This is a genomic window from Polaromonas sp. (genome assembly GCF_012927485.1).
Classification (GTDB): domain Bacteria; phylum Pseudomonadota; class Gammaproteobacteria; order Burkholderiales; family Burkholderiaceae_C; genus Polaromonas.
The window spans coordinates 225856-277212 of the sequence record NZ_JABBPC010000035.1; the positions used below are offsets into that span (position 1 = coordinate 225856).

The 51357-nt window shown below is 58.3% G+C and carries 47 protein-coding genes (1 of these 47 only partly in view); 19 read left to right on the forward strand and 28 right to left on the reverse strand.

All coding sequences use genetic code 11. From position 1 onward, the window contains the following. The 5 genes from HHJ16_RS14780 to HHJ16_RS14800 all read left to right on the forward strand — a co-directional run. Window positions 1–684, forward strand: partial view of a cell division protein FtsQ/DivIB gene (locus tag HHJ16_RS14780; protein ID WP_296901871.1) — the 3' portion only. Its footprint begins 108 nt before the window's first position; the window shows 684 of its 792 coding nt (coding positions 109–792); its start codon lies beyond the left edge, outside the window; its stop codon occupies window positions 682–684. A 4-nt stretch (window positions 685–688) separates the two neighbouring features. After that, on the forward strand, window positions 689–1918 hold the full coding sequence (gene ftsA, locus HHJ16_RS14785) for a cell division protein FtsA (protein WP_296901790.1): 1230 nt from the start codon (window positions 689–691) through the stop codon (window positions 1916–1918). A 143-nt stretch (window positions 1919–2061) separates the two neighbouring features. After that, window positions 2062–3291, forward strand: a complete 1230-nt coding sequence (ftsZ, locus tag HHJ16_RS14790) for a cell division protein FtsZ (RefSeq protein ID WP_296901791.1) — start codon at window positions 2062–2064, stop codon at window positions 3289–3291. 223 nt (window positions 3292–3514) lie between these two features. Continuing rightward, on the forward strand, window positions 3515–4438 hold the full coding sequence (gene lpxC, locus HHJ16_RS14795; RefSeq protein ID WP_296901793.1) for a UDP-3-O-acyl-N-acetylglucosamine deacetylase: 924 nt from the start codon (window positions 3515–3517) through the stop codon (window positions 4436–4438). A 33-nt stretch (window positions 4439–4471) separates the two neighbouring features. Next, window positions 4472–4648, forward strand: coding sequence for a hypothetical protein (locus HHJ16_RS14800; protein ID WP_296901795.1), 177 nt, complete (start codon window positions 4472–4474; stop codon window positions 4646–4648). 11 nt (window positions 4649–4659) lie between these two features. Here the strand turns inward: HHJ16_RS14800 and ruvC are convergent, their stop codons facing one another. The 7 genes from ruvC to HHJ16_RS14835 form a co-directional block, all read right to left on the reverse strand. Next, window positions 4660–5208 (reverse strand): crossover junction endodeoxyribonuclease RuvC, encoded by a 549-nt coding sequence (gene ruvC, locus HHJ16_RS14805; protein WP_296901797.1) that lies wholly within the window; start codon window positions 5206–5208, stop codon window positions 4660–4662. Between the two features lie 125 nt (window positions 5209–5333). After that, entirely contained in the window at window positions 5334–6083 is a 750-nt protein-coding gene (locus HHJ16_RS14810; protein WP_296901798.1) for a transglycosylase domain-containing protein, read from the reverse strand. After that, entirely contained in the window at window positions 6080–6928 is an 849-nt protein-coding gene (gene aroE, locus HHJ16_RS14815; RefSeq protein WP_296901799.1) for a shikimate dehydrogenase, read from the reverse strand. Before aroE ends, HHJ16_RS14810 begins: the two co-directional genes overlap by 4 nt. Before the next feature lie 70 nt (window positions 6929–6998). Further along, the gene (locus tag HHJ16_RS14820; protein ID WP_296901801.1) at window positions 6999–7847 is read right to left on the reverse strand and encodes a TonB family protein; all 849 of its coding nucleotides are present in this window, start codon (window positions 7845–7847) and stop codon (window positions 6999–7001) included. 59 nt (window positions 7848–7906) lie between these two features. Continuing rightward, window positions 7907–9985: an RNB domain-containing ribonuclease gene (locus tag HHJ16_RS14825; protein ID WP_296901802.1), complete on the reverse strand. Its 2079-nt coding sequence runs from the start codon at window positions 9983–9985 to the stop codon at window positions 7907–7909. A 46-nt stretch (window positions 9986–10031) separates the two neighbouring features. Then, entirely contained in the window at window positions 10032–10643 is a 612-nt protein-coding gene (locus HHJ16_RS14830) for a YqiA/YcfP family alpha/beta fold hydrolase (RefSeq protein WP_296901803.1), read from the reverse strand. 78 nt (window positions 10644–10721) lie between these two features. Continuing rightward, window positions 10722–12815 carry a hypothetical protein gene (locus HHJ16_RS14835; RefSeq protein ID WP_296901805.1) on the reverse strand — a complete coding sequence of 698 codons (2094 nt, stop codon included), beginning with the start codon at window positions 12813–12815 and terminating at the stop codon, window positions 10722–10724. A 236-nt stretch (window positions 12816–13051) separates the two neighbouring features. Here HHJ16_RS14835 and HHJ16_RS14840 point away from each other — a divergent pair, with 236 nt between their 5' ends. From HHJ16_RS14840 to HHJ16_RS14865, 6 genes are all read left to right on the forward strand, one after another. After that, a complete protein-coding gene (locus HHJ16_RS14840) occupies window positions 13052–13753 on the forward strand; it encodes a response regulator transcription factor (RefSeq protein WP_296901807.1) in 702 nt (233 codons plus the stop codon). Between the two features lie 92 nt (window positions 13754–13845). Continuing rightward, window positions 13846–15657 (forward strand): histidine kinase, encoded by a 1812-nt coding sequence (locus HHJ16_RS14845; protein WP_296901808.1) that lies wholly within the window; start codon window positions 13846–13848, stop codon window positions 15655–15657. 44 nt (window positions 15658–15701) lie between these two features. Next, window positions 15702–16856, forward strand: coding sequence for a rod shape-determining protein RodA (gene rodA, locus HHJ16_RS14850; RefSeq protein WP_296901810.1), 1155 nt, complete (start codon window positions 15702–15704; stop codon window positions 16854–16856). A gap of 124 nt (window positions 16857–16980) precedes the next feature. Continuing rightward, window positions 16981–18507, forward strand: a complete 1527-nt coding sequence (tldD, locus tag HHJ16_RS14855; RefSeq protein ID WP_296901811.1) for a metalloprotease TldD — start codon at window positions 16981–16983, stop codon at window positions 18505–18507. A gap of 252 nt (window positions 18508–18759) precedes the next feature. Next, the gene (locus HHJ16_RS14860) at window positions 18760–19881 is read left to right on the forward strand and encodes a 3-deoxy-7-phosphoheptulonate synthase (RefSeq protein ID WP_296901812.1); all 1122 of its coding nucleotides are present in this window, start codon (window positions 18760–18762) and stop codon (window positions 19879–19881) included. 119 nt (window positions 19882–20000) lie between these two features. After that, a complete protein-coding gene (locus HHJ16_RS14865; RefSeq protein WP_296901813.1) occupies window positions 20001–20312 on the forward strand; it encodes a hypothetical protein in 312 nt (103 codons plus the stop codon). 112 nt (window positions 20313–20424) lie between these two features. Here the strand turns inward: HHJ16_RS14865 and mpl are convergent, their stop codons facing one another. Then, the gene (gene mpl / locus HHJ16_RS14870; RefSeq protein WP_296901815.1) at window positions 20425–21828 is read right to left on the reverse strand and encodes a UDP-N-acetylmuramate:L-alanyl-gamma-D-glutamyl-meso-diaminopimelate ligase; all 1404 of its coding nucleotides are present in this window, start codon (window positions 21826–21828) and stop codon (window positions 20425–20427) included. A gap of 299 nt (window positions 21829–22127) precedes the next feature. Between mpl and HHJ16_RS14875 the strand changes: the two genes are divergently transcribed. The 7 genes from HHJ16_RS14875 (at window position 22128) to HHJ16_RS14905 (ending at window position 28360) form a co-directional block, all read left to right on the forward strand. Further along, the gene (locus HHJ16_RS14875; RefSeq protein ID WP_296901873.1) at window positions 22128–22730 is read left to right on the forward strand and encodes a hypothetical protein; all 603 of its coding nucleotides are present in this window, start codon (window positions 22128–22130) and stop codon (window positions 22728–22730) included. Next, window positions 22727–23290 (forward strand): TlpA disulfide reductase family protein, encoded by a 564-nt coding sequence (locus HHJ16_RS14880; protein WP_296901817.1) that lies wholly within the window; start codon window positions 22727–22729, stop codon window positions 23288–23290. The genes HHJ16_RS14875 and HHJ16_RS14880 overlap by 4 nt, the downstream gene beginning before the upstream one ends. A 266-nt stretch (window positions 23291–23556) precedes the next feature. After that, the gene (accB, locus tag HHJ16_RS14885) at window positions 23557–23997 is read left to right on the forward strand and encodes an acetyl-CoA carboxylase biotin carboxyl carrier protein (protein ID WP_296901819.1); all 441 of its coding nucleotides are present in this window, start codon (window positions 23557–23559) and stop codon (window positions 23995–23997) included. A 50-nt stretch (window positions 23998–24047) separates the two neighbouring features. Continuing rightward, window positions 24048–25397, forward strand: coding sequence for an acetyl-CoA carboxylase biotin carboxylase subunit (gene accC / locus HHJ16_RS14890; RefSeq protein ID WP_296901821.1), 1350 nt, complete (start codon window positions 24048–24050; stop codon window positions 25395–25397). A 21-nt stretch (window positions 25398–25418) separates the two neighbouring features. Next, window positions 25419–26318 carry a 50S ribosomal protein L11 methyltransferase gene (gene prmA, locus HHJ16_RS14895; RefSeq protein ID WP_296901874.1) on the forward strand — a complete coding sequence of 300 codons (900 nt, stop codon included), beginning with the start codon at window positions 25419–25421 and terminating at the stop codon, window positions 26316–26318. A 76-nt stretch (window positions 26319–26394) separates the two neighbouring features. Then, a complete protein-coding gene (locus tag HHJ16_RS14900) occupies window positions 26395–27441 on the forward strand; it encodes a DUF3426 domain-containing protein (RefSeq protein ID WP_296901822.1) in 1047 nt (348 codons plus the stop codon). 16 nt (window positions 27442–27457) lie between these two features. Further along, window positions 27458–28360 (forward strand): carbohydrate kinase family protein, encoded by a 903-nt coding sequence (locus HHJ16_RS14905; protein ID WP_296901824.1) that lies wholly within the window; start codon window positions 27458–27460, stop codon window positions 28358–28360. A gap of 200 nt (window positions 28361–28560) precedes the next feature. Here the strand turns inward: HHJ16_RS14905 and HHJ16_RS14910 are convergent, their stop codons facing one another. The 9 genes from HHJ16_RS14910 to ccsA form a co-directional block, all read right to left on the reverse strand. Next, entirely contained in the window at window positions 28561–29073 is a 513-nt protein-coding gene (locus tag HHJ16_RS14910) for a histone H1-like DNA-binding protein (RefSeq protein WP_296901826.1), read from the reverse strand. A 14-nt stretch (window positions 29074–29087) separates the two neighbouring features. Next, window positions 29088–29240 (reverse strand): hypothetical protein, encoded by a 153-nt coding sequence (locus tag HHJ16_RS14915; protein WP_296901828.1) that lies wholly within the window; start codon window positions 29238–29240, stop codon window positions 29088–29090. 32 nt (window positions 29241–29272) lie between these two features. After that, window positions 29273–30520 (reverse strand): ribonucleotide-diphosphate reductase subunit beta, encoded by a 1248-nt coding sequence (locus HHJ16_RS14920; RefSeq protein WP_296901830.1) that lies wholly within the window; start codon window positions 30518–30520, stop codon window positions 29273–29275. A 135-nt stretch (window positions 30521–30655) separates the two neighbouring features. Continuing rightward, window positions 30656–33553, reverse strand: coding sequence for a ribonucleoside-diphosphate reductase subunit alpha (locus HHJ16_RS14925; protein WP_296901832.1), 2898 nt, complete (start codon window positions 33551–33553; stop codon window positions 30656–30658). 470 nt (window positions 33554–34023) lie between these two features. Continuing rightward, the gene (gene ampD, locus HHJ16_RS14930) at window positions 34024–34626 is read right to left on the reverse strand and encodes a 1,6-anhydro-N-acetylmuramyl-L-alanine amidase AmpD (RefSeq protein WP_296901833.1); all 603 of its coding nucleotides are present in this window, start codon (window positions 34624–34626) and stop codon (window positions 34024–34026) included. Further along, window positions 34613–36052 (reverse strand): sigma-54 dependent transcriptional regulator, encoded by a 1440-nt coding sequence (locus tag HHJ16_RS14935; RefSeq protein ID WP_296901835.1) that lies wholly within the window; start codon window positions 36050–36052, stop codon window positions 34613–34615. The genes ampD and HHJ16_RS14935 overlap by 14 nt, the downstream gene beginning before the upstream one ends. A gap of 16 nt (window positions 36053–36068) precedes the next feature. Next, the gene (locus HHJ16_RS14940) at window positions 36069–37787 is read right to left on the reverse strand and encodes an ATP-binding protein (protein WP_296901837.1); all 1719 of its coding nucleotides are present in this window, start codon (window positions 37785–37787) and stop codon (window positions 36069–36071) included. Next, window positions 37788–38030 carry a PP0621 family protein gene (locus tag HHJ16_RS14945; RefSeq protein WP_296901838.1) on the reverse strand — a complete coding sequence of 81 codons (243 nt, stop codon included), beginning with the start codon at window positions 38028–38030 and terminating at the stop codon, window positions 37788–37790. After that, window positions 38027–38827, reverse strand: a complete 801-nt coding sequence (gene ccsA / locus HHJ16_RS14950; RefSeq protein ID WP_296901839.1) for a cytochrome c biogenesis protein CcsA — start codon at window positions 38825–38827, stop codon at window positions 38027–38029. The genes HHJ16_RS14945 and ccsA overlap by 4 nt, the downstream gene beginning before the upstream one ends. A gap of 88 nt (window positions 38828–38915) precedes the next feature. On the opposite strand from ccsA, the gene ffh reads away from it, so the two are divergent. Next, window positions 38916–40274: a signal recognition particle protein gene (gene ffh, locus HHJ16_RS14955; RefSeq protein ID WP_296901840.1), complete on the forward strand. Its 1359-nt coding sequence runs from the start codon at window positions 38916–38918 to the stop codon at window positions 40272–40274. Window positions 40275–40362: 88 nt separating this feature from the next. Here the strand turns inward: ffh and mdoH are convergent, their stop codons facing one another. The 11 genes from mdoH to HHJ16_RS15010 all read right to left on the reverse strand — a co-directional run. Next, a complete protein-coding gene (mdoH, locus tag HHJ16_RS14960) occupies window positions 40363–42348 on the reverse strand; it encodes a glucans biosynthesis glucosyltransferase MdoH (RefSeq protein ID WP_296901841.1) in 1986 nt (661 codons plus the stop codon). Further along, window positions 42324–43904, reverse strand: coding sequence for a glucan biosynthesis protein G (locus tag HHJ16_RS14965; protein WP_296901842.1), 1581 nt, complete (start codon window positions 43902–43904; stop codon window positions 42324–42326). The genes mdoH and HHJ16_RS14965 overlap by 25 nt, the downstream gene beginning before the upstream one ends. A 215-nt stretch (window positions 43905–44119) precedes the next feature. Further along, entirely contained in the window at window positions 44120–45508 is a 1389-nt protein-coding gene (locus HHJ16_RS14970; RefSeq protein WP_296901843.1) for a sigma 54-interacting transcriptional regulator, read from the reverse strand. Next, entirely contained in the window at window positions 45505–46176 is a 672-nt protein-coding gene (locus HHJ16_RS14975; RefSeq protein ID WP_296901844.1) for a hypothetical protein, read from the reverse strand. The genes HHJ16_RS14970 and HHJ16_RS14975 overlap by 4 nt, the downstream gene beginning before the upstream one ends. Then, a complete protein-coding gene (locus tag HHJ16_RS14980) occupies window positions 46160–47581 on the reverse strand; it encodes an ATP-binding protein (RefSeq protein ID WP_296901876.1) in 1422 nt (473 codons plus the stop codon). The genes HHJ16_RS14975 and HHJ16_RS14980 overlap by 17 nt, the downstream gene beginning before the upstream one ends. Window positions 47582–47612: 31 nt before the next feature. Next, complete coding sequence (gene miaB, locus HHJ16_RS14985) at window positions 47613–48956, reverse strand: tRNA (N6-isopentenyl adenosine(37)-C2)-methylthiotransferase MiaB (RefSeq protein ID WP_296901846.1); 1344 nt, start codon at window positions 48954–48956, stop codon at window positions 47613–47615. An 80-nt stretch (window positions 48957–49036) separates the two neighbouring features. Next, window positions 49037–49492, reverse strand: a complete 456-nt coding sequence (locus HHJ16_RS14990; protein ID WP_296901848.1) for a hypothetical protein — start codon at window positions 49490–49492, stop codon at window positions 49037–49039. A 58-nt stretch (window positions 49493–49550) separates the two neighbouring features. Further along, a complete protein-coding gene (locus HHJ16_RS14995) occupies window positions 49551–50093 on the reverse strand; it encodes a hypothetical protein (protein WP_296901850.1) in 543 nt (180 codons plus the stop codon). Beyond that, on the reverse strand, window positions 50093–50773 hold the full coding sequence (locus tag HHJ16_RS15000; protein WP_296901851.1) for a C39 family peptidase: 681 nt from the start codon (window positions 50771–50773) through the stop codon (window positions 50093–50095). The genes HHJ16_RS14995 and HHJ16_RS15000 overlap by 1 nt, the downstream gene beginning before the upstream one ends. Before the next feature lie 12 nt (window positions 50774–50785). Next, window positions 50786–51154, reverse strand: coding sequence for a hypothetical protein (locus HHJ16_RS15005; RefSeq protein ID WP_296901853.1), 369 nt, complete (start codon window positions 51152–51154; stop codon window positions 50786–50788). Between the two features lie 20 nt (window positions 51155–51174). Further along, window positions 51175–51357, reverse strand: a 183-nt coding sequence (locus HHJ16_RS15010; protein ID WP_296901854.1) for a hypothetical protein, incomplete at its 5' end; no start/stop codon positions are given.

The following is a 51357-nucleotide window of genomic DNA, read 5'->3' on the forward strand; positions in this document are numbered from 1 at the left end:
CTGATGCGTCAATCGCTGTTTAACCTCAGTGCCATTCAGGTCCAGGGCGACTTGACACACAACAATGCGGTCACCCTGCGCGCCAATGTAGCCCCCAAACTGACGGGTAATTTCCTGACGGTGAATCTGGAGCGCACCCGCGCGGCTTTCGAAGCGGTGCCCTGGGTTCGCAGGGCCGTGGTGCAGCGCGAATTTCCCAACCGGCTAAAGGTGGTGTTGCAGGAACACAAAGCGATCGCCTTCTGGGGGGCGGAGGGTGATGGCCGCTTGCTCAACAGCTTTGGAGAGGTGTTCGAGGCTAATCAGGGCGAAGTGGAAGCTGAGGACCTGCCCCTGCTCAACGGTCCACAGGGACAGGCGCCGCAGGTGCTGCAGGCCTACCAGCTGTTGTCGACCATGTTTGAAGAGGCGGACGTGGTGCTGGAACGACTGCAGTTAAGTGGTCAGGGCGGCTGGCGCGCACAACTGGACAGTGGTGCCGTCATCGAGCTTGGACACGGCTCGCTGAATGAGATTCAAGCCCGTACCCGCCGTTTTCTGGCTACGTTGACACAGGTGTCCTCAAGGTTCGGACGAGACCTGGAATCCGCCGATTTGCGTTATGGCAATGGCTATGCCGTCAAGCTTCGAGGCGTGACCACCGTCGCCCCGGGCGAAAAAGACGTTGTAAAGAATAAAAGGTAGACATATGGCCAAAGAATACAAAGATCTGGTGGTCGGACTGGACATTGGAACCAGCAAGGTGATGGCTGTGGTGGCAGAGGTCATGCCGGGGGGGGAGCTCAAGCTGGCGGGATTGGGCATTGCTTACAGCCACGGCCTCAAGCGCGGCGTGGTGGTCAATATTGATGCCACCGTGCAAAGTATTCAGCAAGCCCTGAAGGAAGCCGAGTTGATGGCGGATTGCAAAATCGCTCGCGTCTATACCGGCATTACCGGCAGTCATATCCGCGGCATTAACTCCAGTGGCATGGTCGCCGTAAAAGATAAAGAAGTCACTCAGGCGGACGTCGCCCGTGTGATCGAGACGGCAAAGGCCATCAATATTTCGACCGACCAGCGATTGCTGTTGGTCGAGCCGCAGGAGTTCGTGATCGACGGTCAGGACGTTCGTGAACCGATCGGCATGAGCGGCATCCGGCTGGAAGCCAAGGTGCATATAGTCACCGGCGCGCAAAGTGCCGCCGAAAATATTATCAAGTGTGTCCGGCGCTGCGGCCTTGAAGTGGATCAGCTGATGCTCAACCCGCTCGCCTCTAGTCTGTCGGTGCTGACGCAAGATGAGCGTGAGCTGGGCGTGGCGCTGGTGGATATTGGGGCGGGCACCACCGATGTCGCCATCTTCACGGGTGGCGCGATCCGGCACACGGCGGTGATCCCGATCGCCGGCGACCTGATCACCAGCGACATCGCCATGGCCTTGCGCACGCCGACCAAGGACGCCGAAGACATCAAGGTTGAAAGCGGTTGCGCCAAGCAGCTGCTGGCCGACCCGGACACTCAGGTAGAGGTACCCGGCCTGGGTGACCGCAGCCCTCGCATGTTGAGCAAACAGGCCTTGGCGGGCGTCATCGAGCCGCGTGTGGAAGAGATTTTTTCACTGGTCCAGCAGGTGATCCGCGAATCGGGCTACGAAGAGGTGCTGTCTTCGGGCATCGTTATCACCGGCGGCAGCGTGATGATGCCTGGCATGGTCGAGCTGGGCGAGGACATTTTTCTTAAACCGGTTCGGCGCGGCATACCCCGCTACTCAAGTGCGCTTTCGGACATGGTGGCCCAGGCCAGGGCGGCCACGGTGATGGGATTGCTGGAAGAGGCCAGGCTGGCACGCATGCGCGGCTACAAAGTGGCGCAAAAAGCGGGCAGCGTTCACAACGCATTCGGTCGTGTCAGAGACTGGTTCGTGGGGAATTTCTGATGAATAAATTAACCAGCTTCATGAGTCGGACTTCGCGCGGTATCCATTCCGGAGGAGCGGACCCACCGGCATGACCGTTCCCTTCAACAAAAATACTTTTTAATACTTTTTGACAACTGCAGTTTATTGATCGGAGGCTCCCAATGAGTATCGAAATGATTGAAATCCAGGAATTTAACCAAGGCACACAGATTAAAGTGATCGGTGTCGGGGGCGGTGGAGGCAACGCGGTGGGGCACATGATCCAATGCGGGGTGCAGGGCGTTGAATTTATTTGCGCCAATACGGACGCGCAGGCACTCCATCGCGGCAGCGCGCACAAGACGATCCAGCTCGGCGTCAGCGGGCTCGGTGCGGGCAGCAAACCCGACAAAGGTCGTGAGGCGGCCGAACTGGCGGTTGATGCCATTCGCAGCGCTATCGATGGCGCGCACATGCTGTTCATTACGGCAGGGATGGGCGGCGGCACAGGGACCGGTGCGGCGCCCGTGATTGCACGCTTGGCCAAAGAGATGGGTATTTTGACCGTTGGCGTGGTGACCAAGCCGTTCGAGTTCGAAGGCGGCCGCCGGATGACCAATGCCGACCTGGGCTTGGCCGAGCTAGAAGCCAATGTGGACTCGCTGATCGTCATTCTGAATGAAAAGCTGCTCGATGTACTGGGCGATGACGTGACCCAGGATGAAGCCTTCGCCCACGCCAACGACGTGCTGAAGAACGCCGTGGGCGGCATTGCTGAAATCATCAATGTGCCGGGTCATGTCAACGTCGACTTTGAAGATGTGCGCACGGTCATGGGCGAGCCCGGAAAGGCCATGATGGGTACGGCCAAGGCCAACGGCCCTGATCGGGCGCGCATCGCTGCCGAACAGGCCGTTGCGTGTCCCTTGCTGGAAGGTATTGACCTCTCGGGCGCCAAGGGCGTGCTGGTGCTGATCAGTGCGGCCAAAGGCTCGCTCAAGTTAGCCGAGTCCAAGCTGGCAATGAACACCATCCGCGCCTACGCTTCGCCCGATGCGCATGTGATTTACGGCACGGCGTACGACGACGAACTGGGGGAGGACATTCGGGTCACGGTGGTCGCCACGGGATTAAGTCGCCAAGGTGTGCGTCGCCATGCCCCGCCGCTCCAGGTATTGCGAACGGGGACTGACAATGTACCGTTTCACATGCCCACCCTCAACGTCGTTTCGGGGGCTGTCGGCGGCCCTCAGACCGCCATGGGATCGTCGCAACCGGATTACGGCAACATGACGGTGCCCAGCGTGTGGCGTACCAATCGCACCCAGGCGGCGGCCAAGGTGGATGCGCTGGCCTCCGGGGGCATGGATGACTTCGAGATCCCTGCCTTCCTGCGCAAGCAAGCTGATTAAGCGTGCCCGGCACAGGTATTTGCGTTGCGCTGAAGGGCTGCCCCTTGGGGCGGCCCGGTGGTGGGTCGGGCTTAAAGCTCGGCGCGGGTTGACGCTGCGTTTACAGCGGCGGCCCGGGTAACGAGACTGCGCTTAACCGCTCCACCGGGGATTGCTCGCTGCGTATTTCGACGCGTTAATCCCTATTCCCACCCCTCGGGCGCAGGCCACTTAAAATAGCACCATGCTGGCCCAAAGAACACTTAAATCCCTGACCAAGGCCGTGGGCGTGGGGCTGCACAGCGGCCAGCGGGTGGAGCTGACCTTGCGACCGGCGCCGCCCGACACCGGGATCGTGTTCCGGCGGGTCGATTTGCCTTTGCCGGTCGATATCGCTATTTCGGCGCAGGCTGTGACCGACACCCGGTTGGCCTCCACCATATCGAGCGGCAGCGCCAAGGTGCACACCGTGGAGCACCTGATGTCCGCCTGTGCGGGTTTGGGCATCGACAATCTTTACATCGACATCACCGCGGAAGAAGTTCCCATTCTTGACGGTTCAGCCTCATCGTTTGTGTTTTTGCTGCAGGCGGCCGGCATTGAACTGCAGTCTGCTCCCAAGCGATTTATTCGCGTGACCAAACCAGTCGAAGTGAGGGAAGGCGAGGGCGTTTCAGCCAAGTGGGCTCGCCTCAGTCCTTTTGAGGGCTACAAGTTGAGCTTTGAAATCGACTTTGATCACCCGGCAGTGGACTCCACCGGCCAGCGCGTGGAGTTCGATTTGGGGTCAGGCTCCTATTCACGCGATATCGCCAGGGCCCGCACCTTCGGCTTTACCAAAGACGTGGAAATGTTGCGTGCCAACGGACTCGCACTGGGAGGCGGCCTGGACAACGCCATCGTCATGGACGACTACAAGGTGCTGAACAGCGATGGCCTGAGGTACAACGACGAATTCGTCAAGCACAAAATCCTCGACGCCATGGGTGACCTGTATCTGCTGGGTAAGCCGCTGCTGGCGGCTTACAGCGCATTTCGCTCGGGCCACGCGATGAACAACAAACTGCTGCGTGAACTGCTGCTGCACCCCGAAGCCTACGAAGTGGTCACCTTTGAAGACGAGAAACTGGCACCGCCCGGTTTTGCAACCGTCGCCCGCGCTTGGTAGGATCCGGCCAGAAGAACTAGGGGATTTTTAACCATGCTGCTTTTTCGCTGGCTTGTTTTGCTATTCCTGCTGGCCTCCGTCGTGTCGTTCATGTTTTACGTTGGCACGGGACAAGTCCGGTTCAAGCGCTTCGGTCTCATCGTCCTCAAGTGGACGCTAATCGCCGCTTTTGGCTTTTTTGCAGTTCTCATTTTGGAGCGAGTCGCCTGAAACGTCGCCTTTTAGTAGTGGCGACCGGCCTTGTACGACGCGCTTGCGTGGGGTTTCAAAGCCGTGGCCGCCGCCAGAATCGCGGTTGACGGTCCGGCATGGGCGTGGGTGATCGCCAGCCCCAAGGCATCAGCTGCATCTTTTCCGGGTAGCGCCGGCAGCCTCAATAGTCGCATCACCATCTGCTGCACTTCAGCTTTAGCGGCCTTGCCATAGCCTGCAACCGCTTTCTTCATTTGCAGGGCGGTGTACTCTGCCACAGCCAGATCGCAGGACACCAGGCCTGTAATGCAGGCTCCGCGTGCTTGGCCGAGCAGCAGTGTGGCTTGCGGATTGACGTTGACAAAAACGATTTCCACGGACGCAACATCAGGCTGGTAGCGCTGTACCACCTCACGTACCCCGTCAAACAGCACCTTTAGACGGGCGGGCAGGTCCCCGCGTGCCAGGTGTGTGGTCTTGATGGTTCCGCTGGCCACGTATTGGAGCTGCGGGCCATCGACGTCCACCACGCCAAATCCGGTGATCTGCAAGCCAGGATCGATTCCTAAAATACGCATAGGCAATAGATTGGGGCGCTTGCTACGCTCGTTGCTAGTGCTCTAGCGACAGCCATGTCGAATGAAAAAGTGAAAGAGTTAAATAGCGGCATGGCAAGCTTATTTTTCCGCTCATGGCTGAGTGACTAAGGAAGTTCCACGCCGCCCATGCGGGCCGTGATGGTGCTTGCGCGCGAAGCAAGGTAACCCGAGTTGGCGCGGGTTTCAAAATATCTGGGTCGGGGCAGCATCACGGCCAGACGAGCGGCTTCATAGGCGGTCAACTTCGACGCGGGCTTTCGGTAATAGTGCTGGGCTGCGGCTTCCGCACCAAAAACGCCATCGCCCCATTCCACATTGTTCAGATAAATCTCAAGAATGCGCTGTTTATTGAGCAATGCTTCGAGCAGCAAGGTGAGCACCAGCTCCTGGCCTTTGCGCAGTAATGTGCGTTCACCCGATAGAAACAGGTTTTTAGCGAGTTGCTGCGTGATGGTGGAACCCCCAACAATTTTCACAGCTTTCACGCCGGACTTCGCCGGTCTGGCGGCGCTTGGACGGGGGGTCGATTTAGCAGCGCGCTGTTCGGCCTTGGCATTTTTCTCCCAGGCCTGTTCAAGCGCAATCATATCGACGCCGTCGTGCTCAACGAAGCTGGCATCTTCCGAGGCAATGACCGCCCGTTTCAGGTTATCGGACAACGCCGTATAAGGCACCCATTGCTGACGCCATTTCAGCGTCCCGGTGTCTCTGGCAATCAGGTAAACCTCCGAGCGCTGAAATGCGGTCGACTCTGGGTCCACGGCAGCCATCACGCCAATGCGCGCCACAAAATAGAACTCTATCGCCAGTCCCGCCAGCAGCGCGAGACCGACCAGGCGTATGAGTGCCTTCATGCCGGCAATGCCCGTATTTCCTGCAACACCTTCAGCACCTGCGACGCTGTAGGGCGCACGCCCCGCCACCATGCAAACGCTTCGGCCGCCTGCTCTACCAGCATGCCCAGGCCGTCACGCGGCGTGGCGCCGTTTTCACGGGCCCAGGTCATGAAACCCGCCGCTGCGGGGCCATACATCATGTCGTAAGCGAGCGCGCCGGGTTTGAGTACGCTGCGGTCAACGGGCACGCCGGTGCCTGTCAAGCTGCTAGAACTGGCGTTGATAACAACGTCGAAATCGCCCTTCAGACTTGGCAGGTCCTGGGTCGCGAGTTCTGTTTTTTTCAGGAAATCTTGCATGGAAACATGCGCTTTGTGACGATCTACCAGTGCCTCTGCCTTGGCCCTGGTGCGATTGACCAACACCAGCCGTCGTGGCGTCGCAGCCAGCAAAGAAGCCAGTACGCCCGCAGCCGCGCCGCCGGCACCTATCAGCAGCACGTCACGGCCGACCAAGGAAACGCCCGCATGGTTCTGAATGTCGTTGACGAGCCCCACGCCATCGGTGTTGTCGGCGTGAACGGCGCTTCCGGCCAGCGTGAGGGTGTTTGCGGCCTCGGCCAGTTGCGCCCGGTCCGTTTGCGTGCTGGCTGCCCGGAACGCTTCCAGTTTGAAGGGCACGGTGACGTTGCAACCGCGCGCGCCGCTCTGCAACAGGTGCGCCAGCATGGCCGCAAAACCGTCGAGCGGTGTGAGTAAACGGCCGTAATGCATCGCCTGTCCCGTCAACTCCGCAAACCGCGCATGAATCAACGGTGATTTGCTGTGTGCGATGGGGTTGCCTAGTACGTAGTAGCTATCCATGGCTTCAGTCGTTATTCATGATGAGCACCTTGTCCGGTGGCCATGTTGACGCTCTGGGAGGGGCCAAAACTCAATGGCTCGTGAGTTTTGTTTCAAGCGTATCTTCCCTCGTGAATTTAAAGCGGGAGGCGACCACCAACTGGTCCGCCTTGCGCCGCATCGCTTCACTGAACCGGCCGAATGGCGCGGTGGCGCGAACGATTTTCTGCGCCCGTCTGTCCAGCGTCAGGTTGCCCGAAGTTTGAACCACTTCGGTGTCCAGAACGCGGCCGTCAAAATTGACCGTCACGATCATGGTGAGTTCACCGTACAGTTTTTTGCCAGCCTGCTCGGGGAAATTCACGGTACCCTTGTCTTCAATCTTGTGTCGAAGCGCATCGTAATACACGGCATAGATTTCTTCGCGGGTGGCGGGGCTGATGTAGCGTTTTTTGGGTCGCGCATTTTCTTCGTTGATGCGTTTTTCGATTTCCGCCAATATCTTGATCAGCTGCTTGCGCTTTTCCTCACGGTTCGCCTGCGCAGGGTTGTTGGCAGGCAGCGCCATGTCTGGCGGAGGCATGGAAGCCAGTTGTTTTTTAATGCGCGCCAGTAATTGGGTTTGCTGCTGCTGCAGCGATTCGACATTCCGCTGCGCATCGTCCGCAGCATCACCCAACTCCATCAACGCAGAGGGTGGCAGGGGCGAGGTGGCGCGGCCTTTTTCAAGCTCGCCTCCGCCGGCGAGCGATGCCTGTGCAATGGCTTTCGCAAAATCCGGTTTTTCATTGGATTTGGCGTTAACCAGAATCACTTCCAGCGGCGCGTCCTTGAACATGCGGTTAAAGCCATCAGGGTCGACAAAACGCACGGTCAGCAGCGCCGCATGGACGGCGATGGACACCCCCAGGGCGATTTGTAGCGTGCTAAATGATTTCACAGGGGGAGATTATCGGGGCTTTATCCGGTTTCCTGCCTTGTTGCCGGCGTGCTTGCTGGTCAATCAGCGGGTGCCGATGCGCTGGCCGCATCCGCTGCGGGCTCGTTGAGGTCAACGGCAATTGATATTGGGCCAGCGGCCAGGTTGGATTCGCTCTCATCTTCGTCGTTAGCCGCTTCAACCTGCGCCCCACCTGCACTGTCCCCCACAACGTCAAGCCGTTCAATCACAGTGCCTGATATATCCAGCGTGATCTCATCAATCGCTCCCAGCTTGATGCGCACTTTGGCGCCACGGGGCAAACCTTGGGCCCCCAGCGCCGGAAGTACCAGCGGCAGGTCGTCGGCGCGAACCAGGTTGTCCTTAAAAGCCGTGGCGGTCAGTTCGGTGATGCTGTTTTGTTGCAGATATTTAAGCGTCCAGTAGCGCTCGATGCCCGCCTGAAAACCGTTGTAGGCACTGTAGGCGGCATCAAAGCACGAAATGATCGAAAAAAGATCGGCGTCCCTGGGCTTGAACGGCGCCGCCAATGCGGCCGTGCGGCCATGTCGGACGCACGCAATGATTTGCCATTGGTTGACCAGGTCGGTGTAGCGCCGCAGCGGCGAGGTGCTCCAAGCGTAGCTTGGCACGCCCAGGCCCGCATGCGGCAACGCCTTGGTGCCCATGCGCACTTTGACACCGGGGGCCAGGCTTGCCTGGCTGCGGTAAATGCCCGGCACGCCATGCTCTCCCAGCCACTGGCCCCAGGTGCTGTTGGCCAGAATCATCGCTTCGGCCACGATTAAATCCAGCGGTGCGCCGCGCTGGCGAATACTGATACTGACCGTCTCTTCGCCGTGCGGCTCTTGGCCGGTCGGATTGTCGAGCTTGAAGTTGTAGTCGGGCCGGTTGAAATTTTCGGGTTTGCCGCGCACGACTTCGCGCTGGCCCTTGAGGTGTTTGGCGAGCCGGTGCAGGAAGGTCAACTCAACACCCCAAGGCACATCGGCGCGCGGAACCTGTTGGGCCGCTTCGAAAAATGCCTCGGTGAAGGTGTTGTCCAACTCATCGTGACGCAGGTTGCTGACGATCGGGACCTGCTCCAGCCGCGTGACCCTGTCCTTGATCTCTAGCGTCGTTTCGTCCAACGTGAGGTAGAGCGATAAGGCCGGGCAATTGCGACCTTCCAGCAAGGTGTAAGTTTGGACGATTTCATCCGGCAGCATGGTTAGCTTGTAGCCTGGCATATACACCGTGGACAAGCGTGCCCGGCCAACCGCATCTATCGCACTGCCCGGTAATACGGCCAAGCCCGGCGCAGCAATATGAATGCCCAACGTGATGGTCCCGCTGCCGATTCCCTGTACCGACAAGGCGTCGTCAATCTCGGTGGTGCTGGAGTCATCGATCGAAAACGCGCGCACCTCTGCCAGTGGCAATTCGTCCTTGACTTGCGGGGCTTGCAAGGCCGGAAAGCCCGTACCTCTTGGAAAGTTTTCAAACAGAAAGCGCTTCCAGTGAAACTGGTGTGGCGAGGCAATGGCACCGGCTTTTTGCAGCAGGTCCAGCGGCGCGGTGTGGGTCGCGCGCGAGGCTTCAACCACGGCCCGGTACTCGGGACTGTTTTTATCCGGTTTGAAAAGAATTTTATAAAGCTGCTCACGGACTGGCGCAGGACATTGCCCGTGCGCAAGTTCCTCGGCCCAGACATTAATTTGTACCGCAATCTGTTTCTTTTTTTCGATGGCAGCGAGCGCCTGCTGCAAGATTTCGAGAGGGGCTTTTTTGAATCGGCCTTTGCCAGCCCTGCGGAAATAATGGGGCGCTTCGTACAGCCGGAATAGTGCTGCGGCTTGCTGCAGCGTCGAGGCAGGTTTTGAAGCGTCTGAGCTGAAATAGTCGCGCGCCAGGTCGGCAAAGCCAAACTCGTCTTCACTGGCAAATTCCCAGGCCAGCTCCAACTCGATGTCTTCGCTCAATTTTTGGCCGCTAGCGATCAGCTCGGCGGGTGCAGGTTTTTCAAACTTCAGCAGTGCATTGGCGGCCTTCACCTTGACGCGCTTGCCAGAGTCGAGTTCGACTTGCAGCGAGGCATCAGTTTCCGACAAAATTCGACCAGCCAAAAATTTGCCGGTTTCTTCAAACAATACAAACAAAACGGAATCCTTTAGCCTTTGGTAACTTGCCTTGAGTAGCGGATGGCTAGTGTAAACAAGCCGTGTTCCGGACAGCTGTCAAACCCAGGAAATCCAGAATGAGCGGCACATGCCGTTCGAAATCACTCAGGGCGTGGTCGCCGCCTTCCTGCAGACGTATTTGCGCGCCGGCGTAGCGGTGCATCATCTCGCGCCAGTCCAGCACTTCATCCCCCTTCGCAATAACGACCAAATAGTTTTGCGCGGTAGTCAGGGTGCCGACATGCAGCGCCGTTAACTCATCGATAAATCGGGGTTCAAAGAAAAAATGCGCATCAGGGTTGTGCCAAGCGGTCTGCTCCCCGATAAACTGCGCCAGATCTCGCGCTGGATCGACTGCGGGATTGAGTAGTACGGCTTTGCAGTGCCTTCGTTCTGCCATCGCGCTGGCGTAAAACCCTCCGAGCGAAGATCCGATGATTGCCGTGGTCGCGTGGGGCCAGTCGGCCGTGCCTTTTGTCAGTAGCGCCATCGCGTCACGTGGTGACGGCGGCAGCTGCGGGCACCACCAGGTCACCTCCGGGTAGCGCGCCGCCATCAAAGCGGCCATTTTGCGAGCTTTTATCGACTGCGGCGAGGAGCGAAAACCATGCAGGTAGAGCAGATGGGTGGTGTGCATGGCGCCATCATACGAAGGAATAGTCACAAAAAAGCCCCGCAGGCTTTGGCCGTGCGGGGCTTTCAACCGAACCAGCGGTCAGTTGTAGGTGTAGACCGCCGTCTTGCCGCTGCCGTCGAGCATTCGGTAACTGAACAGCAAGGTGCGGCCGATGTTGGGGGCTATTCCAAAAATAGGCACAGTCTGATTATCCAAAATGGCCGAGGTGGCTCCCCTCGGCACCGCTTTCAACGGGCCGAAACTACCAAACGTTGTGTCGACGACGGCCTGTACCTGATGGATTTGCTGGGCCGAACTATTTTGCACCCAGTCTATTGGCAGCGCCGTCTGCGCGCCAGTCAGGCTGCCAGTAGGATCAAGCGCACTCACCGATTGCGCGCCCAGCGTGTTCCAGGGCAGGTTCACGGCTTGTTCAGCCTGAACCAGATCAGAAAGTAGCGTCTTGTGGAAAATGATTGCGGCGGTGGTGGGGGTGGTTCCATAGAACAATTCAACCTGGTACTTTGCTCCCTTGACGAACTTGGTGGAGTCAACAGTGGAATCTGCCGGCTGTTTCCACAACAGCACATTTCCACTGTTCGCCGGATTGGCCGCCAGAGTTTTCGCGGAGCTCGCAGGATCGAGACCTGTAGTTCTAGCGAGCCAGAAGTTCGGACAGTTGAACGTGGCCACGTTGCCGCATTGACTGCCGGTCGTCAGGCTGCCAGTCTTGCTGAACAAATCCATGGAAGTCTGTGTTCCGGTCGAAACGACGTAGACCAGTCCCGTGCCCGCCGCGCCATTGCCCGGCAAACCGGGGCCAGAAATTCGCGCGTACTTTAGTGCATTGCCGGCGTTGCTGCTGCCCGGGCCGGTGCTGTTCACATTGAACTGGATGCCGGTTTGGAAGGTACTGAACTTGGCGGTGTTGGCCGGGTTCTTCTGCTCGACGCGGCGAATTTGCAGTTTGACGTTCACGTCCGCAGGATGCTGGTTACCCACCAGCCACCAGTCCGTCGGGCGCGAGGTCGACGTAGTGCCCGGAATTTTGCGGGCCGTGGTGATCACATGGCCCGGGTCGCCATTGGCGTCCAGAAACTTGATGTTAATGACGGCTCGGTTAAAGGCAGCCGGGGCCGGGGCCGCGACCGCAGGATCAGCCGGGTAATAAGCCATGATTTCCGGCACGCTGAATTTCGCGCCGGTCATGGTGTCGCTGGTCAGCAAGTTGTAGAAAACTTGGCCGGCTTTGTAACCGTTGTCCAGAAACTTCACGCCGGCTCCATTGCCGAGGGTTGCCGTTATATTTTGGCAGGCGGGATCGACATTGGTCACTTCTGGACCGCCATTCGCTGACACGATGGTGGCGTCTTTAGTCACTACGCGCTGGGCGGTTGGTATCGCAAAGCATGCCGTCAATGTCTGCGCGGCAACTTGGGCCGCTTGCGAGAGCGTCGCGATGGCTGCGTCTGGAAGCGGCATCGGGGTGCCGGGCGCTGTGGCCGTGGCCAAGTCTATTGGCAGAGGATTGTCCACGGTACTCAGCGCCAGCTTGCCGGTGGCCGGGTTGGTGACGACCTTGACCACATCCAGCACCATGTCGGCCGTATTGCCGATGCCCGATGCCGTTGCAGCGGTGATGCTGGTGGTGAAAGGGTCATAACCGTCGGGTGCTTGAATGGCCTTTAATACTTGAAGCAGCTGCGCCACGACGTTGGCGGTCAGCTGTTTCAGGTCGGCGGCGTTGACCTGTTTGCTGTTGACCAGGGTTAAAGGATTGCCATCGGACGCCAGCTGCGCCACGATGGCGGTCGTCAGTGGCGTAACGTTGAGCGTGAGGGGTGTGCCATGGGTCGGTGTAGTAGTCGTTACGCTCACCATCGGGGGCGTGTTGCCGGTGGGGTCTGTGACTACGACGAAAAACGGTGCCGTTTCCCCGTTTTTCAAAGTGCAGGTGTAGCTGCCCAGCGCCGTGGTGGAAATGGACGCTTCCAGACAGGGCGAATTGCCGCTGCTGTTGGTCACGGCGACGCCCGCGTTGGCGAGTGCCGCGCCGGTTGCTGCAACACCCGAAATGACGTCTGCTGAAGGAATGAGGAGGCTACTCCCACTGCTGCCGCCGCCGCATCCTGCCAGCGCCAGGACGGTCGTGCCCGCGACGGCAAGCCATATTTTTCGAAATTTCATGTTCATTAATTGCTCCAGTTGGGTTTGAGTCGAGCGCTCCGAAAATAAATACGGATGGCGCGTAAACCGGATTTAGCCGGTAGTTGTGACAAAGTGCATCCCACGAATATGGGATGCGATGCGAGGTTTCCCATAAACATGGGAGCCTGTTGTTGGCACAGCCCACGGCGTTGCCGATATGCTCAGGCCTGCGTCGGGTCTGGTGAGGCTCCCAGAGCGCGGCGGTCAGGAGGGTTATCTCTGTGTGGCGTGTATTAATTGTTGAAGACGACGCGCCGATGCGCGATTTTTTCGCGGCCAGCGTGCTGCGTTCGGACCAGCTCACACTGGTTGCCAGTGTCGGTACTGTGGCTGAGGCGCGCGTCTGGCTGGACGATCCCGTGCAAGGGGTGGATGTGCTGCTGACCGATCTCGGCCTGCCGGACGGTAGCGGGCTGGATGTGATTCGCCACGCACGATTGTGCCGCCCCGAGTGCGAACCGCTGGTGATTTCGATGTTCGGCGACGAGGACAACGTGCTGGCCAGCATCGAGGCCGGCGCCCTTGGGTACATTCACAAGGACGCAGCGCCCGCTGACATCGCGCAGACGATTCTGGAGATGAAGGCGGGTGCCTCGCCCATTTCGCCGATGATTGCCAGACGGGTGCTGTTCAAGTATCGGGCATTGCAGTCAAGTCAGCTGCAGGCGCCTTCCAGTCAAGCTGAGACAGCTATAAAAAACAGAGCAACTTTAGATGAAAAAAACTTGCTCTCCGGGCGTGAGAAGGAAGTGCTGGAATTGATTTCACGGGGGTTCTCCTACGCGGAAATTGCCGCTCTGAAAGCGATCACGGTGCACACGGTACAAACGCACATCAAAAATCTCTACAGCAAGCTGGCCGTACATTCCAAAAGTGAGGCCGTGTTCGAGGCAACCCGGATGGGCTTGCTGCCGCCAGGGTGACCCGATCCGAGGGTTGTGCAGATATGTTTTGTTACGATGTATTCATGAGTGCAAGGCGACTTAGGCAAAGCTTGTGGGGGCAAAGAGGCAACTTGTTTTTGATCGTTCTTCTTTCCGCGCTTTCTTGGGCCGCTAATGCCCAGGATAGTCCGCTGAAGCTGACCCATGCGCGGGCGAATATCACGGTTAACGGGGTCACTACTACCCAGGATCTTCAGCTCCCGTATCACTGGGACCGTTACAACAAGGGCCAGCAGGGTGAGGCGGTGTTCGAGCTCCGCTTTGATCTGCCCGATCTGCCTGACGATCCCTGGAGCCTGTACTTGCCGCGCCTCGGCAACGCCTATGAAATTTGGCTCAATGGCACGCTGCTGCAGCGCCAGGGCGACTTACGGCATTACAACGGCGCTGACTATGCGCGGGTGCCCCGCTATGTTGTCATTTCGCCCGGTTTGCTGCAAAACTCCAACCTGATTCGTGTCCACGTTCGCGCGGATATAGGGCGTCGCGGCGGACTTTCCCCCTTGGTGGTGGGCCCGCAGGAGGAGGTGTATGACGCCTACATCTGGAATTACCACTGGCGCGGCACCGGTTCGTTGGTGGTGGGGGCGTTCAGCCTGGTGATTGGGCTGATGGCGCTGTCGCTGTGGGCCACCCAGACGGACCTTACCCGCCCCGGTCGGCCTCGGCGTGATCCGCTGTATCTGTTTGCCGGGCTGGCTGAGCTTCTCTTTACGGTCGGTGTGAGCGATACGCTGATAGAGAATCCGCCGTTGCTCTGGCCTTGGTGGGGCGTGTTGCAGGTGGTGGTGGTGGGCGCCTGGAGCTGCAGCATGACGCTGTTTTGCGTGGAAGTGGCCGGCTGGCACCATCGCCCTTCAGCGCGCTGGCTCCGTCGCTGGCTGGGCGTGCTGATGGGAGGTAGCGTCGTGCTGGCCCTCTGGGCTCTGGGCGGGGGCCAGCCGCTGGCGCTGACGTCTTTCTACGCACTGATGGCCGCAACCACGTTAGGTTTCAGTATCGTTTTTCTTTGGAGTGCGACCCAAAAAGCGCTGCTCCCGCACCGTGTCGTGGCGGCGGCGTTGTTGATTAATTTTCTGGTCGGCCTGCGCGATTTCTATTTGTTTCGCATCAATCCGACCTATGCCGAAAACACCCTGATGCGCTATTCGTCGGTACTGTTCGGCGTGGCCCTGGGCTACATCGTGATTGCACGGTTTCGCACTGCGAGTGCCCAAGCACGCGACCTGCTGGCCACGATGGCCTACCGCGTTTCGGAAAAGGAAGCCGAGCTTGCGGAAAGCTATCGCAAGCTCGAAATTCTGGCGCGCGACCAGGAGCGCACGGCCGAGCGCGCGCGCATCCTGCGCGACATGCACGATGGCGTGGGTTCGCACATCAGTTCGGCGATTCGCCAGCTCCAATCCGGCCGGGCTTGTAACGCCGAGGTGCTGCTGACGCTACGCGATTCGCTGGACCAGCTCAAGCTGTCTATCGATGCGATAAATCTGCCTCCGGGCGACGTGACGGCCCTTTTGGCAAACCTGCGTTACCGACTGGAGCCGCGCTTTGCGGCGTCCGACATCGAACTACAGTGGGGTGTGGAGATGCTCGAGCCGGTGGCGCGCCTGGATGCACAGGCCATGCGGCAGCTGCAGTTCATGGTCTTCGAAGCGTTGTCCAATGTGCTGCAGCACGCCCAAGCCAGCAGGCTGCGCATCGAGGCGGTGAGGACGCCTCGGGGCACACAACTGCGCCTAATCGACAACGGTCACGGCTTTGATGTGACAACGCCTTTTCGCAAGGGCCTGCAGTCGATGCGCGAGCGGGCTCAAGCGATCGGCGCTATCTTGTCGCTGCACAGTGAGCCGGGGCGCACCTCGGTGGAAATTCTGATTCTTTAAAGAGGCGGCCGGGCTGGCCGCAGCAGCGCACGGGATAATGGCCCATGCCCGCCGTTTTCGACAGACCTTCCCTTTTTCAGCGAACCCTGCCCCTGCTGCAGGGCTTTGACGGGCTTTTAGCCTTTGCCGTTTTTCTGCTGGCGTGTGCCGGCCTGCTCATCATGTATTCGTCCGGTTATGACCAGGGCAGTCGCTTTGCCGATCATGGGCGCAATATGTTAATTGCCGGGGCGATCATGTTTGTTGTGGCACAGATTCCGCCGCAACGCTTGATGACCTTGGCCGTGCCTCTTTATGCTTTGGGCGTGATCTTGCTGGTGGCCGTCGCCGTCTTCGGGGTGACGAAAAAGGGCGCGCAGCGGTGGCTCAACGTGGGCGTGGTGATTCAACCCAGTGAAATCCTGAAAATTGCGATGCCGCTGATGCTGGCGTGGTGGTTCCAGAAGCGCGAAGGCCAGTTGCGTCCACTGGACTTTCTGGCCGCCGCTGTACTGCTGGCGATGCCGGTGGGGCTGATCATGAAGCAACCCGATTTGGGCACGGCTTTGCTGGTTTTGGCCGCCGGCCTGGCAGTGATTTTTTTTGCTGGTCTGAGCTGGAAGCTGATTGTGCCGCCGGTGCTGCTGGGGTTGATCGGCGTTTTCCTTGTGGTGTGGTTTGAGCCGCAACTGTGTGCGGACGGAGTGCGCTGGGCCATTCTTCACGATTACCAGCAGCAGCGCATTTGCACTTTGCTCGATCCTTCCCGCGACCCCCTTGGCAAGGGTTTTCACATCATTCAAGGCATGATTGCAATCGGCTCGGGCGGCGTGCTCGGCAAGGGGTTCATGGCGGGCACGCAAACCCACCTGGAGTTCATTCCCGAGCGCACAACAGACTTTATTTTTGCGGCGTTCTCCGAAGAATTCGGCTTGCTGGGGAATCTCTTGCTGATTGCCGGTTTTATTTTTTTGATTTTGCGCGGTTTGGCGATTGCGCTGGAAGCTCCGACCTTGTTTGCGCGACTGCTGGCCGGTGCGCTGACCATGATTTTTTTCACCTACGCGTTTGTAAACATGGGTATGGTCAGCGGCATTCTGCCGGTGGTGGGTGTTCCACTGCCCTTCATCAGTTACGGCGGCACGGCCATGGTGACGCTCGGCTTGGCCATTGGAATGTTGATGTCGATTGCCAAAGCCAAGCGGCTGGTTCAAACCTGAAAGATATTGCGCGCACGCAGGCCGCTTTTGCGCAGTGCGCTGCGGCCGAGAGGCTGGCCCTGCTTACTTCCCGGCCTAGTTTCGCCGACCAGCGCCGCAAGGGCAGACTGCCTACAATCCCTGGATGACTTCATTCAAATCTGCCGCCACGTCCGCTCGTCAAACCAAGCTGGGCGGGCGTCCGCAGGCCCGCCCTACGCCCGAGTCCACTTCCGAGCGTCTGGCCATCGCGCAAAAACTCCTGCTTGCGCCGTTTGGATTGAATGAGGCGAGCCTGAGCCGTGCCCTTGGTGAGATCACTGTCTACGGCGTAGACGATGCCGACCTGTTCTTTCAGTACACCCGCAGCGAAGGCTGGAGTCTGGAAGAAGGCATTGTGAAAACTGGCTCGTTTAGCATCGATCAAGGTGTTGGCGTGCGTGCCGTCAGCGGTGAAAAAACAGCGTTTGCCTATTCCGACGACATTTCCGAGGCTTCGCTGCTGGACGCAGCCCGCACCGTGCGCAGCATCTCAGCCGCCAGCAAGGCGGGCCGCGTGAAAACGCCCGCTCGAAAAATCGCCAATAGCCGCTCGCTGTATCGCGATCTGGATCCGATTGCCACGCTGAGCAGCACCGCCAAAGTCAAGCTGCTCGAGAAGGTGGAAAAGCTCGCCAAAGCGAAAGATCCACGCATCGTTCAGGTCATGGCCGGTCTTGCCAGCGAATACGACGTGGTGATGGTGGCGCGCGCTGATGGCACATTGGCTGCCGATGTTCGTCCGCTGGTGCGTTTGAGCGTGACCGTGATTGCCGAGCAAAAAGGTCGGCGCGAAGTAGGGTCGGGCGGCGGCGGTGGCCGTTTCGGCTTGGCCTATTTTGATGAAGCGCAAATTGGGCAGTATGTGGACGACGCAGTTCAAGCGGCGCTGACCAATCTGGAAGCCCGTCCCGCTCCCGCCGGTCAAATGACGGTGGTTCTGGGCCCTGGCTGGCCCGGTATTTTGTTGCATGAAGCAATTGGCCACGGGCTGGAAGGCGATTTCAACCGCAAAGGCTCCAGCGCGTTTTCAGGCCGCATCGGCCAGCGGGTGGCTGCCAAAGGCGTGACGGTGCTGGATGACGGCACCATTCCCGACCGTCGCGGTTCGCTGAATGTGGATGACGAAGGCAACGCCAGTCAGCGCAACGTGCTGATTGAAGACGGCATACTGAAAGGCTATATCCAGGATTCGCTCAATGCGCGGCTTATGAAGGCCAAACCCACCGGCAATGGCCGTCGCGAAAGCTATGCGCACGTGCCCATGCCGCGCATGACCAATACCTATATGTTGGGCGGCGACAAGGCCCCCGAGGAAATTGTGGCGAGCATCAAAAAAGGTCTTTATGCCACCAACTTTGCTGGTGGCCAGGTCGATATCACCTCGGGCAAGTTCGTCTTCTCGGCCAGTCAAGCCTTCTGGGTCGAAAACGGCAAAATTCTTTACCCCGTCAAAGGCGCAACGATTGTGGGCAACGGCCCGGACGCGCTGACTCGGGTCACCATGGTGGGCAACGACATGCAGCTCGACAGCGGCGTCGGCACCTGTGGAAAAGAAGGTCAGAGTGTGCCGGTGGGTGTGGGTCAGCCGACCTTGCGTATTGATGGACTGACGGTGGGCGGAACCGCGTGATCAAGTGGGGTTAATGGGGCGGTTTTACCCTGGTTGCACGGCCATTGTGTTACATTCACATTTATGTTTTCTGTGAAATTTCATTTCGGTTACTTCTGGTTCTCAAGCGCCTCTGGCGGTAGAGAGATCTTCGCGTAACCTAAAAAACGCAACAAATCTCCAAAAACCGCCGGCCACCCGGCGGTTTTTTTTCGTCCCTTCAATTGTTTTACTGATTCCCTGAATTCTCCGAAATTAAAAAGGAAGCCTGCGATGAATGCCAAAGCCACCTCTGCCAGCGACGCCTGGTATGCGACTGTCGAAAAAACCAGCCAGACCGACGACGAACGCATCAAGGACATCACCGTGCTACCCCCTCCCGAGCATTTAATCCGCTTCTTCCCGATCAGAGGCAGCGCTGTCGAATCGCTGATCACGCAGACCCGCCAGCACATTCACAACATCATTGCGGGCAACGATGACCGGCTGCTGGTGGTGATTGGCCCGTGCTCCATCCACGACCCAGTCGCCGCCGTCGAATATGCCCGCCGCTTGGCTGAGCAGCGCAGAAAGTACGCCGGTACGCTGGAAATCGTGATGCGGGTGTACTTTGAAAAACCGCGCACCACCGTCGGCTGGAAAGGGTTGATCAATGATCCTTACCTGGACCAAACCTACCGCATCGACGAAGGCCTGCGCATCGCGCGCCAGTTGTTGATTGAGATCAACCGCTTGGGCCTTCCGGCAGGCAGCGAGTTTTTGGATGTCATTTCACCGCAGTACCTCGGCGACCTGATCTCTTGGGGCGCGATTGGCGCACGCACGACGGAAAGCCAGGTGCATCGAGAGCTCGCTTCCGGCTTGTCGGCACCGATTGGCTTCAAGAACGGCACCGACGGCAATATACGCATTGCGACGGATGCGATCCAGGCGGCGGCACGAGGCCATCATTTTTTGTCGGTGCACAAGAACGGGCAGGTCGCGGTGGTGCAGACCAAAGGCAACGGGGACTGCCACGTGATACTGCGCGGCGGGAAAACGCCAAATTACGACGCTGCGAGCGTGGCTGCGGCATGCAAAGAGCTTGAAGCCGCCAAGCTACCCGCGACCTTGATGGTCGATTGCAGCCATGCCAACAGTTCCAAGCAGCACGAAAAGCAGCTTGACGTGGCGCGTGATATAGCGGCCCAAGTGGCGGGAGGTTCGCATCATGTGTTTGGCGTGATGGTGGAGAGTCATCTCAATCCCGGTGCCCAAAAGTTCACGGCCGGTAAGGACGACGCCAAAGCGCTGGAATACGGAAAGAGCATTACCGACGCATGTCTGGGCTGGAACGATTCTCTGACGGTGCTAGAGTCGTTGTCTGCTTCGGTAGTGGCGCGCCGGGCGAAATAGGTTTCTTTGATATTCTCCATCCGCGAGCGCTCCGAAGGTGCTTGCGGGTTTCTGAGCGGCGATGCCCTCATACCGCCAAAGAGTGAGCCACGTTTCCATTACCTCTAAAGGAGCAAGCCATGCGCAGCGAAGTCAGTGTGACGTTTAAAGACAACCAGCCTGTGCGGATCGATCTCAATGAAGCGCAGCCTATGCCGCACGATGTAGCGCGGAAGTGGCTCGATGACGAGTTCACCAGGATGGGGTGCGAGCCTTTGCGGCCGACCGGCAAGCTGCTGATGGCTGACAAAGTGGTCGTGGTGGCGCAGGCCGCCGGCCCGGCTGGCTTCGCCGACGCGAAGTGGGCGCAAGAATTCGCACGTGCCGCGAGCGCAGCGTTGGCCAAGCCGGTGGTGCATATTGAAGCGGACTCTCTCAGCATTAGCTACTAACGCGCTTTGGACTTGGCCCCGTGAAAGTGTGGATCAGAATCGACAACTTTTTAAGCAAAAAAAATCTAAACCAATAGTAGTAGGCACAAGCTGCTATTAAATAACGGCGCTCTTATTGCTTCAGCGCTTCGAGCAATTTGGCGTGAATGCCGCCAAAACCGCCATTGCTCATGCACAGTAAATGGTCGCCGGGCCTCGCGGCTGCCAGGACTTGGGCCAGCAGCTGTTCGATGTTATCCGCCACCTGCGCGCGCTCGCCCATCGGAGCGAGGGCGGCTTTGGCGTCCCAGTCGAGACCACCCGCGTGGCAAAAGGCCAGGTCGGCTTGCTCCAGGCTCCAAGGCAGCAGCGCCGTCATGGTCCCCAGCTTCATGGTGTTGCTGCGCGGCTCGAAGATGGCGAGGATACGGGCGTTGGTTTTTCCTGCGCCATCAAGCTGGCGACGCAGGCCATCCACCGTGGTGTGGATGGCCGTAGGGTGGTGCGCAAAATCGTCGTACACCGTCATGTCGCCACCGCTTCGGTGCACTACGCCGCGCACTTCCATGCGTCGCTTGACGTTCTTAAACCCGGCCAGTGCCAAGGCTGCTGACTCAGGGGCGACGCGAAGATGCTCAGCCGCAGCGATGGCGGCCAAGGCATTGAGCTGGTTGTGCACGCCGCTGATGCTCCACTGCACGCGGGCCACAGGCTCTCCCGCTTTAACTACTGTGAAGTCGTGCGGTTCTCCTTGGGCGGTGTATCCATCTATATTCCGTGGACTATTTCCGAAGAGTACTTGCTCACTCCAGCAACCTTGGTCCAGCACCCGCTGCAGGCTGTCTTCGCCCGCATTCACGACCAGGCGGCCTTGCGAGGGAACCGTGCGGACCAGGTGGTGAAACTGGCGTTCGATCGCGGCCAGATTGTCAAAAATGTCGGCGTGATCAAATTCGAGGTTGTTCAGAATCGCCGTGCGCGGGCGGTAATGTACAAACTTGCTGCGTTTGTCGAAAAATGCGGTGTCGTATTCATCGGCTTCTATAACAAAGCTGGAGCCAGCCCCCCGTTTGGCCGACACGCCGAAGTTGAGCGGCACGCCGCCTACCAGAAATCCCGGCTGCAGGCCGGCACACTCCAGGATCCAGGCCAACATGGCGGTGGTGGTGGTCTTGCCGTGGGTGCCAGCCACGGCGAGTACGTGGAGCCCTTGCAAAACATGTTCAGCCAGCCATTGCGGGCCGCTGGTGTAGGGCAGGCCACTGTTCAATATCGCCTCCATCAGCGGATACTTTGGGGTGCCATCAGTCAGCCGTGCCCGCGACACCACATTGCCCACCACAAAGACATCGGGTTTGAACGCCACCTGGTCAGCACCGTAGCCTTCTATCAACTCAATGCCCAACGCGCGCAACTGGTCGCTCATGGGCGGGTAAACGCCGGTATCGCAACCGGTCACCTTATGCCCGGCCTCGCGTGCCAAAGCGGCAAGGCCTCCCATAAAAGTACCGCAAATTCCCAAGATGTGTATGTGCATGGGCTGCATTTTAGAGAGCCTGTGCGGGGACCAGTCTGTCGAGGGTTCTGAAGAGGTTTTCCGCGCGGGGCCTCCGGCGGGTGGGTAACCCGAGCCATCGTTATTTGGCTGAATTCTCAAGGCAAAAAGTTCCGGTGCGGCAACCCGAGGCCGGCGAGGTCTCTATTGCTCCCTAATTATTAGCCAGATAATTCGCGTTGAACTTTAGGCCCTGGCGGAGGACTAAATGGGCACAATCGTTTGTGATCCAACTTGTTCACAAAATGGCCGCTCAGGGCCTTAGCCGAGCGCACTTGAAATTGCATACTCTCAAATCCGAAATTGCGGCCACCGCCGCTACCCTTGTTGTAGAAGAAGGTCTGGAATATGGCCAGGCCAAACGCCGTGCGGCTAAACAGATGGGGCTGCCCACGCGTACCGAGCTGCCCGGCAATGATGAGCTTGAAGACGCGGTGCGCGATTACATCGCGCTGTTTTGCGCCGACACCCAGCCCATCGAGTTGGCAGCGCTACGCGCGCTGGCGCTGGTTTGGATGGCACGATTGCCGCAATTCCGCCCCTATTTGGGCGGCGCAGTCTGGCATGGCACCGCCACGCGACGGTCGGATATCTATATCCAATTGTTTTGTGACGACTCGAAGTCGGCCGAAATTGCCTTGATTGAGCACAATGTGGACTATGAGCCTCGCACGGTAACGGGCTTTACCGGCGGTAATGTGGAAGCGCTCAGTCTGCGAAGTGTTTGTAAACCTTTGAATGAGACCGTCGGCGTGCACCTGATGGTCTATGACCATGACGACCTGCGCGGTGCCTTGCGCGTCGATGCCAAAGGCCGTAAACCGCGCGGCGACTTCGCCGCTGTGCAAAAATTAATGGTTAGTTCTTTGGAGTCTGAAAAGTGAATCGCAGAAATATGCTTTATGGCGGCGTCGCAGTCGCAGCGGCCCTGGCTGGCGCCGGTGCGGCGTGGTGGAAATTTCAGCCCCATGCCGTGAAAGAGGCGAGCCCGGGTGCAGGTGCGGCCGACCCTGCTGCCCAGGCGTCTGCCGCCCAGTCGTTCTGGAACGTGAGCTTCGACACGCCCGACGGGAAGAAGCTTTCTATGAGCAGCTTTCGGGGCAAGCTGTTGCTGGTAAATTTCTGGGCCACCTGGTGCCCCCCCTGTGTGGAAGAGCTGCCTTTGCTGGACTACTTTTACCAGGAAAATAAAGATAAGAACTTGCAGGTAGTGGGTTTGGCGGTTGATCAGCCCAGCGCCGTGCGGACTTGGTTGCAGACCAAACCGCTGAATTTTCCGGTGGGTATGGCGGGCTTGGCGGGAACGGAACTCAGCAAATCGCTAGGCAACGTAGCGGGCAGTTTGCCTTTTTCCGTGGTGTTTGGCGCGTCGGGTCAGTTGCTTCATCGCAAGATTGGAAAAGTCTCACCCGAAGACCTCGCGCTGTGGGCGCAACTCAAATAACTAACAGGTGATGCAACGCGCCTAAACGCGTTCCGCACCCTGTTTGGCTGAATCTAGGCTTGAGGTAAACTCTGGGTTTTGCCGGATCAGCCCGGTACGCGCCTGCAAAATAATTTACTGATGAGTGCTTTAAAGCGTAAAAGCAGGGAGTAAGCGAAAAAAGAAGGAAGATCGGTGCACGCCTCGATAGGCGAATCGACTCCAGATTAATTCAAAGCTGCGCGCTTCAATCTTTGCGCCGGCATCTATGTAGTTGGAGAGAATTTATGGATTTAAGAAAACTCAAGACCCTGATCGATTTGGTTTCAGAGTCCAACGTGTCCGAACTTGAGATTACTGAAGCCGAAGGTAAAGTCCGCATTGTCAAATCCAGCGGCGTTCCGTTGATGATGCAGCAACCTGCCATGACGATGGTGGCCGTCCCGATGTCCGGCGTGCCCGCTGCAGCCGACATCCAGACACCGGTACAGGTCGGTCACGCAGTCAAGTCCCCCATGGTCGGTACGTTTTACCGGTCTTCCAGCCCTGGCGCTCAATCTTATGTGGAAATTGGCAGTGTGGTCAGGGAAGGCGAAACGATCTGCATTATTGAGGCCATGAAGATTCTCAACGAAATCGAGGCAGACAAGGCTGGCACCATCACCAAGATCCTTTCGGAAAATGGTCAAGCCGTCGAATACGGGCAACCGCTCTTCATAATTGAGTAAGTGGGCCGTTCGTCCATCTGCCCAACTCGCCAGACTTAGCCTTTCGACGCATGTTTAAAAAAATACTGATCGCCAATCGCGGTGAAATTGCTCTTCGCATCCAGCGTGCCTGCCGGGAACTCGGCATCAAGGCTGTGATGGTTTATTCCGAAGCGGACCGTGAGGCGAAATACATCAAGCTGGCGGATGAGTCGGTGTGCATCGGACCGGCGGCGTCGGCCAAGAGTTATCTCAATATGCCCGCCATTATTTCGGCGGCGGAAGTGACTGACGCCGAAGCCATTCATCCTGGCTACGGTTTTTTGAGCGAAAACGCCGACTTTGCCGAGCGGGTGGAAAAAAGCGGCTTCAAGTTCATCGGTCCTTCGCCGGAATCGATCCGCATCATGGGCGACAAGGTATCGGCCAAGCAGACCATGATCAAAGCGGGCGTGCCCTGCGTGCCGGGCTCTGAGGGCGCATTGCCGGATGAGCCCGCCATCATCAAGCGAACCGCCAAGCAAGTCGGCTACCCCGTGATTATCAAAGCGGCTGGCGGCGGCGGTGGGCGCGGCATGCGCGTGGTGCACACCGAAGCGGCCCTGCTCCATGCGGTGCAAACCACCAAAGCCGAAGCGGCTGCGGCGTTCGGAAATCCCGAGGTCTACATGGAGAAATTCCTGCAGAACCCGCGGCACATCGAAATCCAGATTTTGGCTGACCAGTATAAGAACGCGGTCTGGCTTGGAGAGCGCGACTGTTCCATGCAGCGCCGCCACCAAAAAATCATTGAAGAAGCCCCGGCACCAGGAATTCCGCGCAAGCTGATTGAAAAAATTGGCGAGCGCTGTGTGGCGGCCGTCAAGAAAATTGGCTACCGTGGCGCCGGTACATTCGAGTTTCTTTTTGAAAATGGCGAGTTTTATTTTATTGAGATGAATACCCGCGTGCAGGTGGAGCACCCGGTCACGGAGTGGATCACGGGCATTGACATCGTGAGAACCCAGATCATGGTGGCGGCGGGCGAAAAACTACCGTTCATGCAGCGGGATATCCAGCTCAGGGGCCATTCGATTGAATGTCGCATCAACGCGGAAGATCCTTACAAGTTCATCCCCTCGCCAGGACGGATCACGACATGGCATACACCGGGTGGTCCCGGGGTGCGGGTGGACTCGCATATCTACGCCAACTACGTGGTGCCTTCCAACTATGACTCGATGATCGGCAAGATCATTGTTCACGGCGATACCCGTGAGCAGGCGCTGGCACGCATGCGCACGGCACTGGCCGAGACCGTGGTTGAGGGCATCAATACCAATATTCCGCTGCACCGCGAGTTGATGGTGGATGCCAAGTTCATGGACGGTGGCACCAACATCCATTATCTTGAAGAGTGGCTTTCAAAGCGTGAACGCTGAACGTAGGCCCGCGCCATGAGCCTGTTCGAAGTCATTTTGCTGGCGCCCGTTCACGCAGTGGAGACGCTCAGTGAGGCGCTGGACGCCCTGGATGCTTTAAGCGTATCGGTGGAAGATGCGGACGCCCAGACGCCTGCCGAGCAAGCCCTTTTTGGGGAGCCCGGCATGCCGCCGCCTAAAGAAGGCTGGGAACGGTCGCGTCTGGTGTCGCTGTTTGCCACCGAGGCTTTAGCGAGGGATGCCGCTTCAGTTCTTGCCGCTCAGGACTTTTTTGCCGGCTGCCAGTTGGTCGCCATCAATCCAGTGCCTGAGCAAGACTGGGTGCGGTTGACCCAGTCGCAATTCAAGCCGGTGGAGATCACACCCGAGTTCTGGATCGTGCCGACCTGGCACCAACCGCCGGTCCAGGCCAAGCAAGTAATACGGCTTGATCCCGGTTTGGCTTTTGGAACGGGAACCCATCCCACAACCCGTATGTGCCTGCGCTGGATAGCAAACATCCCCGGGCTTGCCGCCTCGCCCAACCCGTTGGGACGGGTGCTGGACTATGGCTGTGGCTCAGGCATTCTCGCCATCGGTGCGGCGAAGTTTGGGGCGGTGGATATTGACGCGGTCGATATTGACGAAGCGGCGGTCGGTGCCACACGCGCCAATGCAGAAGCCAATCATGTCAGCCTGCACGTTGGTTTGCCCGACAAAGCCGTGGGGACCTATCAGACCGTGCTTGCCAATATTCTTGCCACGCCTTTGAGAGTGCTGGCGCCGCTACTGTGCTCCCACGTTGCCAACGGCGGTAATCTGGTGCTCGCTGGCATTCTTGCGCGGCAAGCGGATGAACTCAAAAATGCTTATGCACCGTATTGCCGGCTTCAGATACAGGACGAGGAAGAAGGCTGGATCCTGATGACTGCGAAGCTTTGACCGGATGTCAAACGCCTCTCTAAAAGCGCTTTTCAGCGTCTGTTTCTTCGCAGCGACCCCTACAATACGGCGCTAAATGAGCCTGATAACGCGCTGCCCCGCATGCGGCACGATGTTCAAAGTCGTGACCGATCAACTCAAAGTATCGCAAGGCTGGGTACGCTGCGGGCGTTGCGCTGAAGTGTTTGATGCTGCAGCGCTGCTGCTGCCGGCTGAAACCGCTACAGAGCCGCGACTTTCAGGCTTGACGTCTGATGATCTACCGGCGCTTGAGCGGGCGTCTCAGTCGCAGAAGCCAGAAACCTTGACGCCTGTTCCTTCGCATCCGACGCAGGCGACGTCCGAACCGGATGATGCCTCCCCCGACAGTGCCGCCGATTTTGACCCGGCAAGCTGGAAGCAGGCGCGGCAGGAACGCCATCAGCAAGACGCGGAAGCCTTACAGCCTGACGCAGCACCGGTCAATACGCCGCCACATCGGCCAGAGCTGGTGCATACGGCGACGGTGGATGAGTCAGACGCCGAACCTTCGGAGCTGGCGGATACCGAAGTTGAAGAAGCTGTTTCTTTTGTGCGTGAAGCACAGCGCAAAGCCTTCTGGAAAAAGCCGCGGGCGCGCTGGTCGCTCGGTGTACTGTCTCTTTTGCTGTTGGTGGCTCTGACCTTGCAGTGGGTGATGCAGCAAAAAGACGACTTGGCGGCCCTGGAACCCCGCTTCGCCCCGCTGCTTCAGACAATTTGCGGCCACCTTGGCTGTGAAATTCGGTCGCCGCGCCATATTGAGTCGCTGGTGATTGAGAGCTCAACTTTCAACAAAATCGGCCTTGAGATCTATCGCCTTAGTTTCGTGTTCAAGAACACGGGTGAGCTGCCCCTCGAAATACCCTCTCTTGAGGTGGCCCTGACCGACGCCCAAGACCAGGTAGTCGTGCGTCGCGTTTTGGCGCCCCTCCAGTTTGGCACAAGCCCTGGCAGGCTGGCCGCGCACTCCGAGTTGGCCGGTGCCGTGACCATGAAGGTATCCGGCGACGCAAGTCCCGCAGGCTCGTCGTCGCAAGCGTCGTCTACGGCCCCTGGGCCTTCGCGGATAGCCGGCTACCGCCTCTTTGCTTTTTACCCCTGATCGAAACGAGAACTGAATGTCTACTGTAATTTGCGGCTCTCTGGCGTTTGACATCATCATGACTTTTGAGGGCCGCTTTTCCGAGCAGATCCTGCCTGACCAGTTGCACATTCTCAATGTGTCTTTTCTGGTGCCCTCCCTGCGCCGCGAGTTTGGGGGCTGCGCCGGTAACGTCGCTTACAGCCTGCGGCAGCTCGGCGGCACACCCTTGCCCATGGCCACGCTCGGTAGCGACGGCGCGGACTACCTGGCGCGCATGAAAAAACAGGGCATCAGCACCGAGTTTGTTCGTCAAGCCGGTGATGCGTATACCGCGCAGGCCATGATCATGACCGACCGCAACAATAATCAGATCACCGCTTTTCACCCGGGCGCGATGATGCAAGCGCACGTCTCCCGGATCGAGGCGCGCAGTGATATCAAGCTGGGCATGATTTCGCCGGACGGACGCGAGGCCATGCTGCAGCATGCCGAGCAGTTCAAGGCGGCTGACATTCCGTTTGTTTTTGATCCGGGCCAGGGCCTGCCCATGTTTGACGGCAGGGAACTCGCCCACTTTGTCGAACTGGCGAGCTGGGTGACCGTTAATGATTACGAAGCCAAAATGCTTTGTGACCGGACCGGCCTGTCTTGCGCTGAGATATCCCGGCGGGTGCAGGGCTTGGTGGTGACGCTTGGAGCCGAGGGTTCCGAGGTCTGGACCGGGGGCGATAAAACAGTAGTGCCGCCGATAAAAGTCGAGACGGTGATCGATCCGACCGGCTGCGGTGATGCGTTCCGCGGGGCGCTACTTTATGGGCTGGAGCAGGGTTGGTCGCTGCTGCGATGTGCCGCTCTGGGTAACCGTGTCGGCGCGCACAAGATTACCACCCGGGGCGGGCAAAACTACACACTAGGTGCTGCACAATTAAAAGAATAGCGCTTTCGGCATGGACGCTTGCTGCTATTTAATTAAGAGCAACTATTCTTTTTGGCTGATTTACTTGCTCAGCTTTGGCGCTGACTAGACGCGGCTCGCGCGCTAGCTGGCGGCGTAAGAAAATAGCCTCTACGTAAGAGCCCAACAAAAAAAGCCCGATATCTTGCGACATCGGGCTTCAAGCCGACAGACCTTGCTGTTTAAGGCTTGCTGGCTGTTGGAAACGGCCAGGCTGCTTGCGGGTTCAGCGTCGTTTGAGCCGCTGGAGTAGCCGCTAAAGCAGATGCTGGGGCAGCGGGTTTTTTCGCGGCTTTCTTGGCAGCGGGCTTTTTCGCAGCTTTCTTGGCGGCAGGCTTTTTCGCAGCAACTTTCTTTGTAGCCGCTTTCTTTACTACCTTTTTTGCAGCAGTACTTTTTGTAGCTACTTTTTTAGCAGCCGCTTTCTTAGCCGGTGCCTTTTTCGCTGCCACTTTTTTAGCAGAGGCTTTTTTGGCCGGTGCTTTTTTCGCCACTACTTTTTTCGCTACTGGCTTTTTGGCCGCTACTTTTTTAGCCGGCGCCTTTTTAGCAGGCGCTTTTTTCGCCGGTGCTTTTTTTGCCACTACTTTTTTAGCAGCCGCTTTCTTAGCCGGCGCTTTGGTAGCGATTACTTTTTTAGCCGGTGCTTTCTGGGGTGCAGCTTTTTTAGCTGCTGGTTTTTTCGCAGTTGCCATAGTTTTCTCCTTGATCACATTGCAAATTGCACTTCACGGCTGGAGTACGCGAAGCGATTCAAGGCGTTGGGCTGTCGGGTAACCGAGCCCAGCGCCGCGAACACAGGAGCAAAGCCCAACGCGCACTCTGCGGTGCTGGCATTGGTCATTGCAATTCTAGAAATCATTGTGGTGCGTCATTTGCACTTTTTTGCGTCCATCAATCCCAGGAAAGTGCACCACCGGACTGGTACTCAATCACGCGGGTTTCAAAAAAGTTGCGTTCTTTTTTCAGGTCGATCATCTCGCTCATCCAGGGAAATGGATTTTCCTCGTTGGGGAACAGAGTTTCAAGCCCAATTTGGGTGGCACGACGATTGGCAATGTAGCGAAGGTAGCCTTTGAACATGGAGGCATTGAGGCCCAGCACGCCTCTTGGCATGGTGTCCTCCGCATAGCGGTACTCCAGTTCAACTGCTTTCATGAACAGGTCCTTGATCTCCGCCTTGAACTCCGCAGTCCAGAGGTGTGGATTCTCCAGCTTGAGCTGATTGATTAAGTCAATGCCAAAGTTGCAGTGCATGGATTCGTCGCGCAGGATGTACTGGTACTGCTCGGCCGCGCCGGTCATTTTGTTTTGACGACCCAGCGCAAGAATCTGCGTGAAGCCGACATAGAAGAACAGGCCTTCCATCAGGCAGGCGAAAACGATCAGTGATTTGAGCAGGGTCTGGTCGGCTTCGGTCGTACCGGTTTTGAAGTTCGGATCGGAGATCACTGCAATGAACGGAATCAGAAACTGGTCTTTGTCCTTGATGGACTGCACCTCGTTGTAGGCGTTGAAAATCTCGCCCTCGTCCAAACCAAGCGACTCGGTGATGTATTGGTAGGCGTGCGTATGAATGGCTTCTTCAAAAGCCTGGCGCAGCAGAAACTGCCGGCATTCGGGCGCCGTGATGTGCCGGTATGTTCCGAGCACGATATTGTTGGCTGCGAGCGAGTCGGCAGTCGTAAAGAAACCCAGGTTGCGTTTGACCAGGCGGCGCTCGTCTTCGGTCAGGCCGTTCGGGTCTTTCCACAGCGCGATGTCGCGGGTCATGTTGACTTCCTGCGGCATCCAGTGATTGGCGCAGGAGGCGAGGTATTTTTCCCAAGCCCATTTGTATTTGAACGGTACCAGCTGGTTCACGTCAGTCTGACCGTTGATGATGCGTTTGTCAGACGCCTTGACGCGCGCTGGTTTGGCGGCTGGCACCGCGGCGGAGGTACTGGTTGTGATTGAAGTTTGGACCGGTGCGACAACCTCAGCCGATAAAAAAGCGTCGCTATGCGGCGTGAGCTCTTGCGCTAATGACTCCGGAGCGGAGGTAAAAGAAAGCGGCGGGAGTTCCATCGAGCGGCCGACGGGCGAGCTGCTGGAAAGAGATTTTTGCAATGATGGTTTGACTTCTTCGTCCCAGGTCAACATAGAGGTTTCCAATATTTTCTGATTATGAAAGCAGCGATAAGAAATGAAAAGTATTCATTCACATCGCTGCAAATTAGTGTTGCTCAATTGCACCGAATTGGGCAAGAAATTTCATCGCATGGTGCGTCTGTTTTTTTATTGGCATGCCTCGCAACCTGGGTCGTCGATTGCACAGAACTTGATGTCGGTTGCAGCGGATACATTCAACTGAACCTGTGCAGCAGAGGCCGCCGACTCCAACGCACTCATGCCGATGTTTGCCGCCTCGGTACCTGATGAAACAGCGTTGAGCTTGCCCGCTTTTACGGTTGATTTTTCGGCGTGTGTGGCCCCCATGGTGCGCAGGTAGTAAGTGGTTTTCAGTCCCCGCAACCAGGCGAGCTTGTAGGTGTCGTCGAGCTTTTTACCAGAGGCGCCAGCCATATAAATATTGAGCGACTGTGCTTGATCAATCCATTTCTGACGGCGGGCAGCGGCTTCTACGATCCACGAGGTTTCCACTTCAAAAGCGGTCGCATACAGCGCCTTGATGTCCTGGGGCACCCGATCTATCGGACGGAGGGAACCATCAAAGTGCTTGAGGTCCACAACCATTACCTCGTCCCACAGGCCCAAACGTTTTAGATCACGAACCAGATAGTCGTTGATCACCGTGAATTCACCAGACAGGTTGGACTTCACCGAGAGGTTGCCGAAGCAGGGTTCGATACAGGCATCTACCCCAATGATGTTGGAGATGGTGGCGGTCGGGGCAATCGCGACGCAGTTGGAGTTCCGCATGCCGTCGTGGGCAATTTTCTTGCGCAGAAGCGCCCAGTCCAAGGTGGTTGAACGATCCACTTCAACATAGCCACCGCGCTCTTGCGCCAGCATGTCCAGCGTGTCCAGAGGCAGGATGCCCTGGTCCCAGAGCGAGCCTTGGTAGCTCTCATACTTGCCACGCTCTTTGGCCAGCTCGGTGGACGCCCAATACGCGTGGTAGCAGACCGCTTCCATGGACGTGTCGGCGAATTCCACCGCCGCGTCCGATGCGTAGGGGACCCGCAGTTCATACAGGCAGTCCTGGAAGCCCATGATGCCCAGGCCGACCGGGCGATGGCGCAGGTTGGAGTTGCGTGCCTTTTCGACGGCGTAGTAATTGATGTCGATGACGTTGTCCAGCATCCGCATGGCGGTGGTGATGGTCTTTTTGAGCTTCTCCTGATCAATCGCGCCAGCTTTCAAGTGCTGGACCAGATTGACCGAGCCGAGGTTGCAGACGGCAGTTTCAGTCGCGCTGGTGTTGAGTGTGATCTCGGTGCAAAGATTAGAGGAGTGCACGACACCCACATGCTGTTGCGGGGAGCGGATATTGCAGGCATCCTTGAACGTAATCCACGGGTGCCCGGTCTCGAACAGCATCGACAACATCTTGCGCCACATGTCCGTGGCTTGCAGTTTTCGGGCCGGTCGCAGTTCGCCCCGCTCGGCCTGGGCTTCGTAAGCGGTGTAGATCTTTTCGAATTCCTGGCCGTACTTGTCGTGCAGGTCCGGGGTATCCGAGGGCGAGAACAGGGTCCAGGTGCCTTTTTCCATCACGCGGCGCATAAAGAGATCGGGAATCCAGTTGGCGGTATTCATGTCGTGCGTGCGGCGGCGATCATCCCCGGTGTTTTTGCGCAGTTCCAGAAATTCCTCGATATCGAGGTGCCATGTTTCCAGGTAGGCGCAGACCGCACCCTTGCGCTTGCCGCCCTGGTTGACCGCCACGGCAGTGTCGTTGACTACTTTCAGGAAAGGCACCACGCCTTGAGATTCGCCATTGGTACCCTTGATATGAGCGCCCATAGCCCGCACGGGCGTCCAGTCGTTGCCGAGGCCGCCAGCGAACTTGGACAGCAAGGCGTTTTCCTTGATGGCGTCGTAAATGCCACCCAGGTCATCGGCCACCGTGGTGAGGTAACAGGACGATAGTTGCGAGCGCAGTGTGCCCGCATTGAAGAGCGTCGGGGTGCTTGACATGAAGTCAAACGAAGAAAGTATTTCGTAAAACTCGATCGCCCGCTCTTCGCGGTTGCTCTCATTCAGAGAGAGTCCCATGGCCACGCGCATAAAAAAAGCCTGTGGTAGTTCAATGCGCTGCTTGCGTACATGCAGGAAGTAGCGGTCGAACAGAGTCTGCAGTCCGAGGTAATCAAACTTTAAGTCGCGCTCAGGCTTGAGCGCCGCACCTAAGCGCGTCAAATCAAACTGCTGAAGCTTTCCGTCGAGCAGTTCGTTCTGGACGCCTTTGGCGATGAACTCTGGAAAGTACTCGGCATACCGAATCGCCATGTCTTCCTGACTGACTTCTTCGCCCAGAACTTCCTTGCGGATGGTGTGCATCAGCAAGCGGGCCGTGACGTAGGTGTAATCAGGATCCTTTTCAATCAGGGTGCGGGCCGCCAGGATGGAAGCCTTGTAGACCTCCTCGATCGGAACGCCGTCGTACAGGTTGCGCATGGTTTCCGCAACAATCGGCTCGGCTTTGACCTCTGCGCCCAGATTGGCACAGGAAGCTTCAATCAGCGCCCGCAGGTTGCGGAGATCAAGCGCAACTTTTTTCCCGCCATCCATTACATGCAGCAATGGGGCATCAGGCGTTTGATTTTCCGTTTGACTGGCGCGTTCCTGAGTGCGTTTTTCTCGGTACAACACGTAAGCGCGGGCAATCTCATGGTGGCTTCCGCGCATCAGGCCCAGTTCAACCTGGTCCTGTACATCTTCGATGTGAAAGGTACCCCCGCTAGGACGCGAGCGCATCAAGGCACGAATGACAGTCTGGGTCAGGGTGTCGACCGTTTCGCGAACGCTTGCCGAAGCCGCGCCTTGCGTGCCATGCACGGCCAGAAAGGCTTTCATCATGGCCACGGCGATCTTGCTGGGTTCGAATGGCACCACGGCGCCATTGCGGCGAATGATCTGGTACTGAGAGAAAGGGTTGGCGGGTACGTTGATATCGTTATGTTCGAGAACGTTGGATGGAGCGGACACCGCGTGTTGTGCTGTTTGCATGGTTTCCTCTTTTGTTGTGCTTGACGACCGGCTTGCGGTTTGAATCTGATGGGTGGCCTGGCGTAATTTTTGGACCGTAGGAAGACTAATTTTCTCTTTGGCTCAACGTTTCATTTCAGCGCTTGAATCGATGATTTTTATCAAACCAGGATTTGGTCTTAGACACTATACCTAGGGTGCTGATGTAATACAAGCCACTACCCCTAGTGTATCGCCGTCTAAAGTTCAGTGTTACTTTTTCAGATTTTTTTGCGCTGGTTTGGACGCCTCATGCGGCTGGTTTACCGATCAACCAAACAGGCGTGAAACCCTGATTAAATCGGGCACCGGCAAGCCAAACTGCGCGCTGGCGCGACTTCCCACCGATTTCCTGCGGTCAACGCCTGCCAGCGTTGGAGTAGTCAAAAAATAGCCGGCGTTTTTCAGCCGTAAGGTGCGTCCGAATGCAAGGCTTGCTGAACTGATGCCGATCAGCTGATTGCGGGAAAATACCTAGCAGGTAAAGCCAGCGAACGTTGCAACAAAGGCCAGTCAAAACCTGCGCCGGGGTCCCGCTTGCGCCCTGGAGCGATATGTTCGTGCCCGGCAATGTGCGCAATCGGGTAGGCCTGAAGCAGCGCGGCTGACAGTCCTGCCAGCGTCTCGTATTGAGGTGCTTCAAACGTGCCGCCCTCCAGGCCTTCGAGCTCGATGCCGATGGAATCGTCATTGCAATTCTTTCGCCCCCGGTAGCTCGACTCCCCGGCGTGCCAAGCCCGCTCGCCACAAGCCACAAATTGCCACAACGCGCCTAAGCGTGTGATAAAAAAGTGCGACGATACCTCAAAACCCTTAATGCTCTGAAAGTAAGCGTGGGCTTCCCAGTCCAGTTGATTGATGAAGAGGCGCTGCACGTTGCCATTGTCAAACTCCCCCGGCGGGAGGCTGATGGAGTGGATGACGATGAGATCAATTTGCGCGCTGGCAGGGCGCGGCCCGTAGTTTGGCGACGGGAGCAGGCGCGCATATTGGTACCAGCCATCCCGCCATAAGGCCGTGCTAACGGAAATGCCGTGGCATTCAGGCGGGGTCATCGGAGGCGTCATCGTTGCTCGGTGTCTCGATGTTCAGACGTGCAATGCGATAGCGGATCTGGCGCAGGCTCATACCCAGCCTCGAAGCCGCCGCCGTTCGGTTAAAGCCGGTTTCCTGTAATACCTTTGACAGGATACTTCGCTCCTGCTGGTCCAGGAAATCCTGAAGATTTTCCGGGACGGCCACATAACTTTCGAGTGGCGCATCAAAATGCAAGTCACCGCCGTCACCAAGTGCCACCGCGCGGTGCAGGATATTTTCCAGCTCCCGTACATTGCCGTTGAAGGGCCGCGCGCACAGGCGCTCCATCACGGCGCCCGTCAGCTCGGGCAGGTTGAAACCGGACTCCTGACAAATTTTTGAAAGCAGAGCGGTACAGAGCGCGGGCAAGTCTTCGCGCCGTTCGCGCAGCGGGGGCACGACAATTTCAATCACGTTAAGGCGGTAATATAAATCCTGGCGGAAACTTCCCGCCAGTACCTCCGCCGCCAGGTCTTTGTGCGTTGCGCTGACAATGCGCACGTCAACCGCCTCTTCCTGCGGAGAGCCCAAAGGCCGCACCGCGCGCTCCTGAATCGCACGCAGCAGTTTGGATTGCATGGCCAGCGGCAAGTCGCCAATTTCATCAAGGAACAGCGTGCCATTTTTGGCCGCCTGGAAATAGCCTTCCCGGTCTTGCGCCGAGCCTGTATAGGCCCCTTTACGTGCGCCAAAAAATTCTGCTTCCAGCAAGCTTTCGGGAATCGCACTGCAGTTCACCGCAACAAACGGTCCGGCTGCCCGGTGGCTGCAACCATGCACTGCGCGCGCGACCAGCTCTTTACCAGTGCCCGATTCGCCCTGTATCAAAACAGGCGCCATGCTGCCGGCCACTTTGACAATGCGCGACTTGACGGCCTGCATGGCAGGCGATTCGCCCACCAGCTTTTGCAACAGCACGGAAGCATTGCCCGATGGGAGCGCTGTTGATTTGAAAGGTATCGGCGCGGCAAGCCCCGCGTCAGGCCCCGATTCGATTCGATTGCCCTTGGCGGTTAGCTCCAGACTTTTGGTGCCTTGGATCGCTGACGCGATCACGCTACGGAACTGCTTGAGGTCCACGGGTTTGGTGAGATAGTCAAAGGCCCCGGCTTTGAGGGCCTCTACTGCATTTTCCGCAGAGCCGTGCGCGGTTATCACCACGCAGCGTTCCGGTCGCTGCTGGGTCATCATGTCGCGCAGCAGTTCAAGCCCCAGCCCGTCGGGCAGGCGCATGTCGGTGATGACCGCATCGAAGCGATGTTCCTTAAGTTGCTCGCGCGCCTGCAGCAGATCGCCAGCAGCTTCCACCCGGTAACCCTCCCTGAGTAGCGTTAGCTCGTAGAGGGTGCGTAGATCCGGCTCATCATCGATGACAAGGATGTGGGCGGGTTTGTGGGAGGGCACTGGCAGGCTCCTGGTCTCAGATAACGAGGGTCTCAAAAGAGGGCGTACGGGGATTCAAGGGCTGCGAAGCCGGCCTGAACAAGATAAAAAATTCATTGCCTTCGATGCTTGTGCGCAGTGCGCGCTGGTAGCTAATCAGGGCGCCGTGGCGTTCGCACAGCTCCCTGCAGATATAGAGGCCGAGCCCGCTAGAGCGGCTTTCCGAAGAGAAGAAGGGTTCGAACAGGTGTGTCTGGACCGTTTTTTCCAGGGGTGGACCATCGCTCCATACGGCCAGCCGCACTTGCCCCGACGCCATCATCTCCGTACTTACTTCAATCGCATGGGCTGAAATACTGGCGTAACGCAAAGCATTGTCCAGCAGGTTGATCATAAGACGCCGCAAGTGCTCCGCCTCAAACCACACCGTTGTATTTGCCGAGTCTGCCGTCACGTGCATCCGCTGTGATGCCGTGGCTTGAACGGCCCAGTCTGCCACGATGCGGACGAGCGCATCATCCAGTCTTAACGTGGTTGTTTGAGGCGTGGTTATTTGCTCCTGGGCTCTTGAAATGTCCAGCACTTCTTCAACAATTTTGTTCAATCGCTGCGCGTTTTGCTTGACCAGGGTGGTCAGCTGCAGGTGACCGGCATCCTTCAGGTCTTCTTCCAGCAAGGCGTTGGCTTGCGAAATGGCTGCCAGCGGGTTTCGGATTTCGTGGGCCACCGCTGCCGACATGCGTCCCATGGCCGCCATTTTTTCGGTACGCACACGCGCTTCCATTTCTCGCAGGTCCTCGAGAAACATCACACACAGGCTTTCATGCGTGTTGCTTTGAGAAGCGGCAAGGCGCGTACGCACGCGGAGCCGCCTGGCGTTGTGGGCCGGATATTCAACGCTGATGTCGGCCTCTTGGGGCGACTTCAGGGCGAACGTGCGGCGCATCAGTTCGGCCAAAGGGTGCCAGGCGGCTTCCGCGGCGAGCCCGAAAGGGGTGGTGTGAAAAGCCTCCCGCGTGGCCAGCAAGCGCCGGGAAGCCGGGTTGGCGGAACGCACCATGCCGTTGACATCGACCACCAAAACGCCGTCGGCCAGCGCATCAACCACCAGTTCATTGACCAAGACTTGCATTCGCGCAGCGGACTGGCTGGTCTTGGCCCGCTGCTCTTCCCGTGCCAGCCGCAGGGCCAGTTGGTTAGCCAGAAGCGCCACCAGAAAAAACCCAAAGCCGCTCAGGCCAGCCTGCAAAAAGCGCGCGTTTAAATCTCCAGGCACTTGCAGGAAATTCCACCAGGCGTCGGCAAGCAGCAGCAGCGTCACGCTGGCAGCCGTACCGAAAGCCAGCAAAATCGGCCCGAGTACCGAGGACAACAGCACCGGCAGTGCAAACAGGGGGGTGTAACTAATTCCACCTGATTGCAGAGAATTCAGTGCGGAGAACGTGACGATATCGACGCCGACCGTTGCCAGCCATTGCGCATCAAACGTGCTGCCGGGTGGGTAAGGCCGGCCCCACAATCGCACCGCCAGCGTGGCGCACAGGTAAACAATGCAGATGGCGAAAGACCACCGATCAGCCGTATGACCCAAGGCATAGACGAACGCCTGCAGGACCACCAGCACGCTGGCAATCGTGACGCGGGCCGTCATAAAAACACGCCAGAGACGGCCAAAAGCGCCTAACTCGGGAGCGACCTCCCAAGCCCCGGAATTTCTCTTCGCAGATTCCAGCCAAGCGTGGACTTTTGGCGGCATTTAGCCTTTGGCCTCGCGGCGATGCGCATCACTGCAATAGATCCCTTTAGGACCGATCAGGGCGTCAGACCGTGGCAGATGGACGTGGCAGAAGTCGCAGGCCACCATCTCCATGACCTCGCTTTCCCGGCTTGAAGGCGCGCGGGAGCGAGCACCGGCCGCCTCATTTCTTTCGGCCTGCCGGTTGTTGCGCCAGAGCCAGAAAACGATCAGCACGATCGCGATGATCAGTAGGTACTTCATGGCCGTTTCAAGATAACTTCAAGTACAAAACTCGAGCCGATATAGCCGAGTAACAGCAGTCCCGAACCCAGGTACAGCACGCGAACAGCCTTGAGACCGCGCCAGCCGAGCCGGGCACGCCCGACCAGCAAACCCGCGAAGGTCAGCCAAGCCAGCACGGAAAATACCGTTTTGTGGTTCAACTTCCAAGCTAGACCGGGCCCGTAAAGTGTCTCGGCAAATACCCAACCCACCAGCAAACTCGCTGAAAGCAATAAAAACCCCGCTTCAACAAAGCGAAAGGTGAGACGTTCCAGTGTCAGCAGCGGTACGCCGCTGTCCGTTTGCGACGCCAATCGGATCGCGCGTTCGGACCGGGTCATCAGCCAGCCGTGCACCACTGCTGCGGCAAACAGCCCATAGGAAGCAATGCCCAAAGCCCAGTGCAGAGGAAGCCAGGGCGACGCAACCATCTGGTAATTGGTGCCGGGGAAAATGAGCGGCAGGATGACCGCGAAGCTGCCCAGCCCGGTTAGTGCCCAATGCGGCTGAAGCTGCGGGAACAAGCGGCTTTCAATTGCATAGACGGCCAACACCAACCAGACCGTCATGGACAGCGCAGGTGCAAAACCAAAACGGGGGGGGACGCCCAGCAGGCCGTTGGCCAATGTCAAGGCGTGCAGTAACCAGGCCGCCAGCAACACGCCGCGAATGCTGCGGGAACCCAGGCGGGAGGCGGCCAGCGCAACTACCGCATAGGCTGTGGCGGCAGCTGCCGCTGGCACAAACCCCCACCAGTCGTTCAAAGCTAAAATCATCTCTAGAGTTTAGCCTTTAGTCAGGTCTTTCACGACCTTTTTGCGCTCCTCGCGGAGCTCCACCCCTCCCACTTCCCGGACCCCACAGATGGCTTCAGCCCTTACCGACAAGTTATCCCGCCTCGTCAAGGAAATGCGCGGTCAGGCCCGCATCACCGAAACTAACGTTCAGGAAATGCTGCGCGAGGTACGTATGGCCCTGCTGGAGGCCGACGTGGCGCTGCCGGTGGTGCGCGACTTCATCGCCCGCGTTAAAGACAAGGCGCTGGGCCAAGAGGTGATGGGCTCGCTTTCGCCGGGCCAGGCGCTGGTGGGAATTGTCAACCGTGAGCTGGCAGCGACCATGGGCGAAGGCGTCAGCGACATCAATCTGGCGGCGCAACCGCCTGCGGTTATTTTGATGGCCGGCTTGCAGGGCGCGGGTAAAACCACCACCACGGCCAAGCTGGCCAAGTACTTGATTGAAAAGCGCAAGAAAAAAGTGCTGACAGTGTCGGGTGACGTTTACCGGCCTGCCGCGATTGAGCAGCTTAAGGTGGTCACTAGGCAAGCCGGAGCGGAATGGTTTCCGAGTACACCGGATCAAAAGCCCGTCGATATTGCCAGAGCCGCTATCGATTACGCGCGCAAGCATTTTTTTGACGTCCTGCTAGTCGATACGGCAGGCCGCCTCGCCATCGACGAAGTCTTGATGAATGAGATCAAGGAGTTGCACGCGGTTCTAAATCCGGTCGAAACGCTGTTTGTGGTCGATGCCATGCAGGGCCAGGACGCGGTCAATACCGCCAAGGCGTTCAAGGACGCGTTGCCGCTGACCGGCATCATCCTGACCAAAACGGACGGCGATTCTCGCGGCGGCGCGGCGCTGAGTGTGCGGCAGATTACCGGCGCCCCGATCAAGTTTTCGGGTACCAGTGAAAAACTGGACGGGCTGGAAGTATTTGATGCCGAGCGGCACGCCAGTCGAATTCTGGGAATGGGCGACATCGTCGCGTTGGTCGAGCAGGTAGCCGCCGGGGTCGACATCGCTGCGGCGCAAAAGCTGGCCGCAAAAATAAAGTCTGGTGACGGCTTTGACCTGAGTGATTTTCTAAGCCAGCTTCAGCAAATGAAAAACATGGGCGGGCTCTCCAGCCTGCTCGAAAAGCTGCCGACGCAAATGGCGGCCAAGGCCGGTCAGATTGACATGGGGAAGGCTGAAAAAGACATCAAGCGCAAGGAAGGCATCATTCAGAGCATGACGCCGTTGGAGCGCCGCAAGCCTGAATTGATCAAAGCCACCCGTAAGCGGCGCATCGCGGCCGGTTCAGGCGTGCACGTTCAGGAAGTTAACCGTCTGCTGAAAGAATTTGAGCAAATGCAGTCCATGATGAAAAAGATGAAGGGCAGCGGCATGATGAAGATGATGAAGCGCATGGGCGGCATGAAAGGCATGCCGAAGTTCTAAAAGGCTTTTGTTTATTACAAAGGGAAGTTGGCTTAATAAGTAGAGGGTGTAGCTAACGATTAAAAATATCGCAGCTACACCAGAGCCTTCAGAGGGATCTCAGCTTAGGCTTGGCCAACTTGCTGGCGTGCAGCCAAGCGCGGCGCAACACGGCAGGGGACCTGGTCTCTTCCGGAATTAGCAAGTAGTGCTGGGCGCGCATCGCCGTGCCGACGCCCACCTTGCTGGTGACTACCGTCATTGGAATGGCCAGCAGCAGGGGCAAACCCACGGGTACCAGCCAAACCAGCGCGCGCGCATCAATCATCGCAATGCCGACCGCCAGAAGCAATACCACTCCGCTCATGGGGGCCAGTTGCTCCAGCGCATGACGCCACGGTACGGCTGCCGCTTCGCGCGGAGGTGATTTCCATTCCAGCTTGAGTCCGGTCAGAGCGACCGCGACAAACAGTGAGTGGGCCAGCATGCGGATCGGCGCCTGCAAGAGGGCAATCAATGTTTCCAGAAGTGCGCTACGCAGCAAGCTGCCGGTGCCACCGTATGCCTGTTGCTGACGATTGATCAGCACGGCTGCAATACCCAGAATACGCGGCAAAAATAGCATGCACAGCGTCCATGCCCAGAGCGACACAAGCTCGCTGGGCAGCAGCGCCCAGTCGGTCATCATGGGCGAACCCGACAGCCACAGGGCCGTCCCGAGTGTCAGGAAACACAGCCACAGCGGCGCTGACAGGTAAGCCATGGCGCCCGTGCCGAACATGGAGCGGTGCACCGGATGAAGTCCAGGCTCGGCAATCAACCGCGAGTTTTGCAGGTTGCCTTGGCACCAGCGACGGTCGCGCTGCAGCTCAGCCAACAGGTCGGGCGGTTGCTGCTCATAGCTGCCCACCAGATCGGCGACCAGCCAGACGTGGTAGCCTGCGCGGCGCATCAGCGCGGCTTCGACAAAGTCATGCGACATGATGCTGCCAGACATGCCGCCCGTGCCTTTTATGCGTGCCAGCGCGCAGTGTTGCATGAAGGGCTCGATGCGGATGATGGCGTTGTGGCCCCAATAGTGCGACTCGCCCATCTGCCAGAACTGCATGCCCAGCGTGAAGAGGCGACCGGTGACGCGTGAGGCGAACTGTTGCGCCCTGGCATGCAGCGTGACATGACCGATGGCCTGGGTTGCGGTCTGGATGATGCCGGCCTTAAGGTTGGCTTCCATCAGCTTGACCATCGAAACCAGGCAGTCGCCACTCATCACACTGTCGGCGTCCAACACCACCATGTAGCGGTAGTCTTTGCCCCACCGGCGGCAGAAATCAGCGACATTGCCTGACTTGCGGTCGGTGCGACGCTTGCGCAGGCGGTAATACACCTCGATTTGCGGCTGGTCGGGCTGGCTAGCCAGTTCAACCCGCAATTCTTCCCACGCGGTGCGCTCGGCTTTCTGGATCTCCGGGTTGTTGCTGTCAGACAGCACAAACACGTCGAAGGCCTGCACATGGCCGGTTACCGCGACCGATTCGCAGGTTGCGCGCAAGCCGGCAAATACCGTGCGCACATCTTCGTTGCAGATGGGCATGATGATGGCAGTCCGAGTGGCGGCGTTTAGCGTATCGTGCTGGACCTTTTTGGCCGACAAAGCGTGCGCATCGCCGCGTATCGTCACATAAAACCCCATCATGGCCGTCATGAAACCTGTGACCACCCAGGCAGATAGCAATGCAAACAGGGCGATCTGGCCATACTGCAGCCAGGCGCTGTGGTAATTGGGTTGCACATCGGCAAAAAGACTGGTGGCGAGTGCCGTGCTGATGACGGTTAGCAGCACAAAAACAGCGCGGCGGCGTTCTGCGGCATATTGCCAGGGTTCAAGCGTTTCAGCGGTCGCTGGTTGTAAAGGCGGCGCCGAGCCCGTCAGCCTGGCGATCGGCAGCAGGGCCGCTGTGCCAATGCTGTTCCAGAAGCCACGCCACTGACGCGGCACCATGGAACCGCGATGGAGCGGCGGTGCGGTGACCGCATTGGGGTGGCGTTCTTCGCGCAAGAGGTTGCGCCGGCTCAGGGTGTGATCAGATTGGTCCATGTTTCGGTCAGGGTGTTGTTGTCGTGTTGGAGAAAGGCGCGCAGCTCTATCGGCTGGGCCGGTTGACTTGAATTGTTCAATCGCTGGACGCGTAAGGTCATGCGCCAAGCGCCTGTGGCGGGGTTGCGGTAAGCCAGGCTTTCCGTGACGCGGGCGTTGGCGCTGGCCGTCACGACGGCCTCTACCTTCGCGTCTTCTGACAAGGCGCTAAGCGCGGGGCCAGAAAAATCGATGACGAACTGGATTTGTTGGCTTAGTCCCTCGGCGCCAAGCTTTGAGTAGCCCGTGCCGCGGCGCGATTGCGTGACCCATCCGTTGGGCGGCAATTGCTGGTTTTTTCCTTGCCAGGCAATTTGGTAGGCAAAGTCAAAAGACTGACCCGGTACAGGCATTTTTTCCGGAACCCAGTAGGCCGCCACGTTGTCGTGGGTTTCGTCGGGCGTTGCAAACTGGAGCAGTTCGACGCGTCCGGCGCCCCACTCGCCCAAGGGGGTTACCCAAGCACTCGGGCGGAGTTCATAGCGTGCTTCGGTGTCTTCATAGCTGTTAAACGCCCGGTCGCGCTGCATCAGGCCAAAGCCCTTCAAACTCTTCATGGCGAATGACGTGACCAGCGGTGACGCGGGATTTTGCAGCGGGCGCCACAGCCATTCACCTTCGCCCGTGGCGATCATCAATCCGTCCGAGTCGTGCACTTTCGGGCGGAAGTCCCCGGGCCGGGGCTGGTTCTCGCCAAAGAAGAACATGCTCGTCAGCGGAGCCAACCCCAGCGTTGCCACAGGGCTTTCCGAGGCGCGCATGAAGATGCGGGCATGCACTTCGGTGATGGTCTGCTCGCCCGGCTTGATATCGAAGCGGTAGGCGCCCGTCAGGTGCTGCGAATCCATCAAGGCGAAGACAGTGAGCTGTTGGGCGCCGGGCGCGGGCTGTTCCAGCCAGAAGTCGGTGAAGCGGGGAAACTCTTCCGGCCCGGCGCCTACGGTGTTTACCGCCAGGCCTCGGGCCGACAGACCATAGCGTTGACCCGCTCCCAGCGCCCTGAAATAACTGGCGCCTAAAAAGACAATCAATTCGTCTTTATAGGTGGCCGAGTTCAGATTGCTGAAGGCCCTCAGCCCTCCGTAACCGAGGTCTCCCCAGCTCTCGGGCGCGACTTTGTTTTTTCCAAAGTTGAACTTGGAAGGGTCATAGGGGACGGGCTTCACACCCTCGGGCGTAATCTCGTGAATCCGGACGGAGTCCCCATGCGGCCCGACATGGAAAAAGTTGGCCTCGTAAGGTAGCTGCTTGCCACCCCACAGTGCGCTGTCCCGGTTGAAACGGATGTCGCGGTAACCGTCATAGTCCAGCTTTGCGAGTTCAGCCGGGACCGTGGCGGGGGCGGCCTGGAACGACGTCTGGGCGTGTTGACGAGCGAGTCCGGCAACGTCTTCAAGGCTCCACGCGTGGGCTTGACCGTTGCCCAGAGCCAGTAAGCTGAAGCACGCCAGGGTCGCGAATCGAGTTCTGGACGCAAGCGCGAGGGTATCGGCAAAAAGGCGAAAAAAAGCTGGCATCGCATGACTAGGGCAAACCCTGTGCCAGCTTTTAAAAATGTATGAAAATCAACAGCTTGGAACGATTTCTACCTTCCAACTGAGAAAAGATCAGGACGTTTTAGAAAATACCAGTCGTAAAACGGCTTTTTTGTCGCCAGACAGCGACAGAAATTTGGTGTGAAATTACTAATTCTTTTTAAATCAACGGCTTAGGGGTGTCGCCGGGGAGCGACTCAATGGGACGGCGCGGAGGGGTTATCGGCCTTGAAATGGCCTGGCGTCAGGCTGTGCTTTTGCATCAAGCGATAAAACTCGGTACGGTTGCGGTCGGCCAAGCGGGCAGCGTCGGCCACATTTCCGTCGGTCAACTTGAGCAGACCCACCAGGTAGTCTCGCTCAAACTGCTGTTTGGCCTCGGCAAAGGTGAGCACCTGTACGCTCGGGGAGCGCAGGGCGCGCTGAACCAAGGCCAGCGGCACCAACGGGGTAGTCGACAAGGCGCAGACCTGCTCCACCACGTTATAGAGTTGGCGCACATTGCCTGGCCAGGCGGCGGTAGTCAGCGATTTGAGGGCTTCAGGCGCGAAGCCGCTCAGGCGCTTGTCATATTTTCCGGCCAGCTGGTGCAGGAAATGATTCGCCAGCAGCGGAATATCTTCGCGGCGCTCCGATAACGGCGGTAGCGTCAACGAAACAACGTTTAGCCGATAGTAAAGGTCGGCACGAAACAAGCCCTCTTCCATGGCGACATCCAGATCGCGGTGGGTCGCCGAGATGATGCGTACATCCACGGGAATGGACTGGCTGGCCCCCAAAGGCCTGACCTCTCGCTCCTGCAGCACGCGCAGCAGCTTGACCTGCAACGCGAGGGGCATGTCGCCGATTTCGTCAAGCAGCAGGGTGCCCCCGTCCGCCGCCTGAAAAAGTCCCTTGTGATTTGCCACCGCGTCGGTAAAGGCGCCCTTGACGTGGCCAAACAGTTCAGACTCAAGTAACGCCTCTGGAATGGCACCGCAGTTGACGGCGATGAAGGGCTTGTTGGCGCGTGCGCTGGCGTGGTGAATCGCCTGAGCCAACAACTCCTTGCCGGTACCGCTTTCGCCGCGTAGCAGTACGCTGGCGTCCGAGTACGCGACCATTCGCGCCTCGGCCAGGGTTTCGGCCATGCGGCTGGATCTGCTGATGATGTGCGTTTGCCAGGCCTCCGGGCTGCCTCGCTCGGCTGAGTGGGCGGGGGCGCTCAACGACAGGGCCTGGGCAATCTTCTCAAGCAGCCCCTTGCCGTCAAAAGGTTTGGTCAGATAAGTGAACACGCCGCGCTCGGTGGCCTTCACCGCATCGGGAATGGTGCCATGGGCAGTCAACAAGATAACGGGCAGCGATGGATGCTGCGCCCGAATGTCGTCAAATAGCGCCAGTCCGTCCCGGCCGGGAAGTCGAACATCGCTGAGTACCAGCTGGGGCCGTTCGATATGAAGCTGGGTCAGCGCCGCCTCCGCAGAAGTGACTGCGGTCACCCGGTAACCGGCCGCTGTGAGTCGAATGGTGAGTAGGCGCAGCATGTCTGCGTCGTCATCGACGACCAGCAGATAGGGTGCGGGCGGGGTGGACGAATCGGTCATGGTATTTTGGGGTGCGTACGATTCGCTGCGGGCGCCGGTGCGGCGGGCGGGCGGCTTGTCAGGCTGCGTTCAATCGCCTTGAGCGCCTCCAGTCTCTCATGGGTTTGATCCAGCTTGCGCTGTAGGTCATGCAGTTGTTGGGTTTGCCTTTCTAGCTGTTCTTCGAGCCGGCGCTGATCCCCGTAACGGGCTGCCAGCAGGCGGGCTAGCGGGTGCAGCGCCTGAGCCTCGGCGCTGGCATTGCCAAGCACGCGGCCCAGAAGTTCCTGTGCGCGCAACAGTTCCGGCAATTGCATCGACTGACTGAGGACCAGCGCCAGCTGAAGTTGCCCGACGGGGGTAGCTACGTCGCCAAGCCGCGCGGCTTCTTGGGCCAGTTGGGCGGGCGGCAGCAAGCGAATCCGGTCTGCGAAGGCCAGCAGGGTGGCGGTGGCATCGGCTCTGGGCAAAACCAGCAGGTTGGCCGCAGGCTGGCTCGGGCGAGGGGGGCTGACCTCTACGTCGGTGGAGGCCTGCTCAGGGTCGGGAGAAGGCTGGGTGGCCAGCCCTTGGGTGCCCGCCTTGGCAACTGGGCTGGCAGGGACGGCGCCGCAGCCGGACAGCACGGCCGCGGCAGCCAACAGGCAGCAGAGAACGCGGATTGAAAAAAGATCAGGGTTTGGAAACATGGGGAAGCTCAATTCTGAAGTGTGCGCCAGGTTGGTCCGGAAGCAGCTCGATACGCCCGCCGTGGGCGGCGATGTATTCGTGCACGATCGACAGCCCAATGCCGCTGCCGCGTGGCATGCCGGTCGGTTGGCGTTCGCCCCGGTAAAACGGCTCAAAAATCCGTAATCGATCGGGCAGGGCCACGCCGCTGCCCTGGTCGTGAATGTCGATGCGTGCTACGCCCGGCAATCGGCTCAGTTCCAGCCGGATCAGGCCATTGAGCGGTGAGTAACGGATGGCGTTGGACAGCAGGTTGGCAAGCGCAGTGCCGATTTTTTCGGGGTCCACCTCCAATTTGAGCGGCTCGCCGACGACGCTCACGGACAGTTCTCGCGCGCGCCATTGCAGGCGTTGGGCGTCGACTTGATCCTCAATGAGGTGCAGCAGGTCGACGGTCTGCCGGTGCAGCTGGCGGGCCTCGAACGCCGCCGTGTTGAAGCGGAGCAGGTCTTCAATCTGACCTTGTAGTACGCCGGTGTTGTGCCTGAGGATTTGCGCGATTTCACGCTGATCCGGACTCAGGGTCCCTGCCACACCATCTTCCAGCAACGACACGCCTTCTCGCAGCGATGCCAGCGGTGTTTTGAGCTCATGCGAGATATGGCGCAGAAACCGCGATTTGTCGGCATCGAGCTCTGCCAGCCGCAGGCGCAGCCAGTTCAGCCGTTGGCCGACCAATACCAGATCGGCCGGTCCTTCAATCGAAATAGCCTCATCCAGCCGGTTCTCTCCAAGGCCCACGATAGCGTTTTCTAGGCGCTTCAGAGGGAGCGTGAACCACACGCCGAAAGCCAGCGCCATGACAACGGCCAGCACGATGGCTCCGATCACTTGCTGCGCCAAATGTTTGCGGCTGGTTTCCAGCTTGCCGGCCAATGATTTGTTGCGCTGCTGGATGGTTTGCTGCACCTGCACGGTGATTGCGGCATTCAAGCCTTCCAGTTCGCGAAATTGCAACGCCAGTTGCCGTTCCCTCTCGATCGCGGTGTCGGGCTCGCCCGTGAGCAGATTGCCAATGGTTTGCAGGCGAGTGCGCCACTGTTGCGCGCGGGCCGCAGGTATTCCTTCCGTAGCCAGTTTGGTCAAAATAGCGGCAGCGTCGCGCGCGTCATCGCCAAAGCGTTTGCGCAGCACCCGGTCATCCAGTACGACCGACTGTCGCGAGCTGCGTTCCATCGAGATGCTGCGCTCGTTCAGTGACTGAGCCGCTTCACTCAGTTCAAGCGAACGGGCTGCGTTGTCGCGGCTTTCCAGCGTGAGATCTTCCAGCGAGAAGAGAGCGCGCAGCGAGGCGGCACCGAGCAAAGCGGCAATCAACAGAAAAGCGATGACCAGCAGTTGCCGAAAGGAAAAGCGTTCCAGCATGTGCGCGGTCCGCGGGATCACGCAGACCGCCTCAGACCAGCACGGCGGCGTCCCGGGTCAGGACTTCGCCTCGTAGTGACCGCTGCGTAGCGTGTGTAATGGTGAGGTCGAGCATCTGACCGATCAGCCGCGGCTGGCCCTTGAAATTGACCACGCGGTTGCATTCGGTACGGCCCATTAACTCAGTAGCGTCCTTGCGCGACGCGCCTTCGACCAGAATACGCTGCACAGTGCCTAAGCGGCTTGCGCTAATGGCGCGCACGCTGACGTCGATGGTGGCTTGCAAATGCTGCAGGCGTTTGAGCTTGACCTCGTGCGGCGTATCGTCCGCCAGGTTGGCGGCGGGCGTGCCGGGCCTCGGACTGAAGATAAAGCTGAAGGAGGTGTCATAACCCACCTCCTCAATTAAGCGCATCATTTTGTTGAAATCTTCTTCGGTTTCGCCCGGGAAGCCCACGATGAAGTCACTGCTCATGGCAAGGTCGGGACGGATCGCGCGCAATTTGCGAACCGTGCTTTTGTACTCCATCGCCGTGTAGCCACGCTTCATCGCCATGAGAATTCGGTCTGAACCGTGTTGCACTGGCAGGTGCAAGTGATTGACCAGTTTGGGCAATTTGCCATAGGCCTCGATCAGGCTTTGCGTGAATTCATTCGGGTGACTGGTGATATAGCGAATTCGCTCAATTCCCGGAATGTCAGACACATATTCCAGCAACGTCGCAAAATCAGCTATTTCTGCGGTGCCCCCCATGAGACCTCGGTAGGCATTCACATTCTGACCGAGCAGCGTGACCTCTTTGACGCCTTGATCGGCCAGGCCAGCGACCTCGACCAGCACGTCTTCAAAAGGCCGCGAGACCTCCTCGCCCCGGGTGTAGGGGACGACGCAGTAACTGCAGTATTTGGAGCAGCCTTCCATGATGCTGACAAAAGCGCTTGCGCCTTCAACCCGGGCCGGTGGCAAATGATCAAATTTTTCGATTTCAGGAAAGCTGATATCAACCTGCGGCTTGCCCAGGCGGGCGCGCCGGTCGAGCAGTTCCGGCAGGCGGTGGAGCGTCTGGGGGCCAAACACCACGTCGACATAAGGCGCGCGTTGAATGATGGCTGCGCCTTCTTGGCTGGCAACGCAGCCACCCACCCCGATAAGCACACCTTTTTCCTTCAAATGCTTAACGCGGCCCAGGTCGCTGAATACTTTTTCTTGCGCCTTCTCGCGAACTGAGCAGGTGTTGAACAGGATCAGATCGGCCTCGTCGATGTTCTGGGTGGGCTCATAGCCTTGGGCCACATTGAGCACGTCCGACATCTTGTCCGAGTCGTACTCGTTCATTTGGCAGCCGAACGTTTTTATAAAGACTTTTTTACTCATGATTAGCTAATTAATGGATAGAACCTCGGCAAAATCAAGAAGCGGCCAGAGGTCTATTTGATACTTGAGCCAAATCGCTATCAAGGCTGGTAAGCCGGCAGTTGTTCGAAGGGGGTCTTACCATCGTCGGTAGGCGCTGTTGTTGCATCACTGCCGAAGTTGAAAAGGGAGGTCGTGGCGTTGGGCCGCTTTTCCCGGGCTTCTTCGCTGTTAAGTATCCATACCTGGTGAACCTGGCCGAGGGGTTCACGCAGATAGTTCACCACCAGGTTCTGATTTACAAGCGCCCCCGACAGCACTAGAAAATTATTCGGGTCGCGTATGCGCGAGCCCACCGACAGTCGGTCAGGCTTGCCGTCGATGGAAATCAGGGGAGGAGCGATCACCACCATCTCGCCGCGAAGGGCGGCTGGAGGAAACTTTCGGACATTGAGGTTGATCTCGCTGGTCTGCGCGCGGGAAACCGAGCTAAAAAGGCTGGCGGATGCTGGCAGCAGGGTCAATGCAATCATCCAGTGGGATGCGCAGCGGTTCATGGTGTGTGTCCAGAGGCTGTGAAAAAATTCAGCCCCAAAGTGTACCCGCAGAACCCCGCTAACGGTTTTGGATCGCGTTGGAAATCGCTTCGGTGATCGTCGCCTGCAGATTCAGTCCCCTCAGCAGGCCGAGGCCATTGGTGCTCCCCTGAATCACGGTCTGCGCGCGGATGGTCTGGTTATTCAAAGTGTTCTGAATGTACGTGGCCAGCGGAATCACCAGTGCACCCGGCGCCACAGTGTTGCCGGGACCATTCTGAACAACTTGCGTTTGTGCGGAGATTTGCTGACTCAGTACGGCCGCCTGCGCTGGCGTGAACTTGCTGATGTCGCCCAATTGGAACGATGTGGTGGTGACCAGTTGGTCGTTGATGTAAACCGCTCGGCTGATGCCGAACGACACGACAAGACCAGCGCCCAGATCGAAGCCGCCGCGCAGTTTGTCCAAAGTGCGATCGCTCGCTGCCAGCCACACCGCACCGTCCGGTGGCAGCGGTTGGTTTTGGGCGTGACTGACGCTGGCCAACAGCACGCCGCACAGGCCGACGAGTTGCCAGCGCCACCGCTTGGTCGCACTAGGCAGACGGAATAGGTGATTCATCAGAAGTCTCCCGGGCCAAGGTTGGACATCGTCACGTTAGACAGGCCATCCCGATTGACTCCCGCGGAGAGTGGTGCCTGGGGCGCCACGCGCCAGTCTGCCGCCAAGTTAAATCGCGCGGAGTCCATCCGGTTGTGAATGACAAACAGCAGGCGACTCTGCCAATTGGCCTCAAATGCTTTTAGCGGCATCGCGCGCGTCCCGTTCGCAGGATCGCCAATCAGCACCCGGTCGCCGCGCAGTCCTTTAACCACTACAAAATGTTGGTAGCCGTTCTCGTTAATCAACACAATGGCGGGAACGCGCGCTTCCGCAAGTTTGGCCAGCGGCTGTTCGAAACCGTCAGCCTCGAAGCCCTGCGCCTGCAGGTATCGCTTCATATCGAGCAGGGAAAATCCTTCTCGCCGGATTTTTGGCTGGTCGCCGTAGCGGTACATGTATTCGAAAACCGTACTCTCTGACACCGGATAGCCGTAATGGTGGGTTAATAGCGTGGCCAAGGCAGCCGAACCGCAACTGAAGTCATATTGCTGTAACAGCGTCCCCGCCATGCGTGCCTGCCGGATGCTCGTTACGGGCAGGAATACGTCGCCGGCGCCAAGAGACGGCAGATAGTTCTGTTGCGCCCCAGCCGGTGTGGCCATGCAAGCCGTGAGAACTAAAGACAACAGGCAACGCATGAGAGGCTCCGGTCAATTCATCTGCAGGTGCAAAATAACAGCGTTTTGAATCAATACGTTGGCACCGGAATTCTGGATGACCAACGGTATTCCGCTCATATTGGAAAACGCGCCAGCGCTGATGGAATTATTGCCGGTGGCCAAATTGACGGCTGTATTGTTGGCGGTCGTGCCGGTGAGTTGCATGTCGTTTTGCACGAGGTCACTGCCACCGCGGTAGCCGTCCAGCGAGGCAGTCTCAACTGGTTTGTCGAACCAGTCGCCGTGTGAATTGGCAGCTACAGCGCTTGGTGGCACCGGTGACGTCTGTGCGGTGACCTGGGCTGGCAGCGCAATGACTAACGCCGCGCAAGCGAGCCCGAAAATATTAAGTAGTTTCATTTTTCCCCCTTCAATGGGCGTTAGCCGCTGGCCGACACCGACACCGACACCGACACCGACACCGACACCGACACCGACACCGACACCGATCTCGGCACGAGGGCCTGGATCGATGTCGGCTGGAAGCTTACTTGCCGACTGCCAAGTTGGCCTGCACGTTTACGCTTTGCTGAACCAGCGACGAAATGCCGCTGTTCTGGCTC

Coding starts and splice junctions, on each gene's coding strand:
- ampD (WP_296901833.1), bottom strand. CDS start 34,626: ATGACCCCGCCTGAATGCCACGGCATTTCCGTTAGCACGGCCTTATGG.
- HHJ16_RS14925 (WP_296901832.1), bottom strand. CDS start 33,553: ATGCAAACAGCACAACACGCGGTGTCCGCTCCATCCAACGTTCTCGAA.
- ffh (WP_296901840.1), top strand. CDS start 38,916: ATGGCTTCAGCCCTTACCGACAAGTTATCCCGCCTCGTCAAGGAAATG.
- HHJ16_RS14980 (WP_296901876.1), bottom strand. CDS start 47,581: ATGCTGGAACGCTTTTCCTTTCGGCAACTGCTGGTCATCGCTTTTCTG.
- HHJ16_RS14865 (WP_296901813.1), top strand. CDS start 20,001: ATGCGCAGCGAAGTCAGTGTGACGTTTAAAGACAACCAGCCTGTGCGG.
- HHJ16_RS14900 (WP_296901822.1), top strand. CDS start 26,395: ATGAGCCTGATAACGCGCTGCCCCGCATGCGGCACGATGTTCAAAGTC.
- HHJ16_RS14995 (WP_296901850.1), bottom strand. CDS start 50,093: ATGAATCACCTATTCCGTCTGCCTAGTGCGACCAAGCGGTGGCGCTGG.
- HHJ16_RS14990 (WP_296901848.1), bottom strand. CDS start 49,492: ATGAACCGCTGCGCATCCCACTGGATGATTGCATTGACCCTGCTGCCA.
- miaB (WP_296901846.1), bottom strand. CDS start 48,956: ATGAGTAAAAAAGTCTTTATAAAAACGTTCGGCTGCCAAATGAACGAG.
- rodA (WP_296901810.1), top strand. CDS start 15,702: ATGCCCGCCGTTTTCGACAGACCTTCCCTTTTTCAGCGAACCCTGCCC.
- accB (WP_296901819.1), top strand. CDS start 23,557: ATGGATTTAAGAAAACTCAAGACCCTGATCGATTTGGTTTCAGAGTCC.
- ruvC (WP_296901797.1), bottom strand. CDS start 5,208: ATGCGTATTTTAGGAATCGATCCTGGCTTGCAGATCACCGGATTTGGC.
- ftsZ (WP_296901791.1), top strand. CDS start 2,062: ATGAGTATCGAAATGATTGAAATCCAGGAATTTAACCAAGGCACACAG.
- HHJ16_RS14945 (WP_296901838.1), bottom strand. CDS start 38,030: ATGAAGTACCTACTGATCATCGCGATCGTGCTGATCGTTTTCTGGCTC.
- HHJ16_RS14915 (WP_296901828.1), bottom strand. CDS start 29,240: ATGATTTCTAGAATTGCAATGACCAATGCCAGCACCGCAGAGTGCGCG.
- ftsA (WP_296901790.1), top strand. CDS start 689: ATGGCCAAAGAATACAAAGATCTGGTGGTCGGACTGGACATTGGAACC.
- HHJ16_RS14920 (WP_296901830.1), bottom strand. CDS start 30,520: ATGTTGACCTGGGACGAAGAAGTCAAACCATCATTGCAAAAATCTCTT.
- accC (WP_296901821.1), top strand. CDS start 24,048: ATGTTTAAAAAAATACTGATCGCCAATCGCGGTGAAATTGCTCTTCGC.
- HHJ16_RS14965 (WP_296901842.1), bottom strand. CDS start 43,904: ATGCCAGCTTTTTTTCGCCTTTTTGCCGATACCCTCGCGCTTGCGTCC.
- HHJ16_RS14975 (WP_296901844.1), bottom strand. CDS start 46,176: ATGTTTCCAAACCCTGATCTTTTTTCAATCCGCGTTCTCTGCTGCCTG.
- HHJ16_RS14905 (WP_296901824.1), top strand. CDS start 27,458: ATGTCTACTGTAATTTGCGGCTCTCTGGCGTTTGACATCATCATGACT.
- HHJ16_RS14860 (WP_296901812.1), top strand. CDS start 18,760: ATGAATGCCAAAGCCACCTCTGCCAGCGACGCCTGGTATGCGACTGTC.
- HHJ16_RS14940 (WP_296901837.1), bottom strand. CDS start 37,787: ATGCCGCCAAAAGTCCACGCTTGGCTGGAATCTGCGAAGAGAAATTCC.
- lpxC (WP_296901793.1), top strand. CDS start 3,515: ATGCTGGCCCAAAGAACACTTAAATCCCTGACCAAGGCCGTGGGCGTG.
- mdoH (WP_296901841.1), bottom strand. CDS start 42,348: ATGGACCAATCTGATCACACCCTGAGCCGGCGCAACCTCTTGCGCGAA.
- HHJ16_RS15000 (WP_296901851.1), bottom strand. CDS start 50,773: ATGCGTTGCCTGTTGTCTTTAGTTCTCACGGCTTGCATGGCCACACCG.
- ccsA (WP_296901839.1), bottom strand. CDS start 38,827: ATGATTTTAGCTTTGAACGACTGGTGGGGGTTTGTGCCAGCGGCAGCT.
- aroE (WP_296901799.1), bottom strand. CDS start 6,928: ATGGATAGCTACTACGTACTAGGCAACCCCATCGCACACAGCAAATCA.
- HHJ16_RS14830 (WP_296901803.1), bottom strand. CDS start 10,643: ATGCACACCACCCATCTGCTCTACCTGCATGGTTTTCGCTCCTCGCCG.
- HHJ16_RS14810 (WP_296901798.1), bottom strand. CDS start 6,083: ATGAAGGCACTCATACGCCTGGTCGGTCTCGCGCTGCTGGCGGGACTG.
- mpl (WP_296901815.1), bottom strand. CDS start 21,828: ATGCACATACACATCTTGGGAATTTGCGGTACTTTTATGGGAGGCCTT.
- HHJ16_RS14970 (WP_296901843.1), bottom strand. CDS start 45,508: ATGACCGATTCGTCCACCCCGCCCGCACCCTATCTGCTGGTCGTCGAT.
- HHJ16_RS14910 (WP_296901826.1), bottom strand. CDS start 29,073: ATGGCAACTGCGAAAAAACCAGCAGCTAAAAAAGCTGCACCCCAGAAA.
- tldD (WP_296901811.1), top strand. CDS start 16,981: ATGACTTCATTCAAATCTGCCGCCACGTCCGCTCGTCAAACCAAGCTG.
- HHJ16_RS14835 (WP_296901805.1), bottom strand. CDS start 12,815: ATGAACATGAAATTTCGAAAAATATGGCTTGCCGTCGCGGGCACGACC.
- HHJ16_RS15005 (WP_296901853.1), bottom strand. CDS start 51,154: ATGAAACTACTTAATATTTTCGGGCTCGCTTGCGCGGCGTTAGTCATT.
- HHJ16_RS14800 (WP_296901795.1), top strand. CDS start 4,472: ATGCTGCTTTTTCGCTGGCTTGTTTTGCTATTCCTGCTGGCCTCCGTC.